This window comes from Spiribacter roseus, assembly GCF_002813635.1.
Lineage (GTDB): Bacteria > Pseudomonadota > Gammaproteobacteria > Nitrococcales > Nitrococcaceae > Spiribacter > Spiribacter roseus.
In genome coordinates this window covers 848,062-904,005 of the sequence record NZ_CP016382.1, presented here as the reverse complement: position 1 = coordinate 904,005, position 55,944 = coordinate 848,062, and the positions used below count along the sequence as shown (strand labels likewise).

Sequence of the window (55,944 nt, the reverse complement as noted above, 5' to 3'; positions counted from 1 at the left end):
ACATGATAGACACGGTGTTGGCCATCGTCGCTGTCCTTACAGGTGACGGTGATCTGTCGGGCCAGCTTACGCACAAAGAACACCGCGCTCAGCAGGACACCGGCCAGCACGCCCTTGGCGAGGTCATGGGTGAGGACAACGGTGGCGACGGTGACGATCAGCACAAAGGCGTCGGTCCGGGGCATTCTGCGGAGCATGCCAAAGGTACTCCAGTCGAAGGTGCCGATGGACACCATGATCATCACTGAGACCAACGCCGGCATCGGGATCATCGAGACGAGGTCCCCGAAGAAAACGATGAAACAGAGCAGATACACCCCGGCAGCGAGACTGGAAAGCCGTCCGCGCCCGCCGGACTTAACGTTGATGATCGACTGACCGATCATTGCACAGGCCGCCATGCCGCCGAACAGCCCGGTGACGCAGTTGCCGATGCCCTGGCCGATGCACTCGCGGTTTTTCTTGCTTGGTGTGTCGGTGAGATCGTCGACGATCGAGGCGGTGAGCAGTGACTCGAGCAGCCCGACGATGGTGAGGGTCAGCGCGGTCGGCAGGATGATCTGAAGGGTCTCGAGGTTCATCGGCACCATGGGGATCCCGAATACCGGTAACCCGCTCGGCAGTTCACCCATATCGCCGACGGTATTCAGGGGCATGTCCAGGAAGTACGCCACGCCGGTGAGCGTGACGATGGTGACAAGCGCCGGGGGAACGGTCCGGTTGATGTACGGGAACAGATACAGAATGGCGAGTCCGCCGATCACCATCACATAGGTGGGTGTACCGTGGCCGACGAAATGTGGCACCTGGGCCATGAAGATCAGGATGGCCAGTGCGTTGACGAACCCCTGCATGACCGTGCGCGGGATGAACATCATGTACCGCGCGAGCCTCAGCCGACCGAAGACCATCTGCAGCACGCCCGTGAGTATTGTCGCGGCAAACAGGTATTCGACACCGTGCTCGGCGACCAGGGTGATCATGACCAGTGCCATGGCCCCGGTGGCGGCCGATATCATGCCGGGTCGTCCACCGGTGAACGCGATGACCACGGCCATTGAGAACGAGGCGTAAAGCCCGACGGCAGGATCGACGCCGGCGATGATCGAAAAGGCGATCGCCTCCGGAATCAGTGCGAGGGCCACGACGATGCCGGCGACAAGGTCGCCGCGCACGTTCGAAAACCAGCTGCGGCGAAGCGTCGCCCAATAGTCCGTCGCTCGATCAACCAAGTCGCTCGTTCCTTAATACTGCCGGTGAGGCCATCCGCGGGCGGGAGGTCGGGTAAGCTACGGCAGTTGCTGCACCGCGGCAAGTGGCGATGGGCGATGATGCGTGGTGCATCGAGATTTCCGTTACCATGCAGCCTCATCGATCAACAGGCTGAGGAGCCATGCAGCAGCGCATTCTGGTACCGGTCAACTTCACAACCGCTTCGGCGCGGGCGCTTGCGGTCACGCGGGCCTATCACCCCGGCGCGGTCATCCGCCTGCTCTACGTGGTCAATCCGAGTGATATCGCTTCGGCGACGGCCAATCCCGTCATTAATCCGACCCACGCGCGGGATGAGCGCAGCAAGGCCGAAGATGAGGCCAGTCGCAGGCTCGCGACCTGGCAGCGCGATGATGAGGAGCAGGCCGTTGCGGTGGGCAACCCGGCGGAGACCATCAGTGATCAGGCCAAACAATGGAAGGCCGATCTGATTGCCATGGGCACGCGCAGCCGGACCGGGTTTCAGCAATTCCTGCACGGCTCGGCGACGGAATGGCTCGTCCGGCATGCCGATCAGCCGATTCTGGTCGTGCACGATGTGGATCTAGCCGAGGAGCAGAAACGCCATCTGCCCCCGGTGGGAGACAACCCCGCCTGAGGCGGGGCTGCGGCTTTTATAGCGAAAAGCCGCCGTCGACGGCCATCGCCTGCCCCGTGACATGCTGGGCGGTCGCCAGATACACGGCGAGCTGGCCCATGTCCTCAGGGGTCTGGGCCTCACCCTGCGGGAGCAATGTTTTCTGGTGGCGCTCCCAGGATTCGGCCTCGGTTTCGCCTTCGTGGCGCCAGCGGCCGGCAAGGCCGTCCTCGCCGCGCCACATGCCGGTCCCGACAATGCCCGGGCACAGGGCATTCACCGTCACTCCCTCGGCGGCGACCTCCTTGGCGATCGCGTTGGTGAAGCCGATGACGGCGAACTTCGACGCGGTGTAGTGGGACAGGTCCGGGAAGCCGACCTTGCCGGCGATCGAGGCCACATTGATGATGCGACCAAAGCGCCGCGGCCGCATGACGGCCAGCTCCGCCTGCGAGCAGAGGAATACGCCCTTCGCATTGACCTTCATGATCCAGTCCCAGTCATCAATGGAGAGTTCGTCGACCGAACCAATGCTGAGAACCCCGGCGTTGTTGACGGCAATATCCAGTTGTCCCGCCTGCGCGACCACGCTGTCAATCAGCTCATTGACCGATTCCGGGTCGGACACGTCGACCTGGAAAGCACCGCTGCGCCGGCCGGTCTCTTCAACCCGGGTGGCGGTTTCCCGGGCAATCTCGATATCGAGATCCGCGATCATCACGTCGGCGCCGGCATTGGCCAGTGCGATGGCGATCCCTTCGCCGATTCCGCGTCCACCGCCGGTGACCAGTGCCGTCTTTCCTTCCAGTTCCATGGGTCTTCTCCTCTATTGAGGTGAAATAAACCGTAATGCATGCAGGCTAAAAGGCGGGTCCGCGGTCGATCAATACCGTTATCCAAGTGAGTTGTTAAATCCGGGCAATCAATCCAGTGTATGGCGACATGGATGGCCTTTAGCAGAAATTTTCAGGGAAGATGGGTATGACTGACACAGACATGGCTGATTCACTGAGTCGCTGTATCGCGCAGTCGGAATATCCCGTCTGTACCGCCAGGCTCGTTCCGGAACAACCCGGGCCGGTGGTCAGCGATCTGAACAGGGCTTTTGCGCGTCTCACCGGCTGTTCGCGTGCACAGCTGCTGGGGACCCGGCCTGTGCCGTCTCTGGCGCCTCTGGGCGAGCCCGCGCTGATCGACGCCCTGAAGGCCAATCTAAGCACCGATACCCCCTGCGTTGCCGTCGTCTGGGGCCTCCGGCGCGATGGCATCGCCTATCAGGTGAGATGGAGCGTCCTGCCATTCTCCGCCTCGGGCGGCGATGTCGATCACCTTGTCTGGATGCATAGCGATGTCGATCCAGCCCTTGCGGCGCGGCAATCGCTGCTGGATGAAACGCAGAGACTCCAGGCCCTGATTGAATCGGCCGTCGTCCCGCGGTCGCCGGGGGCCGGCGATGCGGCGCCAAGGCCGCAACCGGCCACCGGGTCAACCGGCGATGCAGTCCCGCTCGCGGCCGGCCGCCCCGGGGCGGGTGTCGCGTTCATCGATCATCAGCGGCGCATTAAGCGGGTCGACGCCGCCCTTGAGGCAATCCTGGGGCGATCGGCGGAGGAGATGATCGATCAAGATATTGAGCGCTTCTACACCCTACGGGGGGAGTTCGACCGGGATCCATCCATCTATCGCGCGGTGTTTGAGGCCTCCCGCGATGCGGTGATGTTGATGGCCGCGGAAGGGTATTTCATGGCCGTCAATCCCGCGGCGCTGGCCCTCTTCGAAGTCCATGACTCCGGGCAGTTCCTTCGTGGCTATGCGACGCCTGCTGCCCTATCGCCCACGACCCAGCCTGATGGCGAACCCTCCGCCGACGCCACGCAGCGTTGGACTCAACATGCCCTTGACTGCGGCCAGTCGCTGTTCGAGTGGTATCACGAAACGGCGACGGGCCGTGTGTTCCCGGCGGAAGTCCAGCTGAGCCGGATTGATCTGGATGATGATGTGATTGTCCAAATGATGGTGCGTGATATTTCTGAGAAAAAGGCTGCCATTAAGGCGCTTCAGCAGGCACGCGGTCAGACCGAGGCTTACTTCCATACGGCGCCGGTCATGATCCTTTTCATGGATATCACCGGAGCGATCACCGAAATCAATGAATACGGTTGTGAGCTGATCGGCCTCCCGCGTGAAGCGATCGTTGGCACACGATGGTTTGATGCCTTTCTGCCGGCGGAAGAAAAATCACGCCTTGAGGGAGTTTTCGCGGCGTTGCGGCGAGGAGATACCCAACAAACGGAATACCATGAAAATCACATTGTGACGGCGAAAGGCGAAAAACGGGTCATCGCTTTTCGTAACGCCCCGTTCAGGGACACCACCGGTCAGGTTACCGGCATACTCGCCTCAGGCGTCGATATCACGCGGCAGCGCGAAGCGGAGGCTCACCTTGAATACCGGGCGGCCCACGATGAACTGACCGGGGTCTGGAACCGGTGGCGGATGACGGAGCTTCTGAACGCGGAGATGCAGCGCGTTCAACGGCATGGTGGGGTGTTCAGCCTGATTCTGTTCGACGTGGATCATTTCAAGTGGGTTAACGACCAATACGGCCATGCGGCCGGCGATACCGTACTGAAGACGCTGGCGGTACTTGTCAGTCAGCGGCTTCGCCGGGTTGATGCCCTTGCGCGGTGGGGTGGGGAGGAGTTTCTCGTTCTGCTGCCCGCCACGGATGAGGCGAGTGGTTACAAGGTAGCAGAAGCCCTGCGATGCGGTGTTGAAGGCGCTGACCTCGGTGTGCCAACACCAGTGACCATCAGTCTGGGCGTCGTTGATTGTGACGGTCACGAGACGCTACGAGCACTCATAAAACGCGTGGACGACTGCATGTACGCCGGCAAACGGGCGGGCCGCAACCGGACGGTGCAACAGGAGGCCCGACCGGATTAACGCCGCGGCTGTATGAAAAGCCCCTGGGCAGGTGTAGCGTCATGGCGATCTGACCAAAGACAACGGAGTATCGATGTCTGAAAACGTGTTAATCGTCCTTACCTCGCACGATCAGCTGGGCGATACCGGGAAAAAAACCGGCTTCTGGCTCGAGGAACTGGCCGCGCCCTACTATGTGCTCAAGGATGCGGGCGTCTCCCTGACGCTGGCCTCGCCCATGGGCGGCCAGCCGCCGGTGGATCCGTCCAGCGACGCCGAGGAGAGTCATACCGAGGCCACGCGGCGTTTCGAATCCGACGCTGAGGCTCAGGCGGCACTGGCCAGCACGCATCGCCTCAGTGAGATGACTGCCGATGACTTTGACGCCGTGTTCTACCCCGGGGGCCACGGCCCGCTGTGGGACCTGGCTGAAGATGCCGACTCGATCCGTCTGATCGAGACCTTCATCACCCAGGGTAAGCCGGTGGCGAGCGTCTGCCACGCACCGATCGTGCTCGTTGGCGCCCGGACCGAGGCGGGTGAGCCGCTCGTAAAGGGGCGCGAGGTGACGGGCTTCACCAATGGCGAGGAAGCTGCGGTGGGCCTGACCGACGTCGTGCCTCATCGGGTGGAGGACGCCCTGCAGGCCTGCGGTGCCGACTACGCCAAGGCGGATGACTTCGCGCCCTACGTGCGTGTGGATGGACAACTGATCACTGGTCAGAACCCGCCGTCCTCCGCACCGACCGCACAGGCGCTGCTGGAGTGGCTCGGGAAGCGGTAGGCGGCATGAAGGCGCGATGAGGGATGCCCATGCGTCGACGAACGAAAACCTGCGCCGAGTGTGACCGCCCCGGGGATGTCCTCTACCGGTGTCGCTACGGCGCAGGCTCCGACTGGGTTTTTGTCTGCGGGGCCTGTCTGAAAACGATCAAGCCGATGCATCCCGACTCGTATCAGTATGGCGGAACCTGGAAGAGCCGAAAGCGGTGAAAAGGCCCTCGGATAGTCACCTAAGCTTTCCTTCATAACAAAACAGTCAAGATAGACAGCTCAGGACTCGATCCAGGCGGCCGTTGACATAACGCGACCAAGGAGCCTGTTTGAGTCCCTACTTCGCATCCTTCAAGACTCGCACGAGCTCGGGAATGTCATCTTGAATGATGCTCCAGAGGGTGTCTTGATCTATACCCAGATAGCCATGTATCACGCGGTTACGAGTGGCAATGATCATTCGCCACGGGATTTGCGGGCGATCGGTGCGAATTTCATGAGGTACATGCCTGGCGGCTTCCCCAATCAATTCGAGATTCCTTAATGTTGCGTCATAGGTTATACCGCTGGCTACAAAACTTTCTTGGTCCAGGCCATCGGTGTACGCGAGTACTTTCTCGGCGAACTCAGTCATGTCGTCCAGATAAAAACGCCATTGACGTTGCCCGCCTTCAGACATTGACTCGCTCGTGCTCAATAAATGGACGGAGCTCTGGGCGAAGTGCCTTTTCTGTCACTAAGTCGACTGGGCAGTCGAGGAGGTCCTCCAAGTAGAACTGCACGCCAAAGTAGCGTTTAGAGGTAGCCGGACCATCGAAGGCAACCAGTACGTCTACATCGCTGCCAACGTTCGTGGCGTCTCGGGCGGTTGATCCGAAAAGCGCGAGCCGAGTGACACCGAAACGAGCTTCGAGCTCAGGCTTGCTCTGTTTCAATAGCTCGAGTGCGCGGTGTTTGTTCATTGTTCTTCCTTAGACGGTGTCTTGATACCGCAAACTAACACTCTCTCAGCCGCCAATAAAAAACCCCGCCGCAGCGGGGTTCCAAGTGTTGGTGGAGACGGCGGGAATCGAACCCGCGTCCGAAGGACCTCCACTACAGGGTCTACATGCTTAGCGCCGTCTTTAGTTTTAGCAGCCACCGACCCAACGGCCAGGGTCTGGTTGCCGCGATCCCGTCAGGTTTCGCCGCGCGGGTCCGGGCTCCCCGCGGGGCTAGCCTGTGTAATATGCCTGTCCGACACCCAACCACAGGCGATCAAGTGTGGACAGCTCACGGGTGTTTAGGCCGCGAGAGCGAAGTTGTCGTCGTTGGCAACTATCTTTTTTGTCACGTTTTTAACGAGGTTGAGTGACATCCCCGACATGCACCTGGAGCTTTGCGACCTTCGTCGAAGCCATGTCGTCCCCAGATATGTGAGTAGACAGGGTAGCGGTTGCGGAGTTCCGGGGGAAGGGCCGGCGGCTAGACGCGGTGCTTGAGCAGGCGTTCCTTCTCGCGCTGCCAGTCGCGTTCCTTCTTATCGGCGCGCTTGTCATGCTGTTTTTTGCCCTTCGCAAGCCCGATGGTCAGCTTTGCGCGGCCACGCGACCAGTGCATATCCAACGGCACCACCGTGTATCCACGCTGCTCGGTCGCGCCGACAAGCTTCGCCAGCTCCTTTTGGTGCAGCAACAGCTTGCGCGTTCGGGTGGGGTCGGGGTGGATGTGCGTGGACGCGGTTGGCAGCGGCGGCAGGTTGCAGCCGATCAGATAGGCTTCGCCATTGCGGATGAAGACATACGCCTCGGTCAGATTGGCGCGTCCGGCCCGCAGGCTCTTGACCTCCCAGCCTTCGAGCACGAGCCCTGCCTCGAAGCGCTCTTCGATGAAGAACTCGAACCGCGCCCTTCGATTGACGACGATGGACGAGCCGCCGTCACCGGGTTTCTTTTTGCCTGATTTCTTACTCACCCACACAGTCTAACGGCGCCGGGCAGTGGCATCCAATGCGCCGGGCCGGCGGTGAGCCGCCGCGCGGAGTCTGATATCCTCTGGCGCTTATTGACCGGCAACTCTCGAGCACAGCGCATGACCACCGTTTCCCGCTCCGCCATCGTCCGGCATTCCGCCGAGCAGATGTTCGATCTGGTCGATGACGTAGCCCATTACGAGGACTATCTCCCGTGGGTAAAGCGCAGCCGCGAGCGCGAGCGCACTGAAGACCGGGTGGTCGGTGAGCTGCTTTTCTCGAAGGCGGGATTCGAGAAGTCGTTCGTCACCCGCAATCATCGTCAGCCCGGCAAGATGATCGAAATCCGCCTCATCGAGGGGCCGTTTCGCCACCTCGAGGGTTTCTGGCGTTTCGAGCCCATGGGCGAGGGGGCCTGCAAGGTTTCGGTGGATCTCGAGTTCGAGTTCTCCAGCCGGCTGCTGGCCATGGCCTTCGGGAAGGTATTCACTCAGGTCGCCGGGACGCTGGTGGATTCGTTCGTCAACCGGGCTGACGAGCGCTATGGCCGCTGACCACCGCCACGGGCCCGACGACTGGATCGATGTCGAGGTCACCTATGCGCGACCGGATCGTCAATGGCTCATTGCCCTGCGCGTACAGGCTGGCACCACGGCACGGGCGGCGGTTGAGCAATCGGGCCTGCTCGACGACATCCCGGAACTGGATATTGACGCGGCCGGCGTCGGGATATTTGCAGAGCCGGTCAGCGCCGAAACCCCTCTGGCGCCGGGCGATCGCGTCGAGGTCTATCGCCCCCTGCAGATCGATCCCAAGGCCCAGCGGCGTCATCGCGCCCGGGCGCAGCGCCACACGCAGAAGCGCTAGCGCGCCGTTCCCGCCAGTGGGTGGTCGGCGTCAACGAAATCGCCGCGGGCCGTGGCCAGACCGTTGGCGTCGAAGGTCAGCGTCAGTCGGCGCGAGACGGCCTCGACATCGGCGCTGCGTGGCTCCACCTCATAGACATAATCCCAGCGGTCATCGGTAAACGGGTCATCAATGGTGGGTGGACCCAGCACGAAGCGCACCTGGCGGCGGGTCATCCCCGCCCGCAGCTCGTCCACGTCGGCCTCGTCAAAGAGCGTGCCCTGCCGGATCTCCGGTTTATAGAGAATGGGCAGCTCCTCGACGGTGCTGGCACACCCCACAAGCGCCGCTGACACGAGCAGGGCTGCGACGATCCGTTTGCCGGTGTATACTGAAATCATTATAAAGAAAGCGTCGTCCTGAGTGGTTTTGCGACATGGTAACCCAAGCCCGTCCCGCCTCACACATTCCCTGGGAAATCAGTCACGAGTCGGACGAGCTCCGGCGCGCCGGGCTCAAGGCCACCGCACCGCGACTCAAGATCCTGCGCATTCTTGCCGGCCGCGAGCGCGCCCACCTCGCCGCCGAAGAGGTCTATCAGCGCCTCCACGACGACGGAGAGGACATCGGCCTGGCGACGGTCTACCGCGTGCTCACCCAGTTTGCCGAGGCGGGCATCGTGATCCGTCACAACTTCGACAGCGATCGGGCGGTGTTCGAACTCAACTCGGGGATCCATCACGACCATCTGGTCTGCGTCGACTGCGGCAAGGTCGAGGAATTCAAGGATCGGGTCATTGAGCGTCGTCAGGTGGATGTCGCCGCGGTCTCGGGCTACGAGCTCCACAGCCACTCGCTCATCCTCTACGGGCGCTGTCCGGATTGTGCCCGGGTGGCACGGCGCGGGGATCAGTCGGCCTGATCGAGCATTTCGCGGGCGTGGTTGAGGGTGTTCTCGGTGATCTCGAGACCGCCGAGCATACGGGCGATTTCGTGGACACGCTGATCCCCGACGAGTGGCCGGACATCAGTGACGGTGCGGCCTGACTCATTCTGGCGCTTGTCCACCTGGAGTTGATGCATGCCCTGGGCGGCCACCTGAGGCAGATGGGTGATGCAGATCACCTGATGATGCGCCGACAGGGCCCGCAGCTGGCGGCCGACCACTTCGGCGACGGCGCCGCCAATGCCGGTGTCCGCCTCGTCAAAGATCAGCGATGGCAGCTCGGCGGTATCCGCGGTGGCCACCTCCAGCGCCAGCCCGATGCGCGAGAGCTCGCCGCCGGATGCCACTTTCTGTAGCGGGGCGGGCCGCTGATCCGGGTTGGTGCGCACATCAAAGCGCACCCGGTCGATTCCGTGTTCGGACGGGGTCGCCTGATCGTCGGGATCCACTGCGATGATCAGTGCCGCACCCGCCATCCCCAGCTCGCCGAGTAAGGTATCGACCCGTTCGCTCAGCGCGGCGGCCGCGGCCTGTCGGGACTCAGAGAGGGTCTGGGCGGCCTCGCGGTAGTCACTGAAAAGCTTTTCCTTTTCGGCGTTGAGCGTGACAAGCCGCTCATCCGCCGAGGTCAGCCGATCCAGCTCTGCGCGCAGCGCCTCGGCATGCTCGGCAAGGCCCTCGGGCTCGATCTGGTGCTTGCGGGCCAGATCGTGCAGCCGGCTGAGTCGTGTTTCCACCGCCTCGAGCCGCTCGGGGTCCATTTCGAGCTGGTCGGCGAACTGGCGCAGGGCCTGGCAGGCCTCGTCGATCTGGACCTGGCCGGTGGTCAGCAGCTGCTGGACCTCGTCGATGCGGGCGTCGACATCGCCGTGTGCCGAGAGCTCGCGCTCGGCCGTGGCGATCAGCGACTGGGCGCTGGTCTCGCCGTCATAGAGGGCCTCGAGGCTTTGCTGACAGGCCGTGATGATCTCGCCGGCCCCCGCCAGCCGGCGTTGCTCACGTTCGAGCTCGGCCATCTCCTCGGCGCTCGGTGCGGCGTCGTCGAGCTCGTCGAGCTGGTAGCGCAGGAGCTCGATCCGGTCGTGATGATCGGCGCTGCCACCGCTCAGGGACTCGATTTCGGCACTCACCCGGCGCCAGCGTCGGGCCAGCTCCGCGACCGCCTCAAGACGCTGGGGGTGAGCGGCGAACCCATCCAGGGTGCGCCGCTGGGTGTCCGGCCGCATCAGTGCCTGATGGGCATGCTGGCCATGGATGCCCATGAGCAGCGCGCCCAGCTGCTCAAGCTGATGGCGGGTGACCGGGCGGCCGTTGATCCACGCCTGGGAGCGGCCGTTGCTCTGCACGACCCGACGGATCAGGCATTCATCGTCTTCATCCAGCGCTTCCTCGGTCAGCCATCCCCGGGCGCGTGGGGTATCGGCCACATCGAACAGGCCATGCACCTCGCTCTTCCCTGCCTCGGCCGGGACCATGGAGCGATCGGTGCGGTCACCCAGGCAGAGACCCAGGGCGTCGAGCAGGATGGATTTGCCGGCGCCGGTCTCGCCGGTGAGGGTGGTCAGGCCGGGGCCCAGATCCAGACCGAGTTGATCAATGATGGCGAAGTCACGGATTTCGATACGTTTCAGCATGGCGGCGCGCCGTCTCCCCAGTGCAGTTTCGCCCGCAGGATATCGAAATAGCGATGCCCGGGAGGATGCACCAGTCGCAGTGCGTGCGGGTAGGCGACGATGTCGAGGCGACCGTCGGCGGTCAGGGACAGGTCGGTCTGGCTGTCGCAGCTGACATGCACCTGTTCGATGGACTGGGGCTGGACGCGCACCTCGATATGGCTGCCGGCGCTGATCACCAGGGGGCGATTGCTGAGGGTGTGGGGCGAAATCGGCACCAGCGCCACGGCATCGATCCCCGGGTGCATGATGGGGCCGCCGCCCGAGAGTGCATAGGCGGTGGAGCCGGTGGGCGTGCAGATGATCAGGCCGTCGGAGCGGTGCCGGTTGCAGGGCTCGCCGTCGATCCAGGTCTCGAACTCGATCATTCGCGCGGTGTTCCAGCGCTGCAGGACCACTTCATTGATGGCGGGGGCGTGGGCGACGATGCCGTCGTCATGGACGACTCGTGCCTCGAGCACAAGCCGCTCCTCAACACGACAGTCGCCATCGATCACGCGGATGATCTCGTCGAAGCGGTCCGGCGATACATCGACCAGAAATCCCAGCCGCCCACGGTTGATGCCCAGCACCGGGACCTGGTGGGCGGCGACCTGCTTACCGGCGTGCAGGAGCGTGCCATCACCGCCGACGACGATCAGCAGGTCGATGCGCGGGGCGAGGCTGTCGAGGCTGGCGACGGGGTGGGTGGCGGAGGCACCCGTCGCATCGCCGATGGCCTCGTCAAGGGAGACGGTGAGACCGCGTCCGTCGAGCTCGTGGATGAGCTTGCGAATCGTATCGATGACCGCCTGGTCGCCCGGCTTGCCCGTGATCGCGATACGTTGGAACGGTTGCATGCAATTCCCTCGACAGTTCGCCGACAACCTAGCACGGTGGCCGCAAATTGACAGCCATGGGGGGTGTTGATAGCTTGCCTTGGCACTCGTCTGTCACGAGTGCCAATCCCTGGAGGACGGTATGGTTCAGCGACATCGCGACGGGCCGTCCGGGGCTCGTGCGCAGCACCTGCTCCGGGCCCTTGTGCATCGATATATCCGTGACGGTCAGCCGGTTGGGTCGCGGGCCCTGACGCGCGAGGCCGGCATGGATCTGAGTGCGGCCTCGATCCGCAATGTCATGGCCGATCTGGAGGAGGCGGGCTACATCCACTCGCCGCATACCTCCGCGGGACGGATTCCGACCGATCGGGGCTACCGGTTTTTTGTCGACACCCTGCTGAGCGCCCGTCCGGACAGCGGGCTTGACGCGGATAATCTACGGATTCGGCTGGACGGCGAGGGCAGTACCGACTCACTGGTGGATTCGGCGTCCAACATCCTCTCGGGGCTGACGCATCTGGCCGGCGTGGTGACGCTGCCGAAACGTGACTTCGGCTCGATCCGTCAGATCGAATTCCTGCCGCTCGCCCAGCGCCGCATCCTGGCGATCGTCGTGCTCAATGACTCCGAAGTGCAGAACCGGGTCATCGAGACCGATCGCGACTACAGCGCCGCCGAGCTGCAGCAGGTGTCGAACTATCTCTCCAGCGAATTCGCCGGCAAGAGCGTCGGCGAGGTCCGTCATGGCCTGCTCGAGGCGATGCAGGCCGATCAGCGGGACGTCAACGAGCTGATGACCTCGGCGATTGCCGTGGCGCAGACACTGTTCGCCGGTGATGGCGAGTCCAGCGATGATTTCGTGATGGCCGGTGAGACCAATCTGATGACCTTCGCCGAGCTCTCGAGTGTGGAAAAGTTAAAGGAGCTGTTCGAGGCATTCGGGCGCAAGCGCGACATCCTGCATCTGCTCGACCGCTGTCTGTCGGCGGATGGCGTGCAGATATTCATCGGCCAGGAGTCGGGCTATCAGGCCTTCGATGGCGTGAGCCTGGTCACGTCCACCTATCAGAGTGATGACAATGTGCTGGGGGTGCTGGGGGTGATCGGCCCCACGCGCATGGAGTACGACCGGGTGATCCCGATCGTCGATGTCACGGCCCGGTTGCTCGGGCATGCCTTGAAACCGACGCATTGATCCCCACCTCTGCGCACAGGTGCATTTCAAAAGCGGAGCGACGCATGACAGACGAAGACGACAAGCCGGCCGGGAACGGTCCGCAGGAGCAGGACGCGGCGGATAACGGCGCCGCGGAGGAAAGCCAGGAGAAGACCGCCGAAACGCTCAGCGCCGAACTTGAGGCGGCCGAGGCGCGTGCCCAGGAGAACTGGAGTGAATTTCTGCGCGCCCGGGCCGAGATGGAAAACCTGCGCCGGCGCGCTGAAAAGGACGTGGCGGCGGCCCGCCAGCAGTCGCTGGAAAAGCTCGCCGGCGAGCTGCTCGCGGTCAAGGACAGTCTCGAGATGGGCCTGCAGGCGGCGCGGGATGAAAACGCCGATGCCGCACGGCTGGCCGAGGGCTCGGAACTGACGCTGCGGATGTTTGACCAGGCCCTCGAGAAATTCAACATCGAGGCCATCAACCCCCAGGGTGAGCGCTTTGATCCCGAGCGGCATGAGGCCATGACCGCGCAGGAAACCGACGAGCAGGCACCCAACACCGTGGTCAGCGTGATCCAGAAGGGCTATCGCCTTGGCGACCGCCTGCTTCGCCCCGCGCGGGTGATCGTGGCAAAAGCCCCGGCGGATTCAGGCGACGAGGCTTGAAAAACCCGGTGCCGGGCACCAGATCACCTGACGACACGAATTACAGGATATTGAGGAGCAATCACTGATGGGTAAGATCATAGGCATCGACTTGGGAACCACCAATTCCTGCGTCGCCGTGATGGAGAGCGGGACGTCCCGCGTCATTGAAAACGCGGAAGGCGATCGCACTACGCCCTCCACTGTGGCCTTCACTGAGGACGGCGAGGTGCTCGTCGGCGCCGCGGCCAAGCGACAGGCGGTGACCAACCCCGAGAACACGCTGCATGCGATCAAACGACTGATCGGGCGCAAGTTCGAAGAGGATGTCGTCCAGCGCGACGTGCGTGAGATGCCCTACAGCATCGTCAAGGCGGACAACGCCGATGCGTGGGTGGAAGTGCGCGGCAAGAAGATGGCGCCGCCGGAAGTCTCCGCGCGGGTGCTGCAGAAGATGAAGAGCACCGCCGAGGATTATCTGGGCGAGGAAGTGACCGAGGCGGTGATCACCGTGCCGGCCTACTTCAATGACTCCCAGCGTCAGGCCACCAAGGACGCCGGTCGCATCGCCGGGCTCGAGGTCAAGCGCATCATCAATGAGCCCACCGCGGCGGCGCTCGCCTACGGACTCGACAAGCAGGGTGGCGATCGCAAGATCGCGGTCTATGACCTGGGCGGCGGCACCTTCGACGTGTCGATCATCGAGATCGCCGAAGTCGAAGGCGAGCACCAGTTCGAGGTGCTGTCCACCAACGGTGACACGTTCCTGGGCGGCGAGGACTTTGACCGCGCGGTCATCGACTATCTGATCGCGGAGTTCAAGAAGGATCAGGGTATCGACCTGTCCGGCGACCGTCTGGCGCTGCAGCGGCTCAAGGAGGCCGGTGAGAAGGCCAAGATTGAGCTGTCCTCCGCGCAGCAGACCGAGGTGAACCTGCCGTACATCACCGCGGACAACACCGGGCCGAAGCACCTCAACCTCAAGCTCACGCGGGCCAAGCTCGAGAGCCTGATCGAGGATCTGGTCAAGCGCACCATCAAGCCCTGCGAGGTGGCCCTCAAGGATGCCGGCCTCAAGGCGAGTGACGTCGATGACGTGATCCTGGTCGGCGGCCAGACGCGGACGCCCAAGGTGCAGGAGGCGGTCAAGTCGTTCTTCGACCAGGATCCGCGCCGAGACGTGAACCCCGATGAAGCCGTCGCAGTGGGTGCCGCGATCCAGGGCGGTGTGCTCGGTGGCGACGTCAAGGACGTCCTGCTGCTTGACGTGACGCCGCTGTCCCTCGGCATCGAGACGCTGGGCGGCGTGATGACCAAGCTCATCGAGAAGAACACCACGATCCCGACCAAGGCCAATCAGGTGTTCTCCACCGCCGAGGACAACCAGGGCGCCGTGACCGTGCACGTCCTGCAGGGCGAGCGCGAGATGGCCAGCGATAACAAGTCGCTCGGCAAGTTCGATCTCTCTGACATTCCGCCGGCGCCGCGCGGCGTGCCGCAGATCGAGGTGACCTTCGATATCGATGCCAACGGCATCCTGCACGTCACCGCCAAGGACAAGGGCACCGGCAAGGAGCAGTCCATCCAGATCCGTGCCTCCGGCGGGCTCTCGGACGAGGATATCGAGCGCATGGTCGAGGACGCCGAGACCAATGCCGAGGAAGATCGCAAGGCCCGTGAGCTGGTCGAGGCCCGCAACCAGGCCGATGGCCTGATCCACGGGGCGCGCAAGAGCCTGGAAGAGGCGGGCGACAAGGTCTCGGACGAAGAGAAGCAGTCCGTTGAAGAGGCGATCAGCAATCTCGAAGAGGCCATGAAGGGCAGTGACAAGGCGGCCATCGACTCGGCCACTGAAGCGCTGGCGACCGCCTCGGGCAAGATTGCCGAGAAGCTCTACTCCGACGCGGGCGGCGCTGACGGCGGCGAGCAGCCGGGCGGTGCCGAGAACGCCGAGTCGGATCAGGAGGACGTCGTCGACGCCGACTTCGAGGAAGTCAAGGACGACGACAAGAAGAAGTAAAGCCGCATCGCGGCCTTTCCGCTTCTTCGGCAGGGCGCAGCCCACCGATTGCCCGGCCACGGCCGGCATTCGGTGCCTGCGCCTTTGCTGTTAGCGCGGCGGCCGTTACTCTGCAACGACAACGGTTAGAACGGGCACCATGGCAAAACGCGATTATTACGAAATCCTCGAGGTCTCGAAGAACGCCTCGGAAAGCGACCTCAAAAAGGCCTATCGCCGGCTGGCGATGAAGTATCACCCCGACCGCAATCCGGATGATGGTGATGCCGAGGTGCGCTTCAAGGAGGTCAAGGAGGCCTACGAGGTCCTCAGCGACCCGCAGAAGCGCTCGGCGTATGACCAGTTCGGTCACGCCGGCGTCGACCCGAGTGCCGGCGGCGGCCCCGGCGCGGGCGGATTCGGTCGTGGCGGGGCCGATTTCTCCGACATTTTCTCGGATGTCTTCGGTGATATCTTCGGCGGCGGTCGCGGCGGCGGGCGTGCCTTCCGCGGGGCGGATCTGCGCTATCGCATGGAGATATCGCTCGAAGAGGCGGTCCAGGGGGTCGATCGGGATATCCAGATCCCCACCCAGGTGCGCTGCGATGAGTGCGACGGCAGTGGTGCGGCCCCCGGCAGTGAGCCGGTCACCTGCCAGACCTGCAATGGCCATGGCGATGTCCGGGTACAGCAGGGATTTTTCTCGATTCAGCAGACCTGCCCACGCTGTGATGGCACGGGCCAGGTGATCAGTGATCCGTGCCGCAAGTGCCGGGGTAAGGGCACGGTGCCCGACCAGAAGACCCTGAGCGTGCAGGTGCCCCCGGGTGTGGATACCGGCGATCGCATCCGCCTCAGTGGTGAGGGTGAACCCGGCGAGCAGGGTGGTCCGCCCGGTGATCTGTACGTCGAGATGGTGGTCAAGCCGCATCCGATCTTCACCCGCGAAGGAGCGGATCTGCGCTGCGACATTCCGCTCAGCGTGACCACCGCAGCGCTCGGTGGCGAAATCGAGGTCCCCACGCTGGCGGGGCGGGTGACCCTGCGCATTCCCGCCGGTACCCAGTCGGGCAAGGTCTTCCGGGTGCGTGGCAAGGGCGTCAAGCCGGTCCGCGGCGGCACCCACGGCGATCTGCTCTGCCGGGTCATGGTCGAGACGCCGGTCAACCTGACCGCGCGGCAGAAGGCCCTGCTCGAGGAGCTCTCCGAGACCCTTGAGCAGGATGGCGAGCACCATAATCCGCGGGGCAGCTCATGGCTGGATACGGTGAAGTCCTTTTTTGATCGGATGAAGCTCTGACATGACGAAAGTGGCGATCCTCGGGGCATCCGGCCGGATGGGCCGAACTTTGATCGGGCTGGTTGCCGCCGCCGATGACCTGCAGCTGGTCGGGGCCACCACCCGCGCGGACAGTCCCTCCGTGGGCAGCGATGCCGGTCTGCTCGCGGGTTGCGGGGCGCTCGATGTCACCCTGACCGCCTCCGCGGAAGCGGCATTGGCCGATGCCGATGTCGCGATCGATTTCACCCTGCCGGCGGCATTGGCCGACAATCTGACCGCCGCCCGCTCGCGGGGTTGCGCGCTCGTGATCGGCACCACGGGGGTGGATGCGGACGGGATCCAGGCCATTGATGCCACCGCCCGGAGTCTGCCGGTGGTGTTCGCCGCCAATTACAGCAGCGGGGTCACGCTCCTGCAGCGCCTGGTGCGGACCGCGGCGGCCGCACTCGGCAGTGACTACGATGTCGAGATCGTCGAGGCGCACCATCGCGGCAAGCGCGATGCGCCCTCCGGGACGGCCCGGGCGCTGGGCCAGTCGGTGGCCGATGGGCGCGGGGTGGATCTGGAGGAGAACGCGGTGTACGCCCGCGAGGGGATGACCGGGGAGCGTCCCGTGGGCGCCATCGGTTTTCAGGCGCTGCGGGGTGGCGATATCGTAGGCGAACACACGGTCATGCTGGCGGGTGAGGGTGAGCGGCTTGAACTCACGCATCGAGCCGCGAGCCGCGAGACCTTCGCCCGTGGTGCCCTGCGAGCGGCCCGCTGGGTAATCAGCCAGCCTCCCGGCCGATTCGACATGGACGATGTACTCGGTCTCAGCGACTGAGTCGTCGCCAAACGCCGGAGTCAGTCATGCGCATTGCCATCGTGGGGGCAGGGCTCGCGGGCCTGAGCGCGGCCCGCGTCCTGAGTGACGCAGGCCTCGAGCCCGTGGTGTTCGATAAGGCCCGGGGTCCCGGGGGACGCATCGTCAGCAAACGCACGCCCTACGCTGGCGTTGATCTGGGCACCCAGTATTTCACCGCCCGCGACGGAGAGTTTCGGGCGGCCGTGGACGACTGGCGCAAGGCCGGGGTGTTGGCATCCTGGCCGGTGACGCCGCGGGTCCTGCCCGAGGGGCAGCCGGCCCGGGCGCAGGCCCGTCTGGTGGCGGTGCCGCGCATGTCCGCGCTGGCCCGGCACATGGCCGAGGGACTTGATGTGCGCTGCGGGGTGCAGGTGCGCGAGATCACCCGCGAGGCATCCGCCTGGTCCATTCAGGATCGCCACGGTGATTCGCTGGGAACATTCGACGGCGTGTTGCTGACCGCGCCCGCGCCCCAGGCCCAGTCACTACTGGCCGAGCCCAGTCCGCGCCTCGCGGCGCGTGCGGTGGAAGCGCCCATGAAACCCTGCTGGGCGGTGGGACTGGTGCTGGATGAGCCCCTCAATCTGGCGTTTGACGCCGGCTTTCCGAGCAGTGGTCCGCTGGGCTGGGTGGCGCGGCTGGGCGCCCGTCCCCAGCGCCCGCAGACCCCGGAGATCTGGACGCTGCACGCCACCGATGCCTGGAGCGAGGCGAATATCGAATGGTCCGAAGACGCCGCCGGCGAATACCTGACGCAGGCGTTCGCCGAGCTGACGCGACGCAAGCCATCGGTGAGCGACCGGTTCGTTCATCGCTGGCGGTTCGCCCGCTCGCGCCGGGCCCTGGCCGAGCCGGTGGGTTATCTCGAGCACGATCAGCTGTTGTGTGCCGGCGACTGGGTGGTTGACGGCCGCGTCGAGGGAGCGTGGCGCAGCGGCCGGGCAGCCGCCCGACGGCTGATCAGTCTCGCGGCCGGCCGGGCTGATCCAGGCGCTGAATGATGGCTGCGTAGTCCTCGGCAAGCTGGCCGATGGCCTCCAGCGCGACCCGTTCATCGATCTGGTGAATGCTCTGGTTGACCGGACCAAACTCCACGACCTCGGCGCCCAGCGGCGCAATGAACCGGCCGTCGGAGGTGCCGCCGGCCGTATCCGCCCGCGGGGGCGTACCGCTGCGATCGGTGATCACCGCCTCGATGGCCCGTCGCAGGGCGCCCGGTTCACTTGAAAAGGGCGCTGCGGAATGTTTCCAGTCAATGGTGGCACCGGGAGCGTGGGCATCGGCCATTGAATGGATGCGCTGCTGCAGGCCCTCGGCCGTGCTGGCGGGCGAGTAGCGCAGGTTGAAGCGGGCCGATGCCTGCCCCGGGATGACGTTGATGGCATCGGTGGCGGCGCCGACACCGGTGATCTGCAATCCGGTGGGCGGGAACTCACGGGTGCCGTCATCCCAGCGCGTCGCAGCGAGCTCGGCCATGAGCGGCATCAGTCGGTGCAGTGGGTTGTCCGCCTGAGCGGGGTAAGCCACATGCCCCTGGTGGCCGGTGACGGTGATCTCGCCACTCAGTGAGCCCCGGCGCCCCACCCGTACCGTGTCACCAAGGCGGGTCTGGCTGCTCGGCTCGCCGACAAGGCACCAGTCGATGCGGCCCAGCCGTTCATGGATCAGTGGGGCGATGGCGCGGATACCGTCCTGCGCCGGGCCTTCCTCGTCGCTGGTCAGGGCAACGGCGATGCGCATATGTGTGGTGGCGGCCACCGCCTCACAGGCCGTGACAAAGGCCGCCACACTGGCCTTCATGTCGGCGCTGCCGCGTCCGTAGAGGTGACCGTCGCGCCGGGTCGGCTCGAAGGGGGGTGATGTCCAGGCATCCGCCGGCCCGGCGGGGACGACATCGGTGTGGCCGAGAAACAGCAGCACCGGTCCTTCGTCCCCCCGGATGGCCAGCAGGTTGCTGACCGGCCCCCGGGGCAGCCATTCGAGGGCAAACCCCGCAGCGGCCAGATGCTCAGCCACCAGTGTCTGGCAGCCGGCATCCTCCGGTGTCACCGAGGCGCGGGCGACCAGTGCCTCGGTCAGGGCGATGGCCTGTTGTGTCGAAACCTCGCTGCCCATTGTCGGGGTGCCGCCTCAGGGGCGCAGCAGCTCGTTGATGCCGACCTTGGCCCGGGTCTTCGCATCAACCTGCTTGATGATGACCGCGCAATAGAGGCTGTGACTGCCGTCCGCGGCGGGCAGGTTGCCGGGGACCACCACGGCGCCGGCCGGGACACGGCCGTACAGGATCTCGCCGGTCTCGCGGTTGTAGATGCGGGTGCTCTGGCCGATGAAAACGCCCATCGAGATCACCGCGCCCTGTTCGACCCGAACGCCTTCGACGATCTCCGAGCGGGCGCCGATGAAGCAGTCATCCTCGATGATGGTCGGATTGGCCTGCAGCGGCTCGAGGACCCCGCCGATGCCCGCGCCGCCAGACAGGTGCACGTTCCGGCCGATCTGCGCGCAGGAGCCGACAGTGGCCCAGGTGTCCACCATCGTCCCACGGTCGACGTAGGCGCCGATGTTGACGTAGGAGGGCATCAGCACCACGCCGTCAGCGATGTAGGCGCCGCGGCGCGCCGCGGCCGGCGGCACGACCCGCACGCCATCGGCCTCGAAGTCGGCGCTGCTGTAATCGGCGTACTTCATGGCGACCTTGTCGAAGTAATCGGTCTCACCGCCGCGGATGCGCTGATTGGGGGTGAGGCGGAAAGACAGCAGGACCGCCTTTTTGAGCCATTCATTGACCTGCCAGTCACCGTCGACCGGCTCGGCCACCCGCGCCTCGCCGCGGTCGAGTCGCCCGAGGGCGTCCCGCACGGCGGCATGCAGCTCAGCGGGCGCGTCGGCGGGATTGAGGGTATCGCGCCGCTCAAAGGCGGTTTCAATGATTTCCTGGATGGATTCCATGCAGTCGGCTCCGTGGGTCAGTACGAGTGTTCAATAAAATGGCGGATGCGATGTAGCGCATCCTCGCAGACCGGGGTCTCGGCCACCAGCGCCAGGCGCGCATGACCCCGCCCGGGGTCGCCCGCGGGCGTGGGCCGTGACAGGTAGCGTCCCGGCAGCACGGTTACGCCGGTGTCGCGGTAGAGCCCGCGGGTGAAGGCCTCGTCATCGCCGTCGGGGACCGGCAACCAGATATAAAAGCCCGCTTCAGGGTCTTGATAGGGACAGATATCGCCGATGATCGAGCGGGCGCGCTCGAACTTGTCGCGATAGGCGGCGCGATTCGCGGCCACGTGGGCCTCATCCTGCCAGGCCGCGCGGCTGGCCTGCTGCACATGCAGCGGCAGGGCGCAGCCCTGATAGGTGCGGTAGGCGCGAAAAGACGCGATCAGTCGGGCGTCACCGGCGATGAAGCCGGAGCGTAGTCCCGGAACATTGGAGCGCTTCGACAGGCTGTGGAAGACGAGACAGCCGGCGAAGTCCGTGCGGCCGGCCGCCTGGCAGGCCTGCAACAGGCCCAGCGGCGGATTGGATTCATCGCGGTAGAGTTCGCTGTAACACTCGTCGGCCGCGATCACGAAACCGTGGCGGTCCTGTTGCTCGAAGAGCTTCTCCCAGAACGTCTGCGGAATGACCCGGCCCGTGGGGTTGCCCGGGCTGCATAGATAGATGAGTCCGCAGCGTGCCCAGTCGGCCGCCTGCCAGTCGTCCAGTGATGGCAGTCCGTCCACCGGGTCCGTATTGAGCAGTTTCGGGATGCCGCCGGCCAGCAGCGCCGCGCCCTCGTAGATCTGATAGAACGGGTTGGGCATGGCCACATCGGGCCGTTCAGCGGGGTTGAGCAGTGCCTGGGTCACGGCAAACAGGGCTTCCCGGGTACCGGCGGCCGGGAGGATGTGGCGATCGGGGTCAATGGCGCCGTCGGTCAGTTGAAAGCGTCGGCGGATCCAGCCCGCGATGGTCTCGCGCAGCGCCGGCTGCCCCGCACTGGCGGGGTACCGCCCCAGGCTGTCATGCAGCGCGTCGGCGGCGGCCCGGGTGATCCAGTCCGGCACCGGATGGCGGGGCTCGCCGATGGACAGCGCCACCGGCTCGCGATCCGCCGGCGGAGTGATGTCCGCAAGCAGGGCACGGAGGCGCTCGAACGGGTACGGCTGAAGGTGGCTGAGACCCGCCTGGCCCGGCCGTTGCTGATCAGACGCCATCGCCCCTCCGCATGATGTCGCCGTCTTCCTCAAATGCGCTCAGTAGCTCGGCCCGCAACTGCTGTCGCGTCGCGCTGGTGAGTGGCGCATTGGCGTCGTCGGTGATGAAGAACACATCCTCGGCACGTTCACCCAGTGTGGCGATCTTGGCGTTCTGCACCCGCAGCCCGTGGCGGGCCAGGGTATAGCCCACCTGAGCCAGGAGTCCCGGCTGGTCGCCGGCGATCAGTTCCATGACCGTGCGGTGATTGCGTGTGTCGTCGCTGAAGTCGATCTGGGTGTCGGTGTTGAAGTGGCGCAGGCGACGCGGCGTTTCGCCGGTGGCGGGTTCGGGCAGTGTCTGTGGATCGTGCAGGTGATCGCGCAGCGTCACGCGCAGTGTCTCCACCAGCCCGGCCCGATCCGCGCCGCCGCCCTGCGGCATCTGCACCAGGAAACTGTCCAGGGTGTAGCCGTTATCCGTGGTGATGATCCGCGCATCGAGAATATCCAGGCTCAGGCGGTCCAGTGCCGAGACCGCCAGGGCGAAGATGTTGTCGCGGTCGCGGGTGTAGATGAATACCTCGATCCCCCCGCGCTGGGCGTCCGGCTCGATCAGTACGAGGGGCTCGTGCGCGGCATTGCCGGCGGCGTGGATGGCCTCGGTATGCCAGGCCACCTCGGCGGCCGAGTAGCGCAGGAAATAGTCCGGTGTGAAATGCCGCCAGATCGAGCGCACGGTCATATGGTGCAGGCCCTTGCGCCGTAGCAGCTCGCGCGCCCGATGCTGGGCCTCGGCGACCAGCTCGTCCTCGTCGATGGGCTGGCCGAGCCCACGTCGCAGGGCCCGTGCGGTGCGCCGATACAGCTCGTGGAGCAGGGACTTGCGCCAGGTGTTCCAGAGCTTGGCATCGGTGGCCCGGATGTCCGCCACGGTCAGCAGGTACAGATACTCGAGGTGCTTGAGGTCGCCCACCTCGCCGGCGAATTCGTTGATGACGCCGGGGTCACTGATATCGCGCCGCTGCGCGGTCATCGACATCAGCAGGTGCTTGCGCACCAGCCAGGCGACAAAGCGGCAGTCATACCGCGACAGCCCGTGCTGCAGGCAGAACGCATAGGCGTCCTCGGCGCCCAGCTCGGAGTGATCGCCGCCGCGGCCCTTGGCGATGTCGTGGAACAGGGCGGCCAGATACAGCAGCTCGGGCTTGGGCAGTCGCGAGTGGATTTCGCTGAGTTGCGGGAATTCGTCGCGATGCTCGGGCACGCTCAGCCGGCGCAGGTTGCTGACCACCATGAGCGTGTGGGTGTCGACGGTGTAGACGTGGAACAGGTCATACTGCATGCGCCCGGTGATCGCGGCGAACGCCGGGATATAGCGCCCCAGAATGCCGTGGCTGTGCATGCGCCGCAGCGCGTGGGTGATCCCCACGGGCTGTCGGAAGATTTCCATGAAAAGACTCCGCGCCCGCAGATCACGACGGAACGCCGGATTGATGCGGTCGCGGTGGGCACGCAGCTGGCGGATCGTGGCCGCGCGGATGCCGCGGATTTCCGGGTGCTGCTGCATCAGCAGGAACAGCTCCAGCATGGCGAACGGATAGCGCTGAAAGACCTGCCGATGGGTGATTTCAATGAAGCCGCGCTTGACTTGAAAGCGCTTGTTGAGCAGCTGCGGCTTTTCGTCGACGTCGGTGTAGAGAATGGTCTCTTCGTAGAGCTGCAGCAACATCTCATTAAGACGCGATAGGCGTTTGATCATGCGATAGTAACGCTGCATGAACTGCTCGACGGCCAGGGTATGCGTGGCATCCTTGTAGCCGAACTGGCGGGCCAGATCGGCCTGGTAGTCGAACAGCAGCCGGTCTTCGCGACGCCCGGCGAGGCCATGCAGGGCAAAGCGGATGTCCCAGAGAAAATGCTGGCCCTGGATGAGCTCCTCGTACTCGCTTTCGCTGAGGAATCCCAGGTCGACCAGATCACTCAGCGCACCGGCATTGAAGTGCCGCTTCGCCACCCAGCCGATCATGTGGATGTCGCGCAGCCCGCCGGGGCCCTCCTTGAGGTTGGGCTCCAGGTTGTAGGCCGTGTCGTCGTAGCGCTCGTGGCGGCGCTGTTGTTCGGCCCGCTTGGCTTCAAAAAAAGCCGGTCCCGACCAGATGTGGTAGGGGCTGGTGGCGGCTTCCATCGCCGCGAACAGCGACCGGTCGCCGGCAAGCGGCCGGGCCTCCATCAGATTGGTGGCCACGGTGATATCCGCTTCGGCCTGGGTCACACAGTCTTCCACGCTGCGCACGCTGTGGCCGACCTCGAGGCCGATGTCCCAGAGCCGGGTGACCAGGTCGCTCAATCGCGCCTCGAGCGGGCCGGGCAGCGGCGTGGGGATGATGATCATCAGATCCGTGTCCGAACCGGGATGCAGTTCTCCGCGGCCGTAACCCCCCACGGCCACCAGACAGGCCGCACCGGCCAGATCCCCCAGGCACAGCGCCCATGCCCGCGTGACCACCGCATCCATCACCGCAGCGCGCAGGGGAACCAGCTTGAGCGCCGGCTCGCCGTCCAGGAACCGGGCGCTGAGGGTTTCGTCGGCGTCACGCAGCGCGCCCTGCAGGATCGGTGTGATGTCGTCGCCGCCGGCCAGTGCCCGATCAAGGGCGTCAAGGTCGAGCAGCTGCCGGTCAACCACCGGCGCAGGACCGGCATCGGTCGCGGTCACCGCGACCATGTCAGTGATTGCCGCTGAGGGTCAGGATATCGACGCCCCCATCCGTGACGGCGACGGTGTGCTCCCATTGGGCGGAAAGGCTGTGGTCCTTGGTGACCACCGTCCACTGATCGCCGAGCAGGCGTGTCTCGGCGCGCCCGGCATTAATCATCGGCTCGATGGTGAAGGTCATGCCTGGCTTGAGGACCTCGCCGGTGCCGGGCTGGCCGTGATGCAGCACCTGCGGGTCTTCGTGAAAGCCACGCCCGATGCCGTGACCACAGTACTCGCGGACCACCGAGCAGCCTTCAGCCTCGGCGAGGGTCTGGATGGCGTGGCCGATGTCCCCCAGCCGCGCGCCCGGTCGGACCTGATCGATGCCGGCATGGAGCGCATCGAAGGCCACCCGGCTGACGCGGCGGGCCTGGACCCCCGGATCACCGGCAAAGTACATCCGGCTGGTATCGCCGTGCCAGCCGTCGTGGATCACCGTGACGTCGATGTTGAGGATGTCGCCGCGCTTGAGCATCTTGCTGCCGGGAATGCCATGGCAGATCACGTGATTGACCGAGATGCAGGTGGCTTTCGGAAAACCGCGGTAGTTGAGCGGCGCCGGGATGTCTCCCATGGCGTCGATTTTCTCGTGGCAGAGCCGATCGAGTTCGGCGGTGGTCACGCCGGGCCGCACATGCTCGGCGATCATGTCGAGCACCGCGGCGGCGCGGGCACCGGCCTCGCGCATCTTCTCGATCTCGGCGGCAGACTTGGTGGTGATGGTCATGAGGGCTTTCAAATTGTCGCTGTGAGCCGCCTATGGTATAAATGCCGCGCCATTTGGGCAATTCAATCCATAAACCACACATGTACCGACACGACTGGCTGGGTGCCCTCGAGGTTGTCAGTTGCGGGTGCATGGAGGCTCAACCCACCACAAGGAGTTTACAGACATGGCGAAAGTGACCATGCGCCAGATGCTGGAGGCCGGCGTGCATTTCGGCCACCAGACGCGGTACTGGGATCCGAAAATGGCTCCCTATATCTTCGGCCACCGCAACAAGATTCATATCGTCAACCTCGAAAAGAGCCTGCCGCTCTACGAGGATGCCGTGAACTACGTCGGCAAGCTCGCCGCCAACGGCGGGCGCATCCTGTTCGTGGGCACCAAGCGTGCCGCGCAGGACGCGGTCCGCGAAGAGGCCGAGCGCTGCGGCATGCCCTACGTCAACCACCGCTGGCTGGGCGGCATGCTGACCAACTTCCGCACGGTCAAGCGCTCGATCCGCCGGTTCAAGGAGCTGCAGCAGCAGAAGACCGATGGCACCTTCGAAAAGCTTGGCAAGCGCGAGGTCCTCTCCCTGCAGCGTGAGATGGACAAGCTCGAGCGCTCGTTCGGCGGCATCGTCAACATGGAGTCACTGCCGGACGCGCTGTTCGTGATTGACGTCGGTTACGAGAAGATCGCCATCCAGGAAGCGCGCAAGCTCGGCATTCCGGTGGTGGCTGTCGTGGACACCAACAACAGCCCGCGTGAGGTCGACTACGTCGTGCCCGGCAACGACGACGCCATCCGTGCCATTCGTCTGTACCTGCGGGGGATCTCGGACGCCATCCTTGATGCGCGCATGAGCACTGCCCAGGCGCCGGCCGGCGACGACGAGTTCGTCGAGCTGCCGGGGGAGCCGGCGGCGGCCGAGGAGCCGGCCAATGACGAAACCGACACCAGCGGCGAGCAGACCGCCGGTTAATCTGACACGGACAGAGGAAGCATCGAATGGCAATTAGCGCACAACAGGTCAAGGATCTGCGTGAGCGTACCGGCGCCGGCATGATGGAGTGCAAGAAAGCGCTGGTGGAGACCGACGGCGACATGGAGGCCGCGGTCGAGCACATGCGTAAGCGCGGCCTGGCCAAGGCCGACAAGAAAGCCGACCGCGTGGCCGCGGATGGGGCGGTCGTCGCGAAGATCGCCGACGACGGCCACAGCGGCGCCATCGTCGAGATCAACAGCGAAACCGATTTCGTCGCCAACGGCGACGACTTCAAGGCCTTCGCCGCGCAGGTGGTCGAGCGGATTCTGGCCGATGACCCGGCCGACCTTGAAGCGTTGATGGCGCTGCCGTTCAACGCCGGGGGCGAGTCCGTCGAGCTGGCGCAGAAAGAGCTGGTGGCCCGGATCGGCGAGAACATCCAGGTCCGGCGGTTCCAGCGCTACGCGAACGACGCGGCGCAGGTCCATCACTACCTGCATGGCAGCCGCATCGGCGTGCTCATCGAGATCGAAGGCGGTGACGAGGCACTCGGGCGGGATCTGTGCATGCACATCGCCGCCAGCCGGCCGGTCTGCGTCAGCGTCGACGATGTCCCCGAGGAGCGCGCCGCCAGCGAGCGCGAAGTGCTCGTCGCGCAGGCCGAGGCATCGGGCAAGCCGCCGGAGATCATCGATAAAATGGTCGAGGGCCGTCTGCGCAAGTGGCTGGCGGAGATCACGCTGCTGGGTCAGCCCTTCGTGAAGGATCCGGATCAGACCGTCGAGGCCCTGCTCGAGGCCAAAGGCGCCCGAGTGATCAACTTCACCCGCCTCGAGGTGGGAGAGGGCATCGAGAAAAAGCAGGAGAACTTCGCCGAAGAGGTGGCCGCGACGATTCAGGGCACCTGAGGAGTCGTTCGATGGCAGATCCCGTCTATAAACGCATCCTGCTCAAGCTCAGTGGCGAGGCACTGCTCGGCAATGCCGAGTACGGCATCGACCCGGTGGTGCTGCGCCGTCTCGCCGCCGAGGTCCATGCCCTGATCGATCGTGGCGTCGAGGTGGCGCTGGTGATCGGCGGGGGCAACATCTTTCGTGGGGCGGGTCTCGCCGCCTCGGGCATGGACCGGGTGAGCGCCGATCACATGGGCATGCTCGCCACCGTCATGAACGGACTCGCCATGCAGGACGCCCTCGAACATGAGGGCGTTTTTACGCGGGTGATGTCGGCGGTCAAGATCAATCAGGTCTGCGAGGACTACATCCGCCGCCGGGCCATCCGCCATCTCGAAAAAGGCCGGGTGGTCATCCTGGCCGCGGGCACCGGGAATCCGTTTTTCACCACTGATTCGGCGGCGAGCCTCCGGGCGGTGGAGATCGGGGCCGACCTGATGCTCAAGGCCACCAAGGTGGACGGGGTCTACTCCTCGGATCCGATGACCGACGAGTCAGCCTTCCGCTACGAGCGTCTCACCTACGACCGCGTGCTCGACGAACGTCTGTCCGTGATGGATGCGACCGCGATCGTGATGTGCCGTGACCAGAACATGCCTATCATCGTATTCGACATTAACCGGCCCGGCGCACTGGCAAGCATCGTTGAAGGCGAAGCGGTCGGCACGCGGGTCGAGCGAGGGTAATCGAATGATCGAGGACATCGAAAAAGACGCCGGCCAGCGCATGGATAAAAGCGTCGAGAGCCTGCGCAACGATCTCCAGAAAATCCGCACCGGACGGGCGAACACCAGCCTGCTCGACCAGATCACGGTGAGCTACTACGGCACCGAAGTCCCGCTCAATCAGGCGGCCTCGGTGGCGGTGGGCGACGCGCGGACGCTGACGGTGACGCCCTTCGAGAAGAGCATGGTGGGGCCCATCGAAAAGGCCATCATGGAGTCCAACCTCGGGCTCATGCCCAACTCCGCGGGATTGACCATCCGCATACCGCTGCCGCCGCTGACCGAGGAACGGCGCAAGGATCTGGTCAAGGTGGTGCGCGGCGAGGGCGAACAGGCCAAGGTCGCCATCCGCAACATCCGTCGTGATGCCAACGGCGATCTCAAGCAGCTTCTCAAGGACAAGGACATTACCGAGGACGAGGAGAAGCAGGCCGAGGATCGCATCCAGAAGCTCACCGATCGGCATGTCAAGACCATTGACGAGATGCTTTCGGCCAAGGAAGAAGAGCTGATGGCCGTCTAGGGTCATTGGGCCTATGACGACCGAGCAAACGCCGCCTCACGATGTCGTCCCGCGACATGTCGCAGTCATTATGGACGGCAATGGGCGCTGGGCCGCCGAGCGCGGCGAGCCCCGCCACCATGGTCACCGCGCCGGTGCCGAGGCGGTCCGCCGTACGGTGGAGTACTGTGCCCGGGCCGGCGTTGAAGCACTGACCCTGTTCGCCTTCAGCAGCGAGAACTGGCAGCGCCCGGCCGCCGAGGTGAGCATGCTCATGTCGCTGTTCATGCGGGTGCTGGATCGTGAAGCCCAGCGCCTGCAGCGCAATGGCATCCGCCTGAACGTGGTGGGCGACCGTGACCGTCTGTCGCGGGCGCTTCAGGCGCGCTGTGAAGCCGCCGAGGCACTGACGGCCGACGAAACCCGTATGCAGCTCAATATCGCCGCCAGTTATGGCGGGCGCTGGGACATTGCCCAGGCGGCACGCCGCCTCGCTGAGGAAGTGGCCGCCGGAGAGCGCACGCCCGAGTCCATCGATGCCGATGCCCTGAGCGGGCAGACCTGCCTGAACGCGCTGCCAGCGCCGGATCTTTTCATTCGCACCGGCGGCGAGCAGCGCATCAGCAATTTCCTGCTCTGGCAGATGGCCTACACCGAGCTCTACTTCACCCCGGTGCTCTGGCCGGACTTTGACGATGACGCCCTGGGCGCTGCGTTCGACTGGTTCGCTCGCCGGGAGCGCCGGTTTGGCCGGGTCACTGCGCCCGCTGGCGACGGGGGCACTGGCGATGCTTAAGCAGCGCGTGCTGACGGCCGTCCCGCTGGCGCTGGTGGTATTGGCCATCGTCTGGTGGGCACCGGGTATCTGGACCCAGGGCGTGATGGCCGCCGCCATGGTGATGGCGGCCTGGGAGTGGGCGGATCTGGCCGGTCTGCGGGCCGGTGCCGCGCGCCTTGGCTACGCGGGGCTCGTCGCCGGACTAATCGCGGTAGCAGCCCTGCTTGACGTCCCGGCACGCGCCGGTTGGCAGGTCCCCGGGCTGATCTGGTGGCTCGGGATCGCGGTCTGGCTGCTGTCCGTGTCGCGTCGATCGGCGATCCCCCCGCTGCCCGGTTGGCTGCGGGGTGCGGCGGGGCTCATCACCCTGACCCTGGCCTGGCTGAGTGTGTCGGCCATCCACGCCCGCAGTGGCCTCGGCCCGTTGTGGCTGACGCTGTTGATGGGACTGGTCTGGGGCGCGGACATCGGTGGCTATTTTGCCGGACGGCGTTTTGGTCGGCGCAGACTCGCCGCCACCATCAGCCCGGGGAAGACCTGGGAAGGGGTGGCCGGCGGGCTGTTGCTGGCCCTGCTCGTGGCGCTCGGGGTGGAGCGGGTCAGCGCCGGGGCGGCCGGCGACATGCCCGGTCTGGCCTGGCTGCTGCCGGTCACGGTCATGGTGGTGGTGTTCTCGGTGGTGGGGGATCTGGCCGAAAGCCTGCTTAAGCGGCAGGCCGGTCGCAAGGACAGTGGCCGCCTGCTACCCGGGCATGGCGGACTGCTCGATCGCATTGATGCACTGCTTGCCGCGGCACCGGTCATGGCCGCGGCGCTGGTCAGCGTCTCATGATGGACGCGGCAGAGCCCACTGGCATCGCCCTACTCGGCGCCACCGGGTCGATCGGCGGGAGCAGCCTTGACGTCATCGCCCGCCACATGGATCGCTACCGGGTCGTGGCGTTATCTGCGCATCGGGATGTGGCCGCCATGGAGCGCCTGTGCCGACGGTTTCGCCCGGCGCTGGTGGCCATGGCGGATCCCCACGCGGCCGCCGCATTGCGCCGGCAGATCAGTGACCTGGGCGATACAGCCGTGGCTGAAGGCGCCGCGGGGCAGGCGGCGGTCGCCACCCACGCGGAGGCGCAGACCGTGATCGCCGGCATCGTCGGGGCGGCCGGGCTCGCGCCGTGTCTGGCGGCCGTAGAGGCCGGTCGGCGGGTGTTGATCGCCAACAAGGAGGCCCTCGTCGTCGCCGGCTCCCTGATCATGAACGCCGCCCGCCGCAGCGGGGCCGTGCTGCTACCCATCGACAGCGAGCACAACGGACTCTTTCAGTGCCTGCCCGCGCGCCCCGGTCAGCCGTTGTCGCTGGCCGGGGTCGAGCGCCTGGTCCTGACCGCCTCGGGCGGGCCGTTCCGCGATCGCGACCCGGCCACACTGAGTGAGGTCACCGTGGCCGAGGCCTGTGCTCATCCCAACTGGTCGATGGGTCGCAAGATTTCCGTGGACTCGGCCACGATGATGAACAAGGGCCTCGAGGTGATCGAGGCCTGCCGGTTTTTCGGCCTGCCCGCCGATCAGGTGGAGGTCGTGGTGCATCCACAGAGTTATGTCCACGCCCTGGTCCAGTATCAGGATGGATCCACGCTTGCTCAGATGGGCAATCCGGACATGCGCACCCCGATCGCCAATGCCCTGGCCTGGCCCGAACGGGTGGCGGCGGGCGTGGCGCCGCTGGACCTGGTTGGCGCCGGTCGGCTTGATTTTGCCGCGCCGGATGATCAGCGGTTTCCGTGTCTGGCCCTTGCCCGGGCGGCGCTGAAGGCGGGGCGTGGGGCCACTGCAGCGCTCAACGGCGCCAATGAGGTGGCCGTCGCGGAGTTCCTGCGGGGCGGTCTGCGATATGATCGGATCGCTGGGGTGATCGAGGAGACGCTCGCCGCCCGGCCGGCGGAACCGGATGACACCCTCGAGGCGCTGATTGGCCACGAGCAATGGGCGCGACGGCAGACCACCGAATCGCTCCAACGCGGGAGGCACCGTTGAGCTTGCTGATCAATATACTGGGGTTTGTGCTGGTCATCGGCGTGCTTGTCGCCGTCCACGAGTACGGTCACTTCTGGGTGGCCCGTCGGGTGGGCGTGCGCGTGCTGCGTTTTTCCATTGGGTTTGGCCGCCCGCTGCTGCAGCGGACCGGTGCGGATGGTACCGAGTATGTGCTCGCCGCCATCCCGCTGGGTGGCTATGTGAAAATGCTCGACGAGCGCGAGGCACCGGTGGACGAGGCCGAGCAGCATCGCGCGTACAACCGCAAACCGCTCTGGGCGCGCAACGCGGTGATCTGCGCCGGACCGGCGTTCAATTTCGCGCTGGCGATCGTGGCGTATTGGCTGGTGTTCGTGATCGGCGCCACGGAGGTACGGCCGGTGATCGGGCCGGTGGCACCGGAGTCACCCGCCGCCACCGCCGGGCTTGCCAGCGGTGACGAGTTCCTGCGTGTGGACGGCAATCGGGTCCAGGCGTGGGATGAAACGGTCATGACCCTGATCGGTGCGGCGGACGATGGGCCCTTCCCGATCGAGGTGGAACGCGCCGGTGGGGCGCGGGCCAGTCTTGATCTGGATCTGACCGGGGTGCAGCTGCTCGAGGAGCAGGGCGAGGTGCTCGAGCGCATCGGCCTGCAGCCGATGCAGCCGCGGATCGACCCGGTGATCAACGAGGTCGTGGAAGGCAGCAGTGCCGCGCGCGCCGGTCTGCAACCGGGGGACCGGATCCGCGCGCTCGACGGTGAGCCGATGGACACCTGGCGGGCGCTGGTCATGGCCATCCGCGATCGCCCCGAGCAGACCGTGTCGCTGGCTTTTGAGCGGCAGGGCGACACCCTGACGCGGACCTTCACACTGGACAGCCGCGGGTCGGGAGGCGAGCGCACCGGCGTGCTGGGTGTGACCCCGCAGGTCCCCGAGGGGACGTTCTCGAACCTGCGTCACGAGGTCCGCTACGGGCCGGTCGCCGCGGTGGGCGAGGCCGTGGGATCAAGCTGGCGCGCCGCCACCCTGACCGTCGATGTGCTGGTGAAAATGGTGATCGGCGAGGCATCGGTGAAAAACCTGAGCGGCCCGATCAATATCGCCCAGTACGCCGGCGACTCGGTTTCGCTGGGGCTGATCCCGTTTCTCAAGTTTCTTGCGATCGTCAGCATCAGTCTTGGTATCCTTAATCTGATGCCCGTACCGGTACTGGATGGCGGGCATTTGCTGTACAACACGATCGAATGGGTGCGGGGGCGTCCGCTTTCCGAAGCCGCGCAGGGTATGGGCCAGCAGATCGGCATGGTGCTGCTGTTCATGCTCATGGCCTTGGCGTTCTACAACGATCTCAACCGGATATTCGGCGCCGGGGGCTGAGTAAAGAGCGAATGATGCGATTAAGACTGGCCGCGTTTCTGCTGCTGCTGGCCGGGTTCAGCAGCGCACAGGCATTCACGATTGAAGACATCCGCATCCGCGGACTGGATCGTATCGCCGAGGGAACGGTACTCAACTACCTGCCGCTGGAGGCGGGCGACGAGCTGACCCCGGCCCGCACCTCGGATGCCGTGGAGGCCCTTTTCGACACGGGCTTTTTCGATGATGTCAGTCTGCTGCGCGACGGCGATACGCTGATCGTTGAGGTGGACGAGCGGCCGGCCATCGCCCGGATCGAGTTCATCGGCAATAGCCAGATTGACAGCGAGCGCCTGCGGGAGGGGCTCAGTGGCGCCGGCCTCGGTGAGGGGCAGAGCTTTGACCGGCCGCTGCTCGCGCGCATCGAGCGCGAGCTCGAGCAGCAGTACTTCGCGCTTGGCTACTATGACGTCGACATCGAGAGCACGGTCTCGCCGCTGCCACGCAATCGCGTCAGCCTGCGGGTGGACGTGGAGGAGGGCGAACCGGCTTCGGTCCAGGGCATCCGCTTTATCGGCAATCGGGCCTTTGATGTTGATCGCCTGCGGGGTGTCTTCGAGATGGGGCCCAAGGCCTGGTGGGCGGTGCTCTCGCAGCGCGACAAGTACTCCCGCGAGCGTCTGTCCGGTGATCTGCAGCGGCTGCGCGCGTTCTACCGCGACCGTGGCTATGCCGATTTCAGAATTGAGTCGACCCAGGTCACCATCAGCACCGACCGCGAGCGCATCAACATCACCGTCAACCTCGATGAGGGGCAGCAGTATACCGTCGGCGACATCGAGCTCGCCGGTGATCTGATCTATCCCCGCGAGACGCTGCGTGATCTGATCGCCATTGACAGTGGCGCGATCTACAACCAGCGCAACATCACCCGCAGTGTCGAGGCCATACAGGAGAAGCTCGGCGAGCGGGGCTATGCCTTCGCCCGGGTGAACCCCGTCCCGGAGCTGCGTGAAGCCGATCGGGTGGTCGATCTGACGCTGTTCGTCGACCCGGCCGAGCGCGTCTACGTCCGGCGGATCCGCATCAGCGGCAATGAATCGACCCGCGATGATGTGATCCGCGGCGAGCTGACCCAGTACGAGGGGACCTGGCTGTCGACCCGCGATCTCCGTAACTCCGAGTCGCGACTGGGTCGGCTGGGCTTTTTCAGTGATGTCAGCATCAGCACGCCGCGGGTGCCGGGTACCACCGACCAGGTGGATGTCGAGGTGGATGCCACCGAGCGTCTCTCGGGCAGCCTGCGCGCCGGTGTCGGGTTCGGGAGTGACCAGGGGCTGCTGCTCAACCTCGGGGTGCAGCAGGACAACCTGTTCGGCACGGGTGACCGGGTCGAGTTCGTCGCCAACAGTGATGACGCCGACACCGTCTATCGCCTGTCGTACCTTGAGCGTAACCACACCATGAGCGGCATCGACCGGCGGTATGCGCTGTCATTCCGGGACCGCGACGCGGACGAGGCCGATCTGGCGGATTACGGGGTCAAAACCACCCGCGCGTCCTACGGCTACCGGATCCCGGTCAGTGGTAGCGACCGGCTGGGTGCCGACGTGACCTTCGAGGACGTGGCCCTTGAATTTTCTGATCCGACCGAGTTTCAGGAGGATTTCCAGGCGCGCAACGGCAAGTCGAACCGGGCGATCCTGACCGATCTGTCCTGGACCCGGGATACCCGCAATACGGCGATCTTCCCATCCAGCGGAGCGCGTCAGCGTCTGGGTCTGGCAGTGGCCCTGCCGCAGGTATCCGACATCGAATACTATCGGTTCAGCTACGAGCAGTCCCGCTACCTCGCGCTCAACGAGCAGTTCACCCTGGTGCTGGATGGCACGCTGTCCTACGGCAACGCCTATGGCGAGGGCGAGCGTCTGCCGTTCTACGAGAACTTCTTCGCCGGCGGTATCCGCACGGTCCGCGGCTATGAGGCCAACTCACTGGGTCCCCGGGACGAAAACAACGACCCCACCGGCGGCAATCTGCGCGCCCTGGGTCGCGCCGAGATCCGCTTCCCGCTGGCCCAAGACGAGGATGGCAACAACCTGCGCTTTGCCACCTTCATCGACGCCGGGCAGGTCTGGGACCGCGAACGCGACAATCTGCGCGACAAGTCCGATATTTCCTTTTCCGGCCTGCGCTACTCCGCGGGCCTGGGACTGGTCTACTATTCACCCATCGGACCGTTCACGGTCAGTATTGCCGAGCCAATCAATGACAAGGGCAATGATGACACCCAGCGCTTTCAGTTCACGATTGGAGCCAGTTTCTGAATGTCTGTTTCCAGGACCGTGACGCTACGCCTGCGCCATGCCGTGTGTGCCCTTGTCCTGCTGGGCACGGCGACGGCGGCGCCGGCGCAGCCGGATAGCGACCTGTCGATCGGCTACGTCAACCCGGGGCGGGTCTCGGATGAGGCGCCACAGGCCGACGCCGCCCGCCAGCGGCTGCAGGAAGAGTTCGCCCCGCGGGATGAGGAGATCATCGCCCTGCAGGAGTCGCTGCGCGATCTCGAGGATCGGCTCGCCAATCAGCGCATGAACCTCGACAGCGAGGCCGAGGAGGCGTTGCGCCGCCGCATCGTCAATCAGCGCCGACAGATCCAGCGCCAGCAGGAGATTTTCCGCGAGGACTTCAACCTGCGCCGCAACGAAGCGCTGGGCGATCTGCAGCAGCGCATCCTGCGGGTGGTCGAGCGGTTCGCGGCCGAGCAGGGTTATGACCTGGTGGTCAGTGACGGCGTCGTCTTTGCCAGCGATGCGGTGAACATCACCGATCGCATCATCGAGCGGCTCGAGCGGCAGTACGAACAGCGCAATAACAATGAATAAAAGGGGAGTCACCGGTGGCCGATTCGCGGTATACGCTCGATGAGCTGGCGGCGCTGACCGGGAGCGTCTGCGAAGGGGCCGGCCAGGTGGCCATTCACGCGGTGGCGCCGCTGGAAACCGCGGGCCCGGACGAGATCAGCTTTCTGGCGAACCGTCGATATCGTGCGCAACTGGCGGACACGCGAGCCGCAGCGGTCATCCTGCCGCGTGAGGAATCCGCGCAGGGCGCCCGGTTCGCGGTGTTGCGCGCGGACAATCCCTATCTGGTCTTCGCCCGTATCGCGTGGCTGCTCAACCCGCCGCCAGCGCCCACGGCAGGCGTAGATGAGACGGCCGTGGTCGCGCCGGATGCCCGGGTCGACGAGTCCGCCAGCGTGGCGGCGCAGGCGGTGATCGAGGCCGACGCGTGGATTGGACCGGGCTGCTCGATCGGCCCGGGCAGCGTCATCGGGACCGGGGTGTCGCTGGGAGCGGGCTGCCAGATCGGCGCCAACGCGTCGGTGCTGGCGGGCAGCCGGCTCGGCGAGCGCGTCGAGGTTTTGCCCGGCGCCGTCATCGGCAGCGCCGGGTTCGGTTTTGCGGACGCCGGCGATCACTGGGAGTCGGTCCCCCAGCTTGGGCGTGTGCTGATTGGCGACGATGTCTCGATCGGTGCGAACACCACGGTGGACCGCGGCTCGCAGGGTGATACCCGGATCGGCGATGGCTGCAAGATCGACAATCTGGTGCAGATCGCGCATAACGTGCAGATTGGTGAACACACGGTGGTGGCGGCCAATGCCGGCATCTCCGGCAGCACGCGCATCGGGCGATACTGTAGGATCGCAGGCGGTGTCGGCTTTGTCGGGCATCTGGAGATCGCCGACGGCGCCACTTTTACCGGCATGAGCATGATCACCGGTAATATTCACGACGCCGGGGTGTATTCCTCGGGCGTGCCATTGATGCCCACCCGCGAATGGCGGCGCAGTGCGGTGCGGTTCCGGCAGCTTGATGACATGGCCCGCCGCCTCGAAAAACTGGAGCGATTGATGGAAACCACAAAGGATCGTGATGGGCGCTGATCAAACCGACGCCGTGGACTGCTGGATGGGGCCCGAGGCGATACGCGAGCGGCTGCCGCATCGGTACCCGTTTCTGATGGTCGACCAGGTCGTCGATTACACCCCGGGCGAGTCCATCAGCGCGCTCCGCAACGTCAGCGCCAGCGAGCCCTGGGTGCCGGGGCATTTTCCCGAAAAGACCATCATGCCCGGCGTGCTGTTGGTCGAATCGATGGCCCAGGCCTGCGGACTGCTGGCGTACGTCACCCGCGAGGCCGAGCCCGACGTCGAGATGCCGGCGACGCCGCCCCTTTTCTATCTGGTGGGTGTGGATGAGGCGCGCTTCAAGCAGCCGGCCTGCCCCGGGGATCAGCTTGCGATCAGCGCCCGGCTTGACCGGGTGGTCCGGGGTATCTGGCTTTTCAAGGCCCGCATCGAGGTCAACGGCCGGTTGGTCACAAGCGCGGGGATCCGTTGCACGATGGGGGCGTCGTGAGCGACATCCATCCCACCGCCATCGTCGACCCGAGTGCCGAGATTGCCGCGGGCAGCGGGATCGGGCCCTATGCCGTGATCGGCCCCCAGGTGGTGATCGAGGCCGATTGCCAGATCGGCTCACACGCGGTCGTCAACGGCCCGACCCGGATCGGCAGCGGCACCCGCATCTTCCAGTTCGCCTCGGTGGGTGAGCAGCCCCAGGATAAAAAGTTCGAGGGCGAGACCAGCCGCCTGGAGATCGGGCGCAACAATACGATCCGCGAGTTCGTCACCATCAACCGTGGCACTCAGGACGGCGGTGGCGTGACCAGCATCGGCGATGGCAACTGGATCATGGCCTATGTGCATATCGCCCATGACTGTCAGGTGGGACAGGGGGTGGTCTTCGCCAACGGCGCCTCTCTGGCCGGTCACGTCAGCGTGGGGGACCGGGCGACCCTGGGTGGGTTTACCCTGGTGCATCAATTCTGTCGCCTCGGCGAGGGATGTTTCACCTCCATGGGCAGCTGTGTACGGCGCGACGTGCCGCCCTGGGTGATGGTGGCCGGCGACCCAGCGACGCCGCATGGCACCAACAGCGAGGGGATGCGGCGGCGCGGTTTTGACAGCGATGGGCAACGCCGGCTGCGATCGGCCTACCGCACCCTCTACAAGCGCGGCCTGCGGCTGCAGGAGGCCATCGAGGCGATCGAGGCGGACGCCACCGACGACCCGGCGCTGCAACGGTTCGTGGCATTCCTGCAGGCCTCGCCCCGCGGCATCGTGCGCTGAGCGGAGCGCGATCGTGCGAATCGCGCTGGTTGCCGGCGAGCCGTCTGGCGATTTCCTGGGCGCCGGACTGATCCGCGCCCTGGCGCGCCGTTATCCCGATGCCCGGTTTGAAGGTGTTGGCGGTCCTGACATGCAGGCGGCCGGCCTTGTCAGCCACCACCCCCTCGAAGCGCTTTCGGTGATGGGCATCGTCGAGGTGCTGGGGCATCTGCCACGACTCCTCGCCATCCGTCGTGACCTGCGGCGGCGCTGGCGGGCCGATCCACCGGATCTTTTCATCGGCATTGACGCCCCCGATTTCAATCTGGGCCTGGAGCGCTCGCTGCGCCGGGCCGGGGTCCCGACGGTCCACTACGTCAGTCCCACGGTCTGGGCCTGGCGCAGTGGCCGGCTGCGCGCGATCCGTCAGGCCGTGGATCGCATGCTCTGCATCTTCCCCTTCGAGGCCGATTATCTGCAGGCGCAGGGCGTGGACGCCCGGTTCGTCGGCCATCCCCTGGCGGACGCCATCGATCCGGCCGGCACGGCGGACGCCGCACGCGAATCACTGGGCGTGGCTGCCGACGAGACCCTGATTGCGCTGCTGCCCGGCAGCCGCGGCAGCGAGATCAAGGCGCTGTTACCAGTTTTCCTCGATGTGGCGGCGCGGCTTGCGGAGGCAGCACCGCAGCGGCGCTTTGTGATCCCGGCCGCCACGCCCGCGCTACAGGCCCGCATTGAAGCGGCGCTTGACGGCATCACGCCGCTAATGCCCATCGAGGTGGTGGCCGGTCAGGCGCGTACGGTGCTGGCCGCGGCCGATGCCGGTCTGATCGCCTCGGGGACGGCAACCCTCGAAGCCATGTTGCTGCACTGCCCAGCGGTCATGGCGTATCGGGTCAACTGGCTGACTGCTGTGCTGATTCGGCGCAGTCTGCGCATCAGCCACTTTGCCATGCCCAACCTGATGGCCGGCGAGGCGTTGATGCCGGAATTCGTCCAGGACCAGGCCACGGCCGAGAATCTGGCCACGGCGCTTACCCGCCTGCTCGACTCCCCCGTGCAACGCGAAGCGATGGCCCGCCGGTTCGCCGCCCTGCATCGCGAACTGCGCCAGGACGCCGGCGAGCGCGCCGCCGATGCGGTGGGCGAGCTCCTGGACGGGTCGCCGGGGCCGGTCTGATGGAGTCGGTGGAAGCCGGCATTGCCGGGGTCGATGAAGTCGGGCGCGGGCCGCTGGCGGGTCCGGTGGTGGCCGCGGCGGTCATCCTCGACCCCGCCGACGACTGGACGGATCTGCGCGACTCGAAGCGCCTCTCGGCGCGGCGGCGTGAGGGTCTGGATGCGCGTATCCGCGCCTCGGCCGTGGCCTGGGAGATTGCCGTCGCCAGCGCGGGCGAGATCGATGCGCTGAACATCCGCGGCGCAAGCCTGCTTGCCATGCAACGCGTGGTCGAGGCGTTGACACCGACACCGGTGGCGGTGCGGGTGGACGGGCGCGACTGCCCGAGCGTCGCGCCCCCGGTGACCGCCCTCGTGGGCGGTGACGATCGGGTGCCGGCCATTGCCGCGGCGTCGATCATCGCCAAGGTCTATCGTGACCGCCTCGCGCTGGATCTGCATGCCCGCTATCCCGACTATGGATTCGACCGGCATCGCGGTTATCCGACCGCGCTGCACCGCGAGCGGCTCGCCCGCCATGGGCCCTGTGCCGAGCATCGCCGCAGCTTCAGACCGGTCCGCGCGGCATTGGCCCGCTATCTTCCGCCAGCCTCCGGGCGGTAATATAACCCCCTCAAGTTGGCGATCCGGTTGACCTCATGCCCCCAGGCTTTGTCCATCTCCACCTGCACACGGAATTCTCCCTGATCGACGGGACCGTGCGCGTGAAACCGCTGGTGGAAGCAGCGGCGCGACAGGGCATGCCCGCCGTCGCCATCACCGATCAGGGCAACCTGTTCGGCATGGTCAAGTTCTACAGCGCCGCGGTGGCCGCCGGCGTCAAGCCGCTGATTGGCGCGGATCTGCGCATCGCCGCCGGTGACCGCGACGATCACCACACGCTGACATTTCTGTGCATGAACGACGCCGGCTACGCCAACCTGACCCGGTTGATCACCGCGAGCTATCTGCAGGGACAGGGTCAGGGGCTGCCGCTGGTCGACCGCCAGTGGCTGGATGACTGGAACGAGGGGCTGATCGTGCTCTCCGGGGCGGCCCGCGGCGATGTCGGCGAGGCCCTGGTGGCCGGCAACGGCGACCTGGCCCGGCGCCGGCTCGCGTTCTGGCAGGAGCGGTTCGGCGATCGTTACTACCTTGAACTGCAGCGTACCGGGCGTCCGGGGGACGATGCCCACGTCCATGCGGCGGTCGCTCTGGCCGGCGAGTGCGCGGTGCCGGTGGTGGCCACCAACGACGTGCGCTTTCTCGAGCCCTCCGACTTCGAAGCCCACGAGGCCCGGGTCTGCATCCATGAAGGCCGGGTGCTGCATGATGACAACCGGCCGCGGCGCTACAGCGAATCACAGCACCTGCGCAGTCCTGAGGAAATGGCCGAACGCTTCGCCGACCTGCCCGAGGCGCTGGAGAACACCCTGGCGATCGCGCGGCGCTGCAACCTCTCGCTGACGCTGGACCAGAACGTGCTACCGGATTTCCCGGTGCCCACCGACCAGACCATTGATGATTACCTCCGGGCCGAGGCGCGCGCGGGGCTGGATCAGCGCATCCAGCGGCTGGGCACGCCGGGGGGCAGCGAGGCCGAGTACCGCGAGCGGCTCGAGCACGAGCTTGGCGTGATCATTGAGATGGGGTTCCCCGGGTATTTCCTGATCGTCGCCGACTTCATCCGCTGGGCGAAATCACAGTCCATCCCGGTGGGGCCGGGACGGGGTTCCGGCGCCGGCTCGCTGGTCGCCTACGCGCTGGATATCACCGACCTGGATCCGCTGCGCTATGACCTGCTGTTCGAGCGCTTTCTCAACCCCGAGCGGGTGTCCATGCCCGATTTTGATGTCGACTTCTGCATGGAAAAGCGCGACCGGGTCATCGATTACGTGGCCGAGCGGTACGGCCGCGAGAAGGTCTCGCAGATCGCCACCCACGGCACCATGGCCGCACGGGCCGTGGTCCGTGACGTCGGCCGGGTGCTGGGGCATGCCTATGGCTATGTCGATCGCATCGCCAAGCTGATCCCGTTTGAAGTGGGGATGACGCTGGACAAGGCGATGGCCCAGGAAGCGGATCTGCGTAAGCTGGGCGAACAGGACGAGGACGTCCGCTTTCTGCTTGATCTGGCCCAGCGCCTCGAGGGCCTGTCACGCAATGTCGGCAAGCACGCCGGCGGGGTGGTGATCGCGCCCAGCGATCTGACCGATTTCTCGCCGCTGTTCTGTGAGCCGGGGGGTGGCGGGCTCGCCACCCAGCTGGACAAGGATGACGTCGAGGCGGTGGGCCTGGTGAAGTTCGACTTCCTGGGCCTGCGCACGCTCACCATCATCGACTGGACGGTGCGCGCGGTGAACGCGCTGCGCGCCGATCAGGGCGAGACGCCACTGGATATCGAGACCATCCCGCTGGATGACGGCCCCACCTTCGAGCGGCTCAAGGACTGCCAGACCACCGCTGTGTTCCAGCTCGAGTCGCGGGGCATGAAGGATCTCATCCGGCGTCTGCGCCCGGACAGTTTCGAAGACATCATCGCGCTGGTGGCGCTGTTCAGGCCGGGGCCGCTGCAATCGGGCATGGTCGAGGACTTCATCGACCGCAAGCACGGTCGCAAGCCGGTCGCCTATCCCACGCCCGAACTGCATCACGCCGCGCTGAAACCGATCCTCGAGCCCACCTACGGAGTGATCCTCTATCAGGAGCAGGTCATGCAGATCGCCCAGGCCGTGGGCGGTTACAGCCTGGGTCAGGCCGATCTGCTGCGGCGCGCGATGGGCAAGAAAAAACCCGCCGAAATGGCGAAACAGCGGACCCTCTTTCTGGCCGGTGCGAAGGAGCAGGGCCTGCCCGACGCACAGGCCGAGGGCCTGTTCGATCTGATGGAGAAGTTCGCCGGCTACGGCTTCAATAAGTCCCACTCGGCGGCGTATGCGCTCCTGTCGTATCAGACGGCGTGGCTGAAGGCGCATTACCCGGCCGCGTTCATGGCGGCGGTGCTGTCATCCGACATGGATAACACCGACAAGGTCGTGACCCTGATCGACGAATGTCGGGCGATGTCGCTGGAGGTGGCACCGCCGGACATCAACCGCTCGGACTGGATGTTCCAGGCCCCGGATCACGGTGGCATCGTCTACGGCCTGGGCGCCGTCAAGGGCGTCGGGCAAGCCGCTGTCGAGGCGATCATCGAGGCCCGCTGGGACGGTGGCGCCTTCGCCGATCTGCACGACCTGTGCCGGCGCATTGACCTGCGCCGCGTCAACCGCCGGGTGCTCGAGGCCCTGATCCGCTCCGGCAGCCTGGATACCCTCAGTCCGAACCGCGCCTCGGCGATGGCGACGCTGCCGGCGGCACTGCAGGCGGCGGAGCAGCAGAGCCGTAATGCCGAGCTGGGACAGGATGATCTGTTTGGTCTGGGCGCGCCGGCCGAATCCGCGGCCGGGCCGCACCACGAGGCCAGCGCCGTGCATTGTGCCGAATGGGCCGAGCGCGAGCGGCTGGCGGCGGAGAAGGAGACCCTGGGCCTGTATCTGACCGGCCACCCCATCGAAGAGCACGAGGCCGAGCTCTCGGGATTCATCAGTTGCCGGCTCAACCAGGCCTCGACGGGGCTCGATCGCAACAGCGCCCGCGGCAAGGGCGAGGCCCGGGTGGTGGTCGCCGGTCTGGTGGTCGCGGCGCGCAGCCGGGTCACCCAGAGTGGCCGGCGGCTGGGCTTTGTCACCCTCGATGACCGGACCGCGCGGCTCGAGGTGATCCTGTTTGGCGATGTTTATCAGCGCCACCGGCATCTGCTGGAAAAGGACCAGCTCATCGTGGTGGAGGGTGATCTGGGCTATGACGAATTCAGTGATGGGTATCGCGTGTCGGCCGAGCGGGTCTACGACCTCGCCGGCGCGCGGCTTCAGTTTGCCCGTCGGCTGGTGCTGCGCGTGGCCGCGGGTGAGGCGGGCAACGGCTTTGTACCGGCCCTCGCCGAAGCACTCTCGCCTTACCAGTCAGGCGGCTGTCCGGTGTGCATCGACTACGAGGGGGAGGGCGCCCTGGCCCGACTGCGGCTGGGTGATGAATGGCGGGTGCGGCCCGAGCCCGAGCTGATCACCCGGCTGACACGCCTGCTGGCGGCGGATCGGGTGGCCGTCGACTACCGCCGCTAGGGGCATGATAGACTTCGCGGCACCACAGGTAGGGGAGTGCAGCATTGGGGTCGAGTAATCTGAATTTCCTGGAGTTCGAGCGGCCCATCGCCGAACTTGAGGCCAAGATTGAAGAGCTGCACTACGTCAACGACGACGCCGAGATCAATATCAGCGACGAGCTCACGCGCCTGCGGGCCAAGAGCCGGCAGCTGACCGAGCAGATCTTCCGCAACCTCAGCGCCTGGCAGGTCTCGCAGCTGGCGCGGCATCCCTACCGCCCCTACGCGCTGGATTACATCGAGGCCATTTTCACCGACTTTGAAGAGCTGCACGGGGATCGGGCCTTTGCCGACGATGCGGCGATCGTGGGTGGCCTGGCGCGCCTCGATGGTGAGCCGGTGATGGTGATCGGCGAGCAGAAGGGCCGCGACACCCGCGAGAAGATCGCCCGCAATTTCGGCATGCCACGCCCCGAGGGCTATCGCAAGGCGAAGCGACTGATGGAGATGGCCGAGCGCTTTTCACTGCCGGTCTTCACGTTCATCGATACACCCGGGGCCTATCCCGGCGTCGATGCCGAAAAACGCGGTCAGAGCGAGGCCATCGCCCATAACCTGTTCGTGATGTCGGGGCTACGCACGCCGGTGATCTGTACGGTCATCGGCGAGGGGGGATCCGGTGGCGCTCTGGCGATTGGGGTCGGTGACCGGCTGCTGATGCTGCAATACAGCACCTATTCGGTGATTTCGCCGGAGGGCTGCGCATCGATCCTCTGGAAAAGCGCCGAGAAGTCGGCCGATGCCGCCGAGGCGATGGGGATCACGGCGACGCGCCTCGCCGAGCTGGGCCTCAATGACGAGGTCATCGAAGAGCCCTTGGGCGGTGCCCACCGCGACTGGCAGGAGACTTCGCGGCGGCTGGGGGATGCCCTGCGCCGGCACTGGGCGGCCCTGTCGAGGCTGGATGTCGATCAGCTGTGTGCGGCGCGCTATGACCGTCTGATGGCGCTGGGTGAGTTCAAGCAGTAACCGCACAATGTCGGCGGCGGTCGACGTCGCGCGGCTCGAGGCGGCGCTGCCGGCCCGCTGCCCGGAGCTGGTGGTGGCCTTCAGCGGCGGGCTCGATTCCACCGTTCTGCTGCACCTTGCCGCCCAGGGCCAACGACCCGTGCGCGCCGTGCATGTCCACCATGGCCTGCAGCCGGCCGCCGACGATTGGGCGGCGCATTGCCGCGCGACCGCCCTGGGCCTGGGTGTGGGCTTCGAGCAGCTCAATGTCCGCCCTGATCACCGTGATGAGGGCCAGGAGGGCGGCGCGCGCGATGCCCGTTACCGCGCACTGGCGGCCGGGCTTGATCACCACGAAGCGGTACTCACGGCCCACCATGCCGATGACCAGCTCGAGACGCTGCTCTACCGGTTCCTGCGCGGCACCGGGCCGGATGGCCTGGCGGGGATCGCGCCGCTGCGACCGTTGGGGCGGGGCTGGCTGGTCCGCCCGCTGCTCGACGTCTCCCGTGTTCAGCTCGCCGCCTATGCCGCCCGGCATGCCCTGGATTGGGTGGAAGATCCCAGCAATGCCTCGCTGGATATCGATCGCAATTACCTGCGCCACCGCGTGATCCCGGTGATGAAGGCGCGCTGGCCGGGGGCTGCGGCGGCGGCCGGCCGCCTGGCGGATCATGCCCGCGGGCAGCGCGCGGTCATCGCAGAGTGGCTGGGCGAGGGGCGTGGGCCGCTGTCCCTGGCGGACTGGCGGGCCCGGACCGGTCCGGTCCGGCGTCTGATGCTGCGCGAGTGGATCCGCGCCGGTGGCCAGCCACTCCCCGGGCAGAAACGCCTGGAGGCCGGCATACGCGCGCTTACCGATGCCGCTGCCGACCGCGGACCGGTGCTGGCATGGCCCGGGGGGCAGGTCCGGCGTCACGGCGGGTGGTTGTATCGATTGCCCGCCGCACTGCCGGCCATTCCGCCGTCACAGCGCCTGCCGACCGGGGCCCGTGAAGCCGGCTGGGGCGACCTGGGTGTGGCGGCGGGGCTGCCCCCGGCCGGGCCTCTGTGGCTGCGCGGACTCTACCCCGGCGAGCGGCTGGCGCTGGCCGGGCGGCCCACCAAGCCCGCCCGCGAGGTGCTCCGCGAACACGGCGTGGTGCCCTGGTGGCGGGATCGACTGCCGGTGCTCGTGGATGAGCACGACACCTGTCTGGCGGTGGCGGGTCTTGGGCCGACCCGCGAGGGCCAGGCGCGCTGGCCGGCGGGCGGGGTCCAGAGCTTTTGCTGGCGGCCTCATGACGCGGCGGCCGGGGCTGACTGGGCATGGCTGACGGCCACCGGCCAGATTGTGCCAGACGGGTCGTTCTGCTAAGTTCCATAGCCATTCCGGGGGGGGCAGCCGGCTCACCCATTCCGCCACCAGACCGACGGTATAATGACGCGATTCATCTTTATCACCGGCGGTGTCGTGTCCTCATTGGGCAAGGGCATCGCCGCCGCCTCCCTGGGCAGCATCCTGCAGGCACGCGGCCTCAGCGTGACCATGGTCAAGCTTGACCCCTACATCAACGTCGATCCGGGCACCATGAGTCCGTTCCAGCACGGCGAGGTCTTCGTCACCGACGACGGCGCCGAAACGGACCTGGATCTGGGCCACTACGAGCGGTTCGTGCGCATGCGCGCCGCCCAGGCCAACAATCACACCACCGGGCGGATCTACGAGAGCGTGATCCGTAAGGAGCGCCGCGGCGACTATCTGGGCGGCACCGTCCAGGTCATCCCGCATATCACCGACGAGATCAAACGCTGCATTGAAGACGGCGCCGGTGAGTCGGACATCGCCCTGATCGAGATTGGCGGGACGGTGGGCGATATCGAATCGCTGCCGTTTCTCGAGGCGATCCGGCAGATGGGCACCGAGCTTGGCCGTGAGCGCTGCCTGTTCATTCACCTCACGCTGCTGCCCTGGATCGGGGCGGCGGGCGAGATGAAGACCAAGCCGACCCAGCACTCGGTCAAGGAACTGCGCAGTATCGGGATCCAGCCCGACATCCTCGTGTGTCGCGCGTCCATGCCGATACCCGCCGAAGAGCGCCGCAAGATTGCGCTGTTCACCAATGTCGAGCCGCGTGCGGTGATCTCGGCACTGGACGTCGACAACATCTACAAAGTCCCGGCGATGCTCCACGAGCAGCATCTCGATGGCATCGTCGCGGAAAAACTCGGCCTTACACTGCCGCCGGCCACGCTCAACGACTGGGCGCATGTGGTCGAGGCCATGGAGTCGCCGGTCGGCGAGGTGACCGTGGCCATGGTCGGCAAATACGTGGATCTGGCGGATGCGTATATGTCGCTGAATGAGGCGCTGCGTCACGCCGGTATCCAGCAGCGCCAGAAAGTGCATATCCGCTACGTCGACTCGGAGGCCATCGAGCGTGAAGGCACGTCGCTGCTCAATGACGTGGATGCGATCCTTGTGCCCGGCGGCTTCGGCGAGCGCGGCATTGAGGGCAAGATCGCCGCGGCGGGTTATGCCCGCGAGGCGGAGGTGCCGTTTCTGGGCATCTGTCTGGGGCTGCAGGTGGCCGTGATCGAATTCGCCCGCCATGTGGCCGGGCTTGAAGGGGCGCACAGCACCGAGTTCGTCACCCACCCACGACACCCGGTGATCGCGCTGATCACCGAGTGGATGAACGCCGAAGGCCTGCGCGAGTACCGCGACAGCGACTCGGATCTGGGCGGGACCATGCGGCTGGGGGCTCAGGCCTCGACGCTGGTCCGCGGGACGCGGTTCCACCGGGTCTATGGCAAGGATGTGATCCGCGAGCGGCATCGCCACCGGTATGAGTTCAACAACGGCTATGCCGAGCGCCTGACGGACGCGGGGCTGGTGATCGCCGGCTGGTCGGGGGATGGCCATCTGGTCGAGGCGGTGGAGCTGCCGGATCATCCCTGGTTCCTGGCCTGCCAGTTCCATCCGGAGTTCACCTCGACGCCGCGCGATGGCCACCCGCTGTTCGCCGATTTCATTGACGCCGCCACCGCCCAGCGCGATGCGCGCGCGGACCAGGCCTCGTGACCCTCCGGGTGCAGGGCCAGCCACTGGGGCTTGACCACCCGCTCTGCCTGATTGCGGGCCCCTGCGTGGTTGAATCGCGGGCACAGACGCTCGCCATCGCCGAGCAGCTCGTGGCGATGACCGCCGAGCGCGGCATCCCGTTGATCTTCAAGGCCTCGTACGACAAGGCCAACCGTTCGTCGGCGTCCAGTTATCGCGGGCTCGGGCGCGCCGCCGGGCTGGAGACCCTCGCCGCCGTGCGCGAGCGCTTCAATGTGCCGGTCCTCACCGATGTGCACGAGGCCACGCCGCTGGATGAGGTGGCCTCGGTGGTGGACTGGCTGCAGACCCCCGCCTTTCTGTGCCGCCAGACCGACTTCATTCAGTCGGTGGCGGCCTGTGGGCTGCCGGTCAATCTCAAAAAGGGTCAGTTCCTGGCGCCCTGGGATATGGCCAATGTGGTCGACAAGGCCCGCGAGACCGGTAACACACAGATCACGGTGTGCGAGCGCGGCGTGAGCTTTGGCTACAATAATCTGGTCGCGGATATGCGCTCGCTGGCGGTCATGCGTGCCATCGGCGCCCCGGTGATTTTCGATGCCACCCACTCGGTGCAACTGCCGGGCGGCCAGGGCAGTGCCTCCGGTGGGCAGCGTGAGCATGTCCCGGTGCTCGCCCGTGCCGCCGTGGCGGCTGGCGTCAGCGGTCTTTTCATGGAAACCCACCCCGATCCGGCCAATGCCCTGTCGGATGGCCCCAACAGCTGGCCATTGCAACGGCTGCCGGCACTCCTCGATGCGCTCACAGCGCTGGATGCCGTCACCCGACAGCACGGATTTGCCGAAAACGAACTGTAAAAGGAGCCGATTCATGCCCACCATCACCCGCATCCACGCCCGCGAGATCCTCGACTCGCGCGGCAATCCAACCCTCGAGGCCGAGGCCACCCTCAGCGATGGCAGCCTGGGCCGCGCAGCGGTGCCGTCGGGCGCCTCCACCGGGGCGCGTGAGGCCGTGGAGCTGCGCGATGGGGACAAGACGCGTTATCTGGGCAAAGGCGTGACCCGGGCAGTGGCCAACGTCAACGGCGAGATCAACGACGCCCTGAATGGCATGACCGCCGAGGATCAGCGTGGCATTGACGAGCGCCTCATTGCCCTCGACGGCACGGACAACAAGGGCCGGTTGGGCGCCAATGCGCTGCTCGGCGCCTCGCTGGCGGTGGCTCAGGCGGCGGCGCGGTCGGCGGGCCAGTCGCTGTTCGCCTATCTGGCTCCGGCCGAGGAATACACCCTGCCCGTGCCCATGATGAATATCCTCAACGGCGGCGCGCATGCCAGTAACAGCGTCGACATCCAGGAATTCATGGTGATGCCGATCGGCTTTGATCGCTTCAGTGACGCGCTGCGCTGCGGCACCGAGATTTTCCACGCCCTCAAGAAAGTGCTCGGCGGGCGGGGACTGTCAACGGCGGTGGGCGATGAGGGCGGCTTCGCCCCGGACCTGCCTTCGAACGAAGCGGCCATCGAAGTCATCCTCGAGGCGGTGAAAGCCGCCGGCTATACCCCGGGCGAGCAGGTCTGGCTGGCGCTGGACGCCGCCAGCTCCGAGTTCTGTGAGAACGGCGAATACTATCTGGCCTCCGAAGACCGGCGCTTTGATGCCGATGGCTTCGCCGCCGTGCTCGCCGACTGGGTGGCGCGTTATCCGATCATCTCGATCGAGGACGGTATGGGCGAGGATGACTGGGACGGCTGGGCCACCCTCACGCGCCAGATCAGCGAGGGCGTCCAGTTGGTGGGCGACGATCTGTTCGTGACCAATACGCGCATCTTCCAGAGTGGCATTGATCAGGGCATCGCCAACTCGATCCTCATCAAGTTCAATCAGATCGGTACGCTGACTGAGACGCTGGATGCGATCAGTATGGCCGATGGCGCCGGGTACTCGGCGGTGGTTTCCCATCGCTCGGGCGAGACCGAGGATACGATCATCGCCGATCTGGCCGTCGCCAGCACCGCCACGCAGATCAAGACCGGCTCCCTGTGCCGCTCGGACCGCGTTGCCAAATACAATCAGCTGCTGCGGATTGAAGAGGCGCTGGGTGAGCGGGCCCGTTACGCGGGTCGCTCGGCATTCCCCAACCTGCGTCGCATGGGCGCCTGAGTCCGACGATGCGCTGGATGGCGGCGGCGCTGGTGGTGTTGATCGTGGTGCTGCAGTCGCGGCTCTGGCTGGGTGAGGGCAGCGTCCCCGCCATGCAGCGACTGCAGGCCGCGGTCGCCGAGCAGCGCGGCGAAAACGCCCGCCTCGACGAGCGCAACCGGGCGCTGGCAGCGGATGTCGCCGACCTGCGCAGTGGACTGCGCAGTGTCGAGGAACGGGCGCGCCGTGACATGGGCATGATCGGCGCTGATGAACACTTCTATCGGGTGATCGGACCGCGGGATGGCTAAACGCCTCTGGGGGCTGATCGCGGCGGCCGGCAGTGGCCAGCGCCTGCGCGCCGGGACGCCCAAGCAGTACCACCATCTGGCCGGTCGACCGGTTCTGGCCTGGTCGCTCGATGCACTCTGTCAGGTACCTGATATTGCCGGCGTGATGATCGTGCGGGCCGCCGATGATGCGCTGTTCGATCAGGCCTCGCTGCGGCGCGATGACCGGGTACGCGACTGCCCGGGCGGCGCGGAGCGCCAGGACTCGATCCGTGCCGGACTGGCGGCGTTGCGGGACTGGGGCGCCGCGGAAGGCGACGGGGTTCTGGTCCACGACGCGGCCCGGCCGGCGGTCCCGGCGACCGATATCACCCGACTGATCGAGGCCGTCGCCGATGACCCGGATGGCGGGCTGCTGGCCGCGCCGGTGCGTGACACCCTGAAGCGCGCCGATGCGGCGGGTCGGGTGGCCGATACGCCGTCCCGGGAAGGACTCTGGCAGGCGATGACCCCGCAGTTGTTCCCGCTGGGGCGGCTGCAGACGGCGCTTGCCCGTGATACCCGGGTGACTGACGAATCCCAGGCCATGGAGGGGCTCGGTGCGCGCCCACGGCTGGTCGCGGGTGATCCGGGCAACATCAAGTACACCTATCCCGAAGACATCCACTGGCTGGCCAATGCCATTGAGCGCAACCGACGGAGGACGCCGGAATGATGCGGATCGGTCAGGGCATCGATGCCCATCGGCTGGTCGCCGACCGACGTCTAGTGCTGGGCGGCGTCGAGGTGGCCTATGAATACGGACTGGCCGCGCACTCGGACGGAGATGTGCTGCTGCATGCGTTATGCGACGCGCTGCTGGGCGCTGTCGGTCAGGGCGACATCGGCCAGCATTTCCCGGACACCGATGCGGCCTACGCGCAGATCGACAGCCGCGTGCTGCTGCGCCGTGTGGGTGCCCTCGTCGCGGGGCAGGGCGGCGTGATCGGCAACCTCGACGCCACCCTGATCGCCCAGCGGCCGCGCCTGGCGCCGCACCTGCCCGCCATGCGCACCCGCATTGCGGCAGACCTTGACCTGTCGGAGGGACAGATCAATCTGAAAGCGACAACGCTTGAGTGGATGGGGTTTACCGGGCGCGGTGAGGGGATCGCCGCCAGCGCCGTGGCGCTGGTTGACTGCCCGTGAGCGGGACAGGCGACTGGCCGCTCGCCTGGGGCACGCCGGTGGGCACGGCGCGTGTTGCGGTCAGCCCCGAGGATTTCCAAGTCGACGAGCGCCTGGGCTTTGCCCCGACCGGGGACGGCCCGCATCTGCTGGTGCGTATCCGCAAACGCGGACTGACCACCCAGCAGGCCGTCCAGCAGCTGGCCGGGCACTGGCAGGTGGAGCGCCGGGCCATGGGCTATGCCGGGCGCAAGGACCGTCAGGCGGTCACGACGCAATGGTTATCCGTGCCCTGGCCGGTCAATGCGCCACTCGCCCCGCTGGGTCGCGTGGTTGATCAGGACGGGCAGGCGCTGGATGTGATCGATGTCCAGCGCCACCGGCGCAAGCTGCCGGTGGGGGCGCTGACGGGCAACCGCTTCACCCTTACGCTGCGTGATGTCGATGCCGCGCCCCGGGATATCGCCGCGCGGCTCGTGACCATTGCCCGCCACGGGGTGCCCAATTATTTTGGTGGCCAGCGTTTTGGCCGTCATGGACAGAATCTGGACCGGGCCCTTAATTGGCTCGCGGGCGGCGAGCGCCCGCGCTCGCGCAATGACCGCAGCATGCTGATCTCGGCGGCACGCTCGGCCATGTTCAATGCGGTGCTGGCGCGGCGCATTGACGCCGGTGACTGGTCCCAGCCGCGCCCCGGCGATCTGCTGGTGCTCGATGGACGTGGCAGCCTCTTTGCTGCCGAGGCGGCCGAAACGGCCTTCAACCGCCGCCGCGCGGCCGGCCTGCGGATCCACCCCACGGGGCCTCTGCCCGGCGCCACCAATCGGCGCCAGCCGCAGACGGCGGCATTGATCGAGCGCGAGTCGGCGGTATTGCAGGACTGGGCGGCGGTCATTCAGGCGCTGGCGGACCAGCGTGTCACCGCCGATCGACGGGCGCTGCGTCTGAGCGTCGCTGCGCTCGCTGGCTGGCGGATGGCGCCGGGGACCTGGCGCCTGCGCTTTGAGCTGACCCGGGGCGCCTACGCCACGATGGTGATCCGCGAGCTGGTCGAGGCGGTCAATGACTGATCAGCGTCGCAGCAGCACATACAGCGCCCCCGTGCCGCCGTCCACCGGCCGCGCGGAACAGAAGGCGAGGATGTCGTCGCGCTGGCGCAGCCAGCGGTCCACCTGTCCCTTGAGGACCGGTCCGGCGTTTGACGAGCGCCGGCCCTTGCCGTGGATCACCCGCACGCAGCCCATGTGTCGGCGGTGGCATTCGTTGAGGAAGTCGGTCAGCAGGCGGCGCGCCGAGTCGACCGTGTGGCCGTGCAGGTCGAGCTCGGCCATTACACTGAAATCGCCCCGACGTAGCCGGCGCAGGGTTTTGCGATGGAGGCCGGCACGCGACCAGGCAAGGGCCTCGCCCAGTTCCGCGCCCAGCTCGGCGCCGTCCTGTTCGCCTTCGGCGAGCTCCCGCAGCACCGCCCGGTCGTCGGCACGACGCTGGCCGGGGATCGGTGGCGGACGGCGGCGCCGCAGATCGGGCGTGTCCGGGTGCTCAAGCGGACTGACATCCTCCATGGCCGCCCGGAAAAGGGCGGTCTCCCGGTCCTGATCTTCCATGGCTGTCTCCCGCAGCGTCTCGGGATCGGTATAGTACACGGGCAAAAGCGCAAGGAGAAAAGGGCCTTCCATGAGAATTCTCGTCAGCAACGACGACGGCTATGAATCCACGGGCATCGGCGAACTCGCCGCCACGCTCGCCGAGCAGGCCAGCGTCACGGTGGTGGCACCGGTGCGCGACCGCAGTGGCGCGAGCAACTCGCTGACACTGGACCGCCCGCTACGCGTTGATGAAATCCGCAGCGGTGTCTTCCGGGTGGATGGCACCCCCACGGATTGCGTGCACCTGGCCACCACGGGCCTGCTTGAAGCGCTGCCGGACATGGTGGTCTCGGGGATCAATGCCGGTGGCAACCTGGGCGATGATGTGCTCTACAGCGGGACGGTAGCCGCCGCCATGGAGGGCCGGACGCTGGGTCTGCCGGCGATCGCGATTTCCCTGGTGGGCGATGCGCCCACGCATTACGCCACGGCGGCGGCCATGGCGCGGCAATTGATCAACCGGCTGCACCATGATCCGTTGCCGGCCGACACCATCCTCAACGTCAATGTCCCGGATCGGCCCTGGGCCGAGGTCACCGGCATCGAGGCGACCCGGCTCGGCAGTCGTCATCGCGCCGAAGCGGCGATCCGCGATCATGACCCCAAGGGACGGCCCATCTACTGGATCGGGCCGCCCGGGGCACGCCAGGATGCGGGCCCCGGAAGCGATTTTGACGCCATTGAGCGTGGGGCGATCTCCATTACGCCCATGCAGGTTGATCTGACCCGTTATGCAGCACTCGACTCAGTGGCCGGCTGGATCGAGGGACTGCGCTGATGGACGATCACCGCCGTCAGGGCATCGGCATGACATCGCGGCGTACCCGTGAGCGGCTGGCCGGCCGGCTGGGCGACGCCGGGATCCGTGATGCCCGGGTGCTCAACGTGATGCGCCAGATCCCCCGGCACCTGTTTGTTGACGAGGCACTGGCATCGCGGGCCTACGAGGACACCGCGCTGCCGATCGGTCACGGGCAGACGATTTCGCAGCCGTTCGTGGTGGCCCGCATGACCGAGATCCTCATCCGGGACCGGATCCCCTCGCGGGTGCTTGAGGTGGGGACGGGTTCGGGCTATCAGGCCGCGGTGCTCGCGGCGCTGGTCGATGAGGTCTGCACCATTGAGCGCATTCGTGCCCTCTACGAGCGCAGCCGTGCGCTGTTCCGCCAGCTCGGCATCGGCAATATCCGGCAGCGCCTTGGCGACGGTTTCGAGGGCTGGCCATCGGCCGCGCCGTTTGATGCCATCATACTGACCGCGGCCCCTGAGACGGTGCCGCCCGCGCTGTTCGAGCAGCTCGCCGACGATGGCCAGTTGATGGCACCGGTGGGTGGCGGAGGCACCCAGGAACTGCGGGTCTGGCACCGACGGGCGGGCGCGTTCGACGAGCAGACCGTGGAAGCCGTCAGCTTTGTCCCCATGCGCGGCGGCATCGAGGGATGAAGGTCTTTACCGCGCTCTACGATCGGGTCCTGCGCTGGGCCGGGCATCCCCGGGCGCCGTGGATGCTGGCGGGGTTGAGTTTTGCCGAGTCCTCATTCTTCCCCGTGCCGCCCGATGTCATGCTCGCGCCCATGTGCATGGCCCGGCCGCGGCGGGCCATGCGACTGGCAACGCTCACCACCCTGGCCTCGGTGGCGGGCGGTGTGCTCGGGTATCTGATCGGTCTTCTGGGCCTCGAGCTGGTCCTGCCCCTGATTGAGGAGGCCGGCTATGCACCGGCCTACGAGACGGCGCGTGGCTGGTTCGTGGACTGGGGCTTCTGGGTGGTGCTGGTGGCCGGTTTTTCGCCGATCCCCTATAAGATCTTCACCATCGCGGCCGGCGCCATGGCCATTGCCTGGCTGCCCTTCCTGCTGGCGTCGCTACTGGGCCGGGGGGCGCGGTTCTATCTGGTGGCCGCGGTGCTGGGGTGGGGCGGCCCGCGCATGGAACCGTGGCTGCGTCGTTATATGGAGCGGATCGGGTGGTTCAGTGTGATCGTGCTGCTCGCCCTGGTCGTGTACCTGTCGCGGTAGGGCGGCCTCTGGCGGCATGCGCGGCGGCACTGCTCGTGCTGGGCGGCTGTTCCGAGTTTGACTATCCCGCCGACCGGGCCGTGCGCGAGTCGGCCATCCCCACTGGAAGGGCTGCCCCCACCGGGACGGCCGACGCCTATACCGTGCGCGAGGGCGATACGCTCTATCAGATCGCCTTTGGCGCCGGGCTCGACTTTCGTGACATCGCGCAGTGGAACGACATTGAGCCCCCTTATGTGATCTATCCCGGTCAATCCCTGCAGCTGCGTCCGCCGCAGGGTCGGCAGTCTCAGACCGCGGCGACGCCGGCGCCGGTGCAGCGCCCGGACCCGTCGACCTGGCAATGGCCACTGGAGGGCGAGATCGTGCGCGACTACAACCCCGGGTCACCCGGCAAGCGGGGCATCGGGATCGCGGCCGATCCGGGCAGCCCGGTGCTTGCCGCCGCCGCCGGCGAGGTGGTCTACAGTGGTGATGGACTGCCCGGCTACGGCAATCTGGTGATCATCCAACACAATGCGCGCTACCTGACCGCCTATGGCTACAATCGCGCCCTGCTGGTGGACGAGGGCGCCACGGTCGCCCAGGGGGAGACGATCGCCCGGGTGGGCGCCAGTGACGCGCGGCCCGGCGAATTGCATTTCGAGCTCAGGCAGCGGGGCGAGCCCGTGGATCCGGGTGACTATCTGCCCTGATCGATGATCAGCGCGGCCACCACCCGCCGGCCCTCGGACATAAGGACGTTGTAAGTCCGGCAGGCCGAGGCGGTATCCATGACCTCCAGCCCCACGCCGGTCTCCATCACGCTCAGCATGAGCTCACGGCTGGGGAAGGTCTGGTGGACGCCGGTGCCCAGCAGGACCACTTCGGGGTCGAGTTCATGGACGGCGGCGAAGTCGCTCGTGCGGGCGGCCTCCACCGACGCCGGCCCCCACTCGGTGACCAGGGTATCGGGTGTCACCAGCAGGCTCCGGTTGTAGCGCACATCGTTGATGCGGATCTCGCCGTCGGCGTAGCCCTGGATGCGGTAGGTGCCCTCGGCACCGTCAAGACTCATCTTCATGGCGCAACAATAGCGACTGGGACGGGCCCCGGGCAACTGCCCCGATTTGACAGGTCCGGGAGGGAATTTTAGCGTTCAGGGTTTATCATTGTGCCTTTCGGGAAATGATCCCGAGTTCGATCAAACGACCGCCCCGAGGGGACCGCCTTGAACGAAGAATTCCAGCGCATCAAGCGCCTGCCGCCGTATGTGTTCAACATCGTCAATGAACTCAAGGCAGCAGCCCGCGCCCGTGGCGAGGACATTGTCGACTTTGGCATGGGCAACCCCGATCAGCCCACGCCGCGGCATATCGTCGACAAGCTGGCGGAGGCGGCCCAGCGGCCGGACACCCATCGCTATTCGGTCTCCCGTGGGATCCCCCGGCTGCGCCGGGCCATCACCCGCTGGTACGAGGATCGCTATAACGTA

At 66.0% G+C, this 55,944-nt stretch carries 57 protein-coding genes and 1 other RNA gene (2 of these 58 cut by a window edge); 42 read left to right on the top strand and 16 right to left on the bottom strand.

The features are described from left to right. Positions 1-1,232, bottom strand: the 5' portion of a protein-coding gene (locus tag BBH56_RS04495) for a SulP family inorganic anion transporter (protein WP_148122083.1). 262 nt of this gene lie to the left of the window's left edge; 1,232 of the gene's 1,494 nt are visible here — the first part of the coding sequence; the start codon lies at positions 1,230-1,232; its stop codon lies off the left edge, out of view. Between the two features lie 161 nt (positions 1,233-1,393). Between BBH56_RS04495 and BBH56_RS04490 the strand changes: the two genes are divergently transcribed. Beyond that, positions 1,394-1,870: a universal stress protein gene (locus tag BBH56_RS04490; protein WP_144348334.1), complete on the top strand. Its 477-nt coding sequence runs from the start codon at positions 1,394-1,396 to the stop codon at positions 1,868-1,870. A gap of 16 nt (positions 1,871-1,886) precedes the next feature. On the opposite strand, the gene BBH56_RS04485 is transcribed toward BBH56_RS04490, so the two are convergent. Continuing rightward, positions 1,887-2,663 (bottom strand): SDR family NAD(P)-dependent oxidoreductase, encoded by a 777-nt coding sequence (locus tag BBH56_RS04485; RefSeq protein WP_148122082.1) that lies wholly within the window; start codon positions 2,661-2,663, stop codon positions 1,887-1,889. 167 nt (positions 2,664-2,830) lie between these two features. On the opposite strand from BBH56_RS04485, the gene BBH56_RS04480 reads away from it, so the two are divergent. Together BBH56_RS04480 and BBH56_RS04475 are read left to right on the top strand one after the other, a co-directional pair. Further along, positions 2,831-4,795 (top strand): sensor domain-containing diguanylate cyclase, encoded by a 1,965-nt coding sequence (locus BBH56_RS04480; RefSeq protein ID WP_198515262.1) that lies wholly within the window; start codon positions 2,831-2,833, stop codon positions 4,793-4,795. A 73-nt stretch (positions 4,796-4,868) separates the two neighbouring features. Then, positions 4,869-5,558 carry a type 1 glutamine amidotransferase domain-containing protein gene (locus BBH56_RS04475; RefSeq protein WP_144348331.1) on the top strand — a complete coding sequence of 230 codons (690 nt, stop codon included), beginning with the start codon at positions 4,869-4,871 and terminating at the stop codon, positions 5,556-5,558. A gap of 327 nt (positions 5,559-5,885) precedes the next feature. Here BBH56_RS04475 and BBH56_RS04465 read toward each other — a convergent pair whose 3' ends face one another. The 4 genes from BBH56_RS04465 to smpB all read right to left on the bottom strand — a co-directional run bounded on the left by BBH56_RS04465 (position 5,886) and on the right by smpB (position 7,501). Next, entirely contained in the window at positions 5,886-6,227 is a 342-nt protein-coding gene (locus tag BBH56_RS04465; protein ID WP_148122080.1) for a HepT-like ribonuclease domain-containing protein, read from the bottom strand. Next, the gene (locus tag BBH56_RS04460; RefSeq protein WP_110882715.1) at positions 6,220-6,510 is read right to left on the bottom strand and encodes a nucleotidyltransferase family protein; all 291 of its coding nucleotides are present in this window, start codon (positions 6,508-6,510) and stop codon (positions 6,220-6,222) included. The genes BBH56_RS04465 and BBH56_RS04460 overlap by 8 nt, the downstream gene beginning before the upstream one ends. Positions 6,511-6,599: 89 nt before the next feature. Then, positions 6,600-6,957: a transfer-messenger RNA gene (gene ssrA, locus BBH56_RS04455) on the bottom strand. Between the two features lie 55 nt (positions 6,958-7,012). Then, entirely contained in the window at positions 7,013-7,501 is a 489-nt protein-coding gene (gene smpB, locus BBH56_RS04450; RefSeq protein ID WP_110882891.1) for an SsrA-binding protein SmpB, read from the bottom strand. Between the two features lie 117 nt (positions 7,502-7,618). On the opposite strand from smpB, the gene BBH56_RS04445 reads away from it, so the two are divergent. Next, on the top strand, positions 7,619-8,053 hold the full coding sequence (locus BBH56_RS04445) for a type II toxin-antitoxin system RatA family toxin (protein ID WP_110882717.1): 435 nt from the start codon (positions 7,619-7,621) through the stop codon (positions 8,051-8,053). Beyond that, a complete protein-coding gene (locus tag BBH56_RS04440; RefSeq protein ID WP_148122079.1) occupies positions 8,043-8,366 on the top strand; it encodes an RnfH family protein in 324 nt (107 codons plus the stop codon). The genes BBH56_RS04445 and BBH56_RS04440 overlap by 11 nt, the downstream gene beginning before the upstream one ends. On the opposite strand, the gene BBH56_RS04435 is transcribed toward BBH56_RS04440, so the two are convergent. Next, a complete protein-coding gene (locus BBH56_RS04435) occupies positions 8,363-8,746 on the bottom strand; it encodes an outer membrane protein assembly factor BamE (RefSeq protein WP_148122078.1) in 384 nt (127 codons plus the stop codon). The two genes, BBH56_RS04440 and BBH56_RS04435, sit on opposite strands and share 4 nt — an antisense overlap. Before the next feature lie 35 nt (positions 8,747-8,781). Between BBH56_RS04435 and fur the strand changes: the two genes are divergently transcribed. Next, positions 8,782-9,267 (top strand): ferric iron uptake transcriptional regulator, encoded by a 486-nt coding sequence (gene fur / locus BBH56_RS04430; RefSeq protein ID WP_110882722.1) that lies wholly within the window; start codon positions 8,782-8,784, stop codon positions 9,265-9,267. Here fur and recN read toward each other — a convergent pair. Further along, positions 9,255-10,925, bottom strand: coding sequence for a DNA repair protein RecN (gene recN, locus BBH56_RS04425; RefSeq protein ID WP_148122077.1), 1,671 nt, complete (start codon positions 10,923-10,925; stop codon positions 9,255-9,257). The two genes, fur and recN, sit on opposite strands and share 13 nt — an antisense overlap. Then, positions 10,919-11,803: an NAD(+) kinase gene (locus BBH56_RS04420; RefSeq protein WP_148122076.1), complete on the bottom strand. Its 885-nt coding sequence runs from the start codon at positions 11,801-11,803 to the stop codon at positions 10,919-10,921. The genes recN and BBH56_RS04420 overlap by 7 nt, the downstream gene beginning before the upstream one ends. A 121-nt stretch (positions 11,804-11,924) precedes the next feature. Here BBH56_RS04420 and hrcA point away from each other — a divergent pair, with 121 nt between their 5' ends. The 6 genes from hrcA (at position 11,925) to BBH56_RS04390 (ending at position 18,717) form a co-directional block, all read left to right on the top strand. Next, complete coding sequence (gene hrcA, locus BBH56_RS04415; protein ID WP_148122075.1) at positions 11,925-12,980, top strand: heat-inducible transcriptional repressor HrcA; 1,056 nt, start codon at positions 11,925-11,927, stop codon at positions 12,978-12,980. Between the two features lie 44 nt (positions 12,981-13,024). Next, the gene (gene grpE, locus BBH56_RS04410; RefSeq protein ID WP_110882729.1) at positions 13,025-13,609 is read left to right on the top strand and encodes a nucleotide exchange factor GrpE; all 585 of its coding nucleotides are present in this window, start codon (positions 13,025-13,027) and stop codon (positions 13,607-13,609) included. 67 nt (positions 13,610-13,676) lie between these two features. After that, on the top strand, positions 13,677-15,608 hold the full coding sequence (gene dnaK, locus BBH56_RS04405) for a molecular chaperone DnaK (protein ID WP_144348323.1): 1,932 nt from the start codon (positions 13,677-13,679) through the stop codon (positions 15,606-15,608). A 139-nt stretch (positions 15,609-15,747) separates the two neighbouring features. Then, positions 15,748-16,887 (top strand): molecular chaperone DnaJ, encoded by a 1,140-nt coding sequence (dnaJ, locus tag BBH56_RS04400; RefSeq protein ID WP_110882733.1) that lies wholly within the window; start codon positions 15,748-15,750, stop codon positions 16,885-16,887. Between the two features lies 1 nt (position 16,888). Beyond that, complete coding sequence (dapB, locus tag BBH56_RS04395) at positions 16,889-17,695, top strand: 4-hydroxy-tetrahydrodipicolinate reductase (RefSeq protein ID WP_148122074.1); 807 nt, start codon at positions 16,889-16,891, stop codon at positions 17,693-17,695. A 26-nt stretch (positions 17,696-17,721) separates the two neighbouring features. Further along, on the top strand, positions 17,722-18,717 hold the full coding sequence (locus tag BBH56_RS04390; protein WP_148122073.1) for an NAD(P)/FAD-dependent oxidoreductase: 996 nt from the start codon (positions 17,722-17,724) through the stop codon (positions 18,715-18,717). Here BBH56_RS04390 and dapE read toward each other — a convergent pair. Genes dapE through map form a run of 5 tightly spaced genes read right to left on the bottom strand, consistent with a single transcriptional unit; the run spans position 18,677 to position 25,376 of the window. After that, positions 18,677-19,831: a succinyl-diaminopimelate desuccinylase gene (dapE, locus tag BBH56_RS04385; protein WP_148122072.1), complete on the bottom strand. Its 1,155-nt coding sequence runs from the start codon at positions 19,829-19,831 to the stop codon at positions 18,677-18,679. The genes BBH56_RS04390 and dapE overlap by 41 nt on opposite strands. Positions 19,832-19,846: 15 nt before the next feature. Further along, complete coding sequence (gene dapD / locus BBH56_RS04380; protein ID WP_110882741.1) at positions 19,847-20,665, bottom strand: 2,3,4,5-tetrahydropyridine-2,6-dicarboxylate N-succinyltransferase; 819 nt, start codon at positions 20,663-20,665, stop codon at positions 19,847-19,849. A 17-nt stretch (positions 20,666-20,682) separates the two neighbouring features. Continuing rightward, complete coding sequence (gene dapC / locus BBH56_RS04375; protein ID WP_148122071.1) at positions 20,683-21,909, bottom strand: succinyldiaminopimelate transaminase; 1,227 nt, start codon at positions 21,907-21,909, stop codon at positions 20,683-20,685. Beyond that, entirely contained in the window at positions 21,899-24,616 is a 2,718-nt protein-coding gene (gene glnD / locus BBH56_RS04370) for a [protein-PII] uridylyltransferase (RefSeq protein WP_148122070.1), read from the bottom strand. Before glnD ends, dapC begins: the two co-directional genes overlap by 11 nt. A gap of 1 nt (position 24,617) precedes the next feature. Next, a complete protein-coding gene (gene map, locus BBH56_RS04365; RefSeq protein ID WP_148122069.1) occupies positions 24,618-25,376 on the bottom strand; it encodes a type I methionyl aminopeptidase in 759 nt (252 codons plus the stop codon). Positions 25,377-25,542: 166 nt separating this feature from the next. On the opposite strand from map, the gene rpsB reads away from it, so the two are divergent. The 25 genes from rpsB to truD all read left to right on the top strand — a co-directional run bounded on the left by rpsB (position 25,543) and on the right by truD (position 51,873). Further along, a complete protein-coding gene (gene rpsB, locus BBH56_RS04360) occupies positions 25,543-26,340 on the top strand; it encodes a 30S ribosomal protein S2 (RefSeq protein WP_148122068.1) in 798 nt (265 codons plus the stop codon). 26 nt (positions 26,341-26,366) lie between these two features. Then, positions 26,367-27,251 carry a translation elongation factor Ts gene (tsf, locus tag BBH56_RS04355; RefSeq protein ID WP_110882750.1) on the top strand — a complete coding sequence of 295 codons (885 nt, stop codon included), beginning with the start codon at positions 26,367-26,369 and terminating at the stop codon, positions 27,249-27,251. A gap of 11 nt (positions 27,252-27,262) precedes the next feature. Further along, entirely contained in the window at positions 27,263-27,982 is a 720-nt protein-coding gene (pyrH, locus tag BBH56_RS04350; protein WP_110882752.1) for a UMP kinase, read from the top strand. 4 nt (positions 27,983-27,986) lie between these two features. After that, positions 27,987-28,544 (top strand): ribosome recycling factor, encoded by a 558-nt coding sequence (gene frr, locus BBH56_RS04345; protein WP_148122067.1) that lies wholly within the window; start codon positions 27,987-27,989, stop codon positions 28,542-28,544. Between the two features lie 70 nt (positions 28,545-28,614). Further along, positions 28,615-29,319: a polyprenyl diphosphate synthase gene (gene uppS / locus BBH56_RS04340; protein WP_318262620.1), complete on the top strand. Its 705-nt coding sequence runs from the start codon at positions 28,615-28,617 to the stop codon at positions 29,317-29,319. Continuing rightward, entirely contained in the window at positions 29,270-30,133 is an 864-nt protein-coding gene (locus BBH56_RS04335) for a phosphatidate cytidylyltransferase (protein ID WP_318262619.1), read from the top strand. Before uppS ends, BBH56_RS04335 begins: the two co-directional genes overlap by 50 nt. Beyond that, a complete protein-coding gene (locus tag BBH56_RS04330) occupies positions 30,130-31,329 on the top strand; it encodes a 1-deoxy-D-xylulose-5-phosphate reductoisomerase (RefSeq protein ID WP_318262618.1) in 1,200 nt (399 codons plus the stop codon). The genes BBH56_RS04335 and BBH56_RS04330 overlap by 4 nt, the downstream gene beginning before the upstream one ends. Before the next feature lie 2 nt (positions 31,330-31,331). After that, positions 31,332-32,690 carry an RIP metalloprotease RseP gene (gene rseP, locus BBH56_RS04325; RefSeq protein WP_318262616.1) on the top strand — a complete coding sequence of 453 codons (1,359 nt, stop codon included), beginning with the start codon at positions 31,332-31,334 and terminating at the stop codon, positions 32,688-32,690. Positions 32,691-32,701: 11 nt separating this feature from the next. Continuing rightward, positions 32,702-34,996 carry an outer membrane protein assembly factor BamA gene (gene bamA, locus BBH56_RS04320; RefSeq protein WP_148122062.1) on the top strand — a complete coding sequence of 765 codons (2,295 nt, stop codon included), beginning with the start codon at positions 32,702-32,704 and terminating at the stop codon, positions 34,994-34,996. Then, entirely contained in the window at positions 34,997-35,554 is a 558-nt protein-coding gene (locus BBH56_RS04315) for an OmpH family outer membrane protein (RefSeq protein WP_110882763.1), read from the top strand. 14 nt (positions 35,555-35,568) lie between these two features. Next, on the top strand, positions 35,569-36,618 hold the full coding sequence (lpxD, locus tag BBH56_RS04310; RefSeq protein ID WP_148122061.1) for a UDP-3-O-(3-hydroxymyristoyl)glucosamine N-acyltransferase: 1,050 nt from the start codon (positions 35,569-35,571) through the stop codon (positions 36,616-36,618). After that, entirely contained in the window at positions 36,608-37,093 is a 486-nt protein-coding gene (fabZ, locus tag BBH56_RS04305) for a 3-hydroxyacyl-ACP dehydratase FabZ (protein ID WP_235013356.1), read from the top strand. Before lpxD ends, fabZ begins: the two co-directional genes overlap by 11 nt. Beyond that, positions 37,090-37,866, top strand: a complete 777-nt coding sequence (lpxA, locus tag BBH56_RS04300) for an acyl-ACP--UDP-N-acetylglucosamine O-acyltransferase (protein WP_110882894.1) — start codon at positions 37,090-37,092, stop codon at positions 37,864-37,866. The genes fabZ and lpxA overlap by 4 nt, the downstream gene beginning before the upstream one ends. A gap of 13 nt (positions 37,867-37,879) precedes the next feature. After that, positions 37,880-39,028 (top strand): lipid-A-disaccharide synthase, encoded by a 1,149-nt coding sequence (gene lpxB, locus BBH56_RS04295; RefSeq protein WP_148122060.1) that lies wholly within the window; start codon positions 37,880-37,882, stop codon positions 39,026-39,028. Further along, positions 39,028-39,630: a ribonuclease HII gene (locus BBH56_RS04290; RefSeq protein ID WP_148122059.1), complete on the top strand. Its 603-nt coding sequence runs from the start codon at positions 39,028-39,030 to the stop codon at positions 39,628-39,630. Before lpxB ends, BBH56_RS04290 begins: the two co-directional genes overlap by 1 nt. Before the next feature lie 35 nt (positions 39,631-39,665). Continuing rightward, positions 39,666-43,169: a DNA polymerase III subunit alpha gene (dnaE, locus tag BBH56_RS04285; RefSeq protein WP_148122058.1), complete on the top strand. Its 3,504-nt coding sequence runs from the start codon at positions 39,666-39,668 to the stop codon at positions 43,167-43,169. 44 nt (positions 43,170-43,213) lie between these two features. Then, a complete protein-coding gene (locus tag BBH56_RS04280; RefSeq protein ID WP_148122057.1) occupies positions 43,214-44,179 on the top strand; it encodes an acetyl-CoA carboxylase carboxyltransferase subunit alpha in 966 nt (321 codons plus the stop codon). Between the two features lie 7 nt (positions 44,180-44,186). After that, entirely contained in the window at positions 44,187-45,515 is a 1,329-nt protein-coding gene (gene tilS, locus BBH56_RS04275; protein ID WP_148122056.1) for a tRNA lysidine(34) synthetase TilS, read from the top strand. Between the two features lie 63 nt (positions 45,516-45,578). Then, positions 45,579-47,222 (top strand): CTP synthase, encoded by a 1,644-nt coding sequence (locus BBH56_RS04270; protein WP_148122055.1) that lies wholly within the window; start codon positions 45,579-45,581, stop codon positions 47,220-47,222. Next, positions 47,219-48,058: a 3-deoxy-8-phosphooctulonate synthase gene (gene kdsA / locus BBH56_RS04265; protein WP_148122054.1), complete on the top strand. Its 840-nt coding sequence runs from the start codon at positions 47,219-47,221 to the stop codon at positions 48,056-48,058. The genes BBH56_RS04270 and kdsA overlap by 4 nt, the downstream gene beginning before the upstream one ends. Positions 48,059-48,071: 13 nt before the next feature. Further along, positions 48,072-49,367 (top strand): phosphopyruvate hydratase, encoded by a 1,296-nt coding sequence (eno, locus tag BBH56_RS04260; RefSeq protein WP_148122053.1) that lies wholly within the window; start codon positions 48,072-48,074, stop codon positions 49,365-49,367. Between the two features lie 8 nt (positions 49,368-49,375). Further along, positions 49,376-49,657, top strand: coding sequence for a septum formation initiator family protein (locus BBH56_RS04255; protein WP_110882781.1), 282 nt, complete (start codon positions 49,376-49,378; stop codon positions 49,655-49,657). Further along, positions 49,650-50,351 carry a 2-C-methyl-D-erythritol 4-phosphate cytidylyltransferase gene (ispD, locus tag BBH56_RS04250; protein WP_148122052.1) on the top strand — a complete coding sequence of 234 codons (702 nt, stop codon included), beginning with the start codon at positions 49,650-49,652 and terminating at the stop codon, positions 50,349-50,351. The genes BBH56_RS04255 and ispD overlap by 8 nt, the downstream gene beginning before the upstream one ends. Then, positions 50,351-50,824: a 2-C-methyl-D-erythritol 2,4-cyclodiphosphate synthase gene (gene ispF, locus BBH56_RS04245; RefSeq protein WP_148122743.1), complete on the top strand. Its 474-nt coding sequence runs from the start codon at positions 50,351-50,353 to the stop codon at positions 50,822-50,824. Before ispD ends, ispF begins: the two co-directional genes overlap by 1 nt. Continuing rightward, complete coding sequence (gene truD, locus BBH56_RS04240; RefSeq protein WP_148122051.1) at positions 50,821-51,873, top strand: tRNA pseudouridine(13) synthase TruD; 1,053 nt, start codon at positions 50,821-50,823, stop codon at positions 51,871-51,873. The genes ispF and truD overlap by 4 nt, the downstream gene beginning before the upstream one ends. On the opposite strand, the gene BBH56_RS04235 is transcribed toward truD, so the two are convergent. Next, entirely contained in the window at positions 51,874-52,410 is a 537-nt protein-coding gene (locus BBH56_RS04235) for a Smr/MutS family protein (RefSeq protein ID WP_148122742.1), read from the bottom strand. It abuts the gene before it with no gap. Positions 52,411-52,480: 70 nt separating this feature from the next. Here BBH56_RS04235 and surE point away from each other — a divergent pair, with 70 nt between their 5' ends. Genes surE through BBH56_RS04215 form a run of 4 tightly spaced genes read left to right on the top strand, consistent with a single transcriptional unit; the run spans position 52,481 to position 55,165 of the window. Continuing rightward, complete coding sequence (gene surE / locus BBH56_RS04230; RefSeq protein WP_148122050.1) at positions 52,481-53,230, top strand: 5'/3'-nucleotidase SurE; 750 nt, start codon at positions 52,481-52,483, stop codon at positions 53,228-53,230. After that, a complete protein-coding gene (locus BBH56_RS04225) occupies positions 53,230-53,895 on the top strand; it encodes a protein-L-isoaspartate(D-aspartate) O-methyltransferase (protein ID WP_148122049.1) in 666 nt (221 codons plus the stop codon). Before surE ends, BBH56_RS04225 begins: the two co-directional genes overlap by 1 nt. Next, positions 53,892-54,470, top strand: a complete 579-nt coding sequence (locus BBH56_RS04220; protein ID WP_148122048.1) for a YqaA family protein — start codon at positions 53,892-53,894, stop codon at positions 54,468-54,470. The genes BBH56_RS04225 and BBH56_RS04220 overlap by 4 nt, the downstream gene beginning before the upstream one ends. Positions 54,471-54,505: 35 nt before the next feature. After that, positions 54,506-55,165: a peptidoglycan DD-metalloendopeptidase family protein gene (locus BBH56_RS04215; protein ID WP_198515261.1), complete on the top strand. Its 660-nt coding sequence runs from the start codon at positions 54,506-54,508 to the stop codon at positions 55,163-55,165. Here the strand turns inward: BBH56_RS04215 and BBH56_RS04210 are convergent. Next, positions 55,153-55,533, bottom strand: a complete 381-nt coding sequence (locus tag BBH56_RS04210) for an Mth938-like domain-containing protein (RefSeq protein WP_110882793.1) — start codon at positions 55,531-55,533, stop codon at positions 55,153-55,155. The two genes, BBH56_RS04215 and BBH56_RS04210, sit on opposite strands and share 13 nt — an antisense overlap. A gap of 147 nt (positions 55,534-55,680) precedes the next feature. On the opposite strand from BBH56_RS04210, the gene alaC reads away from it, so the two are divergent. Continuing rightward, positions 55,681-55,944, top strand: the start of a protein-coding gene (alaC, locus tag BBH56_RS04205; protein ID WP_110882795.1) for an alanine transaminase. The gene runs 927 nt beyond the window's last position; 264 of the gene's 1,191 nt are visible here — the first part of the coding sequence; it begins with the start codon at positions 55,681-55,683; the stop codon falls past the right edge of the window.

Coding starts and splice junctions, on each gene's coding strand:
- BBH56_RS04490 (WP_144348334.1), top strand. CDS start 1,394: ATGCAGCAGCGCATTCTGGTACCGGTCAACTTCACAACCGCTTCGGCG.
- BBH56_RS04485 (WP_148122082.1), bottom strand. CDS start 2,663: ATGGAACTGGAAGGAAAGACGGCACTGGTCACCGGCGGTGGACGCGGA.
- BBH56_RS04480 (WP_198515262.1), top strand. CDS start 2,831: ATGACTGACACAGACATGGCTGATTCACTGAGTCGCTGTATCGCGCAG.
- BBH56_RS04475 (WP_144348331.1), top strand. CDS start 4,869: ATGTCTGAAAACGTGTTAATCGTCCTTACCTCGCACGATCAGCTGGGC.
- BBH56_RS04465 (WP_148122080.1), bottom strand. CDS start 6,227: ATGTCTGAAGGCGGGCAACGTCAATGGCGTTTTTATCTGGACGACATG.
- BBH56_RS04460 (WP_110882715.1), bottom strand. CDS start 6,510: ATGAACAAACACCGCGCACTCGAGCTATTGAAACAGAGCAAGCCTGAG.
- BBH56_RS04445 (WP_110882717.1), top strand. CDS start 7,619: ATGACCACCGTTTCCCGCTCCGCCATCGTCCGGCATTCCGCCGAGCAG.
- BBH56_RS04440 (WP_148122079.1), top strand. CDS start 8,043: ATGGCCGCTGACCACCGCCACGGGCCCGACGACTGGATCGATGTCGAG.
- BBH56_RS04435 (WP_148122078.1), bottom strand. CDS start 8,746: ATGATTTCAGTATACACCGGCAAACGGATCGTCGCAGCCCTGCTCGTG.
- fur (WP_110882722.1), top strand. CDS start 8,782: ATGGTAACCCAAGCCCGTCCCGCCTCACACATTCCCTGGGAAATCAGT.
- recN (WP_148122077.1), bottom strand. CDS start 10,925: ATGCTGAAACGTATCGAAATCCGTGACTTCGCCATCATTGATCAACTC.
- BBH56_RS04420 (WP_148122076.1), bottom strand. CDS start 11,803: ATGCAACCGTTCCAACGTATCGCGATCACGGGCAAGCCGGGCGACCAG.
- hrcA (WP_148122075.1), top strand. CDS start 11,925: ATGGTTCAGCGACATCGCGACGGGCCGTCCGGGGCTCGTGCGCAGCAC.
- grpE (WP_110882729.1), top strand. CDS start 13,025: ATGACAGACGAAGACGACAAGCCGGCCGGGAACGGTCCGCAGGAGCAG.
- dnaK (WP_144348323.1), top strand. CDS start 13,677: ATGGGTAAGATCATAGGCATCGACTTGGGAACCACCAATTCCTGCGTC.
- dnaJ (WP_110882733.1), top strand. CDS start 15,748: ATGGCAAAACGCGATTATTACGAAATCCTCGAGGTCTCGAAGAACGCC.
- dapB (WP_148122074.1), top strand. CDS start 16,889: ATGACGAAAGTGGCGATCCTCGGGGCATCCGGCCGGATGGGCCGAACT.
- BBH56_RS04390 (WP_148122073.1), top strand. CDS start 17,722: ATGCGCATTGCCATCGTGGGGGCAGGGCTCGCGGGCCTGAGCGCGGCC.
- dapE (WP_148122072.1), bottom strand. CDS start 19,831: ATGGGCAGCGAGGTTTCGACACAACAGGCCATCGCCCTGACCGAGGCA.
- dapD (WP_110882741.1), bottom strand. CDS start 20,665: ATGGAATCCATCCAGGAAATCATTGAAACCGCCTTTGAGCGGCGCGAT.
- dapC (WP_148122071.1), bottom strand. CDS start 21,909: ATGGCGTCTGATCAGCAACGGCCGGGCCAGGCGGGTCTCAGCCACCTT.
- glnD (WP_148122070.1), bottom strand. CDS start 24,616: ATGGTCGCGGTGACCGCGACCGATGCCGGTCCTGCGCCGGTGGTTGAC.
- map (WP_148122069.1), bottom strand. CDS start 25,376: ATGACCATCACCACCAAGTCTGCCGCCGAGATCGAGAAGATGCGCGAG.
- rpsB (WP_148122068.1), top strand. CDS start 25,543: ATGGCGAAAGTGACCATGCGCCAGATGCTGGAGGCCGGCGTGCATTTC.
- tsf (WP_110882750.1), top strand. CDS start 26,367: ATGGCAATTAGCGCACAACAGGTCAAGGATCTGCGTGAGCGTACCGGC.
- pyrH (WP_110882752.1), top strand. CDS start 27,263: ATGGCAGATCCCGTCTATAAACGCATCCTGCTCAAGCTCAGTGGCGAG.
- frr (WP_148122067.1), top strand. CDS start 27,987: ATGATCGAGGACATCGAAAAAGACGCCGGCCAGCGCATGGATAAAAGC.
- uppS (WP_318262620.1), top strand. CDS start 28,615: ATGGACGGCAATGGGCGCTGGGCCGCCGAGCGCGGCGAGCCCCGCCAC.
- BBH56_RS04330 (WP_318262618.1), top strand. CDS start 30,130: ATGATGGACGCGGCAGAGCCCACTGGCATCGCCCTACTCGGCGCCACC.
- bamA (WP_148122062.1), top strand. CDS start 32,702: ATGATGCGATTAAGACTGGCCGCGTTTCTGCTGCTGCTGGCCGGGTTC.
- BBH56_RS04315 (WP_110882763.1), top strand. CDS start 34,997: ATGTCTGTTTCCAGGACCGTGACGCTACGCCTGCGCCATGCCGTGTGT.
- fabZ (WP_235013356.1), top strand. CDS start 36,608: ATGGGCGCTGATCAAACCGACGCCGTGGACTGCTGGATGGGGCCCGAG.
- BBH56_RS04290 (WP_148122059.1), top strand. CDS start 39,028: ATGGAGTCGGTGGAAGCCGGCATTGCCGGGGTCGATGAAGTCGGGCGC.
- dnaE (WP_148122058.1), top strand. CDS start 39,666: ATGCCCCCAGGCTTTGTCCATCTCCACCTGCACACGGAATTCTCCCTG.
- tilS (WP_148122056.1), top strand. CDS start 44,187: ATGTCGGCGGCGGTCGACGTCGCGCGGCTCGAGGCGGCGCTGCCGGCC.
- BBH56_RS04270 (WP_148122055.1), top strand. CDS start 45,579: ATGACGCGATTCATCTTTATCACCGGCGGTGTCGTGTCCTCATTGGGC.
- eno (WP_148122053.1), top strand. CDS start 48,072: ATGCCCACCATCACCCGCATCCACGCCCGCGAGATCCTCGACTCGCGC.
- BBH56_RS04255 (WP_110882781.1), top strand. CDS start 49,376: ATGCGCTGGATGGCGGCGGCGCTGGTGGTGTTGATCGTGGTGCTGCAG.
- ispD (WP_148122052.1), top strand. CDS start 49,650: ATGGCTAAACGCCTCTGGGGGCTGATCGCGGCGGCCGGCAGTGGCCAG.
- ispF (WP_148122743.1), top strand. CDS start 50,351: ATGCGGATCGGTCAGGGCATCGATGCCCATCGGCTGGTCGCCGACCGA.
- BBH56_RS04235 (WP_148122742.1), bottom strand. CDS start 52,410: ATGGAAGATCAGGACCGGGAGACCGCCCTTTTCCGGGCGGCCATGGAG.
- surE (WP_148122050.1), top strand. CDS start 52,481: ATGAGAATTCTCGTCAGCAACGACGACGGCTATGAATCCACGGGCATC.
- BBH56_RS04225 (WP_148122049.1), top strand. CDS start 53,230: ATGGACGATCACCGCCGTCAGGGCATCGGCATGACATCGCGGCGTACC.
- BBH56_RS04220 (WP_148122048.1), top strand. CDS start 53,892: ATGAAGGTCTTTACCGCGCTCTACGATCGGGTCCTGCGCTGGGCCGGG.
- BBH56_RS04210 (WP_110882793.1), bottom strand. CDS start 55,533: ATGAAGATGAGTCTTGACGGTGCCGAGGGCACCTACCGCATCCAGGGC.